General features: G+C 55.0%; 59 protein-coding genes, 1 rRNA gene and 1 pseudogene (1 of these 61 running past the window's edge). 55 read left to right on the top strand and 6 right to left on the bottom strand.

Translation table 11 applies throughout. The annotated features are described in order from the left end of the window. The 3 genes and pseudogenes from QMF38_RS12660 to rsmI all read left to right on the top strand — a co-directional run. Nucleotides 1-137: pseudogene (locus QMF38_RS12660) on the top strand (PSP1 domain-containing protein) (its annotated part extends 502 nt beyond the left edge of the window); the annotation flags it as partial. Between the two features lie 40 nt (nt 138-177). Continuing rightward, nucleotides 178-486 (top strand): initiation-control protein YabA, encoded by a 309-nt coding sequence (locus QMF38_RS12655; RefSeq protein WP_058094701.1) that lies wholly within the window; start codon nt 178-180, stop codon nt 484-486. 122 nt (nt 487-608) lie between these two features. Beyond that, nucleotides 609-1,490: a 16S rRNA (cytidine(1402)-2'-O)-methyltransferase gene (gene rsmI, locus QMF38_RS12650; RefSeq protein ID WP_281759637.1), complete on the top strand. Its 882-nt coding sequence runs from the start codon at nt 609-611 to the stop codon at nt 1,488-1,490. A 76-nt stretch (nt 1,491-1,566) separates the two neighbouring features. Here the strand turns inward: rsmI and QMF38_RS12645 are convergent, their stop codons facing one another. After that, complete coding sequence (locus QMF38_RS12645) at nt 1,567-1,809, bottom strand: AbrB/MazE/SpoVT family DNA-binding domain-containing protein (protein ID WP_040288444.1); 243 nt, start codon at nt 1,807-1,809, stop codon at nt 1,567-1,569. Between the two features lie 637 nt (nt 1,810-2,446). Here QMF38_RS12645 and metG point away from each other — a divergent pair. From metG to rsmA, 4 genes are read left to right on the top strand one after another with little or no spacing between them, the layout of a single operon-like run. Beyond that, entirely contained in the window at nt 2,447-4,435 is a 1,989-nt protein-coding gene (gene metG, locus QMF38_RS12640) for a methionine--tRNA ligase (protein WP_390854627.1), read from the top strand. Next, nucleotides 4,432-5,211, top strand: a complete 780-nt coding sequence (locus QMF38_RS12635; RefSeq protein WP_281759635.1) for a TatD family hydrolase — start codon at nt 4,432-4,434, stop codon at nt 5,209-5,211. Before metG ends, QMF38_RS12635 begins: the two co-directional genes overlap by 4 nt. Then, nucleotides 5,212-5,778, top strand: a complete 567-nt coding sequence (rnmV, locus tag QMF38_RS12630) for a ribonuclease M5 (RefSeq protein ID WP_281759634.1) — start codon at nt 5,212-5,214, stop codon at nt 5,776-5,778. It begins immediately after the preceding gene. Continuing rightward, nucleotides 5,778-6,638, top strand: a complete 861-nt coding sequence (rsmA, locus tag QMF38_RS12625; RefSeq protein ID WP_281759633.1) for a 16S rRNA (adenine(1518)-N(6)/adenine(1519)-N(6))-dimethyltransferase RsmA — start codon at nt 5,778-5,780, stop codon at nt 6,636-6,638. Before rnmV ends, rsmA begins: the two co-directional genes overlap by 1 nt. 109 nt (nt 6,639-6,747) lie before the next feature. On the opposite strand, the gene QMF38_RS12620 is transcribed toward rsmA, so the two are convergent. Then, on the bottom strand, nt 6,748-8,280 hold the full coding sequence (locus QMF38_RS12620; RefSeq protein ID WP_281759722.1) for a carboxylesterase/lipase family protein: 1,533 nt from the start codon (nt 8,278-8,280) through the stop codon (nt 6,748-6,750). 363 nt (nt 8,281-8,643) lie between these two features. Here QMF38_RS12620 and QMF38_RS12615 point away from each other — a divergent pair, with 363 nt between their 5' ends. From QMF38_RS12615 to QMF38_RS12565, 11 genes are all read left to right on the top strand, one after another. Next, nucleotides 8,644-9,870 carry an acyl-CoA dehydrogenase family protein gene (locus QMF38_RS12615; protein WP_281759632.1) on the top strand — a complete coding sequence of 409 codons (1,227 nt, stop codon included), beginning with the start codon at nt 8,644-8,646 and terminating at the stop codon, nt 9,868-9,870. A 14-nt stretch (nt 9,871-9,884) separates the two neighbouring features. Next, a complete protein-coding gene (locus tag QMF38_RS12610; protein WP_006445690.1) occupies nt 9,885-10,664 on the top strand; it encodes an SDR family oxidoreductase in 780 nt (259 codons plus the stop codon). 43 nt (nt 10,665-10,707) lie between these two features. Beyond that, entirely contained in the window at nt 10,708-12,333 is a 1,626-nt protein-coding gene (locus tag QMF38_RS12605; RefSeq protein ID WP_074692695.1) for a long-chain-fatty-acid--CoA ligase, read from the top strand. Next, entirely contained in the window at nt 12,330-12,929 is a 600-nt protein-coding gene (locus tag QMF38_RS12600) for a TetR/AcrR family transcriptional regulator (RefSeq protein WP_281759631.1), read from the top strand. The genes QMF38_RS12605 and QMF38_RS12600 overlap by 4 nt, the downstream gene beginning before the upstream one ends. Before the next feature lie 66 nt (nt 12,930-12,995). Beyond that, on the top strand, nt 12,996-14,159 hold the full coding sequence (locus tag QMF38_RS12595) for an acyl-CoA dehydrogenase family protein (protein WP_006445684.1): 1,164 nt from the start codon (nt 12,996-12,998) through the stop codon (nt 14,157-14,159). Nucleotides 14,160-14,323: 164 nt separating this feature from the next. After that, on the top strand, nt 14,324-15,085 hold the full coding sequence (locus QMF38_RS12590; RefSeq protein ID WP_281759630.1) for a beta-ketoacyl-ACP reductase: 762 nt from the start codon (nt 14,324-14,326) through the stop codon (nt 15,083-15,085). Nucleotides 15,086-15,097: 12 nt separating this feature from the next. After that, nucleotides 15,098-16,243, top strand: a complete 1,146-nt coding sequence (locus QMF38_RS12585) for an acetyl-CoA acetyltransferase (RefSeq protein ID WP_058094689.1) — start codon at nt 15,098-15,100, stop codon at nt 16,241-16,243. Between the two features lie 2 nt (nt 16,244-16,245). Continuing rightward, on the top strand, nt 16,246-16,662 hold the full coding sequence (locus QMF38_RS12580; protein WP_058094688.1) for a Zn-ribbon domain-containing OB-fold protein: 417 nt from the start codon (nt 16,246-16,248) through the stop codon (nt 16,660-16,662). 51 nt (nt 16,663-16,713) lie between these two features. Continuing rightward, on the top strand, nt 16,714-18,345 hold the full coding sequence (locus tag QMF38_RS12575) for a long-chain fatty acid--CoA ligase (protein WP_058094687.1): 1,632 nt from the start codon (nt 16,714-16,716) through the stop codon (nt 18,343-18,345). 30 nt (nt 18,346-18,375) lie between these two features. Next, on the top strand, nt 18,376-18,828 hold the full coding sequence (locus QMF38_RS12570; protein WP_040288493.1) for a MaoC family dehydratase N-terminal domain-containing protein: 453 nt from the start codon (nt 18,376-18,378) through the stop codon (nt 18,826-18,828). After that, entirely contained in the window at nt 18,821-19,243 is a 423-nt protein-coding gene (locus QMF38_RS12565; protein WP_281759629.1) for a MaoC/PaaZ C-terminal domain-containing protein, read from the top strand. The genes QMF38_RS12570 and QMF38_RS12565 overlap by 8 nt, the downstream gene beginning before the upstream one ends. A gap of 129 nt (nt 19,244-19,372) precedes the next feature. On the opposite strand, the gene QMF38_RS12560 is transcribed toward QMF38_RS12565, so the two are convergent. Next, the gene (locus QMF38_RS12560; protein ID WP_281759628.1) at nt 19,373-20,446 is read right to left on the bottom strand and encodes a phosphotransferase family protein; all 1,074 of its coding nucleotides are present in this window, start codon (nt 20,444-20,446) and stop codon (nt 19,373-19,375) included. 186 nt (nt 20,447-20,632) lie between these two features. On the opposite strand from QMF38_RS12560, the gene QMF38_RS12555 reads away from it, so the two are divergent. After that, complete coding sequence (locus tag QMF38_RS12555; protein ID WP_232302249.1) at nt 20,633-21,115, top strand: ribonuclease H-like YkuK family protein; 483 nt, start codon at nt 20,633-20,635, stop codon at nt 21,113-21,115. Here the strand turns inward: QMF38_RS12555 and QMF38_RS12550 are convergent. Further along, nucleotides 21,110-21,919, bottom strand: coding sequence for a glycosyltransferase (locus QMF38_RS12550; protein ID WP_058094683.1), 810 nt, complete (start codon nt 21,917-21,919; stop codon nt 21,110-21,112). The genes QMF38_RS12555 and QMF38_RS12550 overlap by 6 nt on opposite strands. Before the next feature lie 75 nt (nt 21,920-21,994). Between QMF38_RS12550 and yabG the strand changes: the two genes are divergently transcribed. From yabG to QMF38_RS12440, 22 genes are all read left to right on the top strand, one after another. Next, nucleotides 21,995-22,855 (top strand): sporulation peptidase YabG, encoded by an 861-nt coding sequence (yabG, locus tag QMF38_RS12545; protein ID WP_040288437.1) that lies wholly within the window; start codon nt 21,995-21,997, stop codon nt 22,853-22,855. Nucleotides 22,856-22,978: 123 nt separating this feature from the next. Beyond that, nucleotides 22,979-23,254 (top strand): biofilm formation stimulator Veg, encoded by a 276-nt coding sequence (gene veg, locus QMF38_RS12540; RefSeq protein ID WP_040288486.1) that lies wholly within the window; start codon nt 22,979-22,981, stop codon nt 23,252-23,254. Between the two features lie 166 nt (nt 23,255-23,420). Continuing rightward, the gene (locus QMF38_RS12535; RefSeq protein WP_040288436.1) at nt 23,421-23,606 is read left to right on the top strand and encodes a small, acid-soluble spore protein, alpha/beta type; all 186 of its coding nucleotides are present in this window, start codon (nt 23,421-23,423) and stop codon (nt 23,604-23,606) included. A 121-nt stretch (nt 23,607-23,727) separates the two neighbouring features. Further along, complete coding sequence (locus QMF38_RS12530; RefSeq protein ID WP_040288434.1) at nt 23,728-24,564, top strand: cyanophycinase; 837 nt, start codon at nt 23,728-23,730, stop codon at nt 24,562-24,564. Beyond that, entirely contained in the window at nt 24,561-27,206 is a 2,646-nt protein-coding gene (cphA, locus tag QMF38_RS12525; protein ID WP_058094681.1) for a cyanophycin synthetase, read from the top strand. Before QMF38_RS12530 ends, cphA begins: the two co-directional genes overlap by 4 nt. A 62-nt stretch (nt 27,207-27,268) precedes the next feature. Then, the gene (gene ispE / locus QMF38_RS12520) at nt 27,269-28,150 is read left to right on the top strand and encodes a 4-(cytidine 5'-diphospho)-2-C-methyl-D-erythritol kinase (RefSeq protein WP_309298704.1); all 882 of its coding nucleotides are present in this window, start codon (nt 27,269-27,271) and stop codon (nt 28,148-28,150) included. 39 nt (nt 28,151-28,189) lie between these two features. Continuing rightward, complete coding sequence (purR, locus tag QMF38_RS12515) at nt 28,190-28,993, top strand: pur operon repressor (RefSeq protein ID WP_006445667.1); 804 nt, start codon at nt 28,190-28,192, stop codon at nt 28,991-28,993. A 33-nt stretch (nt 28,994-29,026) separates the two neighbouring features. Beyond that, a complete protein-coding gene (locus tag QMF38_RS12510) occupies nt 29,027-29,401 on the top strand; it encodes a RidA family protein (protein WP_006445666.1) in 375 nt (124 codons plus the stop codon). Between the two features lie 123 nt (nt 29,402-29,524). Beyond that, nucleotides 29,525-29,836 (top strand): septation regulator SpoVG, encoded by a 312-nt coding sequence (gene spoVG, locus QMF38_RS12505; RefSeq protein ID WP_040288429.1) that lies wholly within the window; start codon nt 29,525-29,527, stop codon nt 29,834-29,836. Nucleotides 29,837-30,029: 193 nt separating this feature from the next. Then, a complete protein-coding gene (gene glmU / locus QMF38_RS12500) occupies nt 30,030-31,442 on the top strand; it encodes a bifunctional UDP-N-acetylglucosamine diphosphorylase/glucosamine-1-phosphate N-acetyltransferase GlmU (protein ID WP_074692682.1) in 1,413 nt (470 codons plus the stop codon). Beyond that, nucleotides 31,432-32,376 (top strand): ribose-phosphate diphosphokinase, encoded by a 945-nt coding sequence (locus QMF38_RS12495; protein ID WP_006445663.1) that lies wholly within the window; start codon nt 31,432-31,434, stop codon nt 32,374-32,376. Before glmU ends, QMF38_RS12495 begins: the two co-directional genes overlap by 11 nt. 29 nt (nt 32,377-32,405) lie before the next feature. Continuing rightward, nucleotides 32,406-32,978 carry an aminoacyl-tRNA hydrolase gene (gene pth, locus QMF38_RS12490; protein ID WP_074692679.1) on the top strand — a complete coding sequence of 191 codons (573 nt, stop codon included), beginning with the start codon at nt 32,406-32,408 and terminating at the stop codon, nt 32,976-32,978. Nucleotides 32,979-33,075: 97 nt separating this feature from the next. Beyond that, a complete protein-coding gene (locus QMF38_RS12485) occupies nt 33,076-33,315 on the top strand; it encodes an anti-sigma-F factor Fin (protein WP_040288428.1) in 240 nt (79 codons plus the stop codon). 36 nt (nt 33,316-33,351) lie between these two features. Further along, nucleotides 33,352-36,903: a transcription-repair coupling factor gene (mfd, locus tag QMF38_RS12480; protein ID WP_281759626.1), complete on the top strand. Its 3,552-nt coding sequence runs from the start codon at nt 33,352-33,354 to the stop codon at nt 36,901-36,903. Nucleotides 36,904-37,011: 108 nt separating this feature from the next. Beyond that, the gene (spoVT, locus tag QMF38_RS12475) at nt 37,012-37,554 is read left to right on the top strand and encodes a stage V sporulation protein T (RefSeq protein WP_040288424.1); all 543 of its coding nucleotides are present in this window, start codon (nt 37,012-37,014) and stop codon (nt 37,552-37,554) included. A gap of 164 nt (nt 37,555-37,718) precedes the next feature. After that, on the top strand, nt 37,719-39,200 hold the full coding sequence (locus tag QMF38_RS12470) for a bifunctional methyltransferase/pyrophosphohydrolase YabN (protein ID WP_281759625.1): 1,482 nt from the start codon (nt 37,719-37,721) through the stop codon (nt 39,198-39,200). A gap of 64 nt (nt 39,201-39,264) precedes the next feature. After that, complete coding sequence (locus QMF38_RS12465; RefSeq protein WP_006445656.1) at nt 39,265-39,537, top strand: HU family DNA-binding protein; 273 nt, start codon at nt 39,265-39,267, stop codon at nt 39,535-39,537. Nucleotides 39,538-39,540: 3 nt separating this feature from the next. Continuing rightward, on the top strand, nt 39,541-39,849 hold the full coding sequence (locus tag QMF38_RS12460; RefSeq protein WP_040288422.1) for an RNA-binding S4 domain-containing protein: 309 nt from the start codon (nt 39,541-39,543) through the stop codon (nt 39,847-39,849). Between the two features lie 114 nt (nt 39,850-39,963). Beyond that, nucleotides 39,964-40,224, top strand: a complete 261-nt coding sequence (locus QMF38_RS12455) for a YabP/YqfC family sporulation protein (RefSeq protein WP_006445654.1) — start codon at nt 39,964-39,966, stop codon at nt 40,222-40,224. Further along, complete coding sequence (yabQ, locus tag QMF38_RS12450) at nt 40,221-40,817, top strand: spore cortex biosynthesis protein YabQ (RefSeq protein ID WP_006445653.1); 597 nt, start codon at nt 40,221-40,223, stop codon at nt 40,815-40,817. The genes QMF38_RS12455 and yabQ overlap by 4 nt, the downstream gene beginning before the upstream one ends. 39 nt (nt 40,818-40,856) lie before the next feature. Next, nucleotides 40,857-41,198 carry an FtsB family cell division protein gene (locus tag QMF38_RS12445; RefSeq protein WP_237716368.1) on the top strand — a complete coding sequence of 114 codons (342 nt, stop codon included), beginning with the start codon at nt 40,857-40,859 and terminating at the stop codon, nt 41,196-41,198. Nucleotides 41,199-41,340: 142 nt separating this feature from the next. Then, nucleotides 41,341-41,760, top strand: a complete 420-nt coding sequence (locus tag QMF38_RS12440) for a S1 domain-containing RNA-binding protein (RefSeq protein ID WP_281759624.1) — start codon at nt 41,341-41,343, stop codon at nt 41,758-41,760. A 309-nt stretch (nt 41,761-42,069) separates the two neighbouring features. On the opposite strand, the gene cmpA is transcribed toward QMF38_RS12440, so the two are convergent. Then, nucleotides 42,070-42,180, bottom strand: a complete 111-nt coding sequence (cmpA, locus tag QMF38_RS12435) for a cortex morphogenetic protein CmpA (RefSeq protein ID WP_100218561.1) — start codon at nt 42,178-42,180, stop codon at nt 42,070-42,072. Between the two features lie 128 nt (nt 42,181-42,308). After that, nucleotides 42,309-42,791, bottom strand: a complete 483-nt coding sequence (locus QMF38_RS12430; RefSeq protein ID WP_074692669.1) for a deoxycytidylate deaminase — start codon at nt 42,789-42,791, stop codon at nt 42,309-42,311. A 139-nt stretch (nt 42,792-42,930) separates the two neighbouring features. On the opposite strand from QMF38_RS12430, the gene spoIIE reads away from it, so the two are divergent. The 14 genes from spoIIE to QMF38_RS12360 all read left to right on the top strand — a co-directional run. After that, nucleotides 42,931-45,387 carry a stage II sporulation protein E gene (spoIIE, locus tag QMF38_RS12425; RefSeq protein ID WP_081503857.1) on the top strand — a complete coding sequence of 819 codons (2,457 nt, stop codon included), beginning with the start codon at nt 42,931-42,933 and terminating at the stop codon, nt 45,385-45,387. 90 nt (nt 45,388-45,477) lie between these two features. After that, nucleotides 45,478-46,209, top strand: coding sequence for a VWA domain-containing protein (locus QMF38_RS12420; protein ID WP_006445646.1), 732 nt, complete (start codon nt 45,478-45,480; stop codon nt 46,207-46,209). Beyond that, nucleotides 46,206-47,111: a protein kinase domain-containing protein gene (locus QMF38_RS12415; protein ID WP_006445645.1), complete on the top strand. Its 906-nt coding sequence runs from the start codon at nt 46,206-46,208 to the stop codon at nt 47,109-47,111. Before QMF38_RS12420 ends, QMF38_RS12415 begins: the two co-directional genes overlap by 4 nt. 89 nt (nt 47,112-47,200) lie before the next feature. Further along, the gene (gene tilS, locus QMF38_RS12410; protein ID WP_281759623.1) at nt 47,201-48,619 is read left to right on the top strand and encodes a tRNA lysidine(34) synthetase TilS; all 1,419 of its coding nucleotides are present in this window, start codon (nt 47,201-47,203) and stop codon (nt 48,617-48,619) included. Nucleotides 48,620-48,700: 81 nt separating this feature from the next. After that, the gene (gene hpt, locus QMF38_RS12405; protein WP_040288414.1) at nt 48,701-49,267 is read left to right on the top strand and encodes a hypoxanthine phosphoribosyltransferase; all 567 of its coding nucleotides are present in this window, start codon (nt 48,701-48,703) and stop codon (nt 49,265-49,267) included. Between the two features lie 66 nt (nt 49,268-49,333). Beyond that, entirely contained in the window at nt 49,334-51,142 is a 1,809-nt protein-coding gene (gene ftsH / locus QMF38_RS12400; RefSeq protein ID WP_074692665.1) for an ATP-dependent zinc metalloprotease FtsH, read from the top strand. Between the two features lie 187 nt (nt 51,143-51,329). Then, on the top strand, nt 51,330-52,328 hold the full coding sequence (locus tag QMF38_RS12395; RefSeq protein WP_006445641.1) for an HD-GYP domain-containing protein: 999 nt from the start codon (nt 51,330-51,332) through the stop codon (nt 52,326-52,328). Nucleotides 52,329-52,367: 39 nt separating this feature from the next. Further along, entirely contained in the window at nt 52,368-53,273 is a 906-nt protein-coding gene (hslO, locus tag QMF38_RS12390) for an Hsp33 family molecular chaperone HslO (protein WP_074692659.1), read from the top strand. Beyond that, nucleotides 53,270-54,046: a dihydropteroate synthase gene (gene folP, locus QMF38_RS12385; RefSeq protein ID WP_074692657.1), complete on the top strand. Its 777-nt coding sequence runs from the start codon at nt 53,270-53,272 to the stop codon at nt 54,044-54,046. Before hslO ends, folP begins: the two co-directional genes overlap by 4 nt. Continuing rightward, nucleotides 54,030-54,536, top strand: a complete 507-nt coding sequence (gene folK / locus QMF38_RS12380; RefSeq protein WP_074692655.1) for a 2-amino-4-hydroxy-6-hydroxymethyldihydropteridine diphosphokinase — start codon at nt 54,030-54,032, stop codon at nt 54,534-54,536. Before folP ends, folK begins: the two co-directional genes overlap by 17 nt. Further along, nucleotides 54,517-54,771, top strand: coding sequence for a helix-turn-helix domain-containing protein (locus tag QMF38_RS12375; protein WP_052012171.1), 255 nt, complete (start codon nt 54,517-54,519; stop codon nt 54,769-54,771). The genes folK and QMF38_RS12375 overlap by 20 nt, the downstream gene beginning before the upstream one ends. Before the next feature lie 166 nt (nt 54,772-54,937). Then, nucleotides 54,938-55,414, top strand: coding sequence for a transcription elongation factor GreA (greA, locus tag QMF38_RS12370; RefSeq protein ID WP_006445636.1), 477 nt, complete (start codon nt 54,938-54,940; stop codon nt 55,412-55,414). A gap of 82 nt (nt 55,415-55,496) precedes the next feature. Further along, nucleotides 55,497-56,978, top strand: a complete 1,482-nt coding sequence (lysS, locus tag QMF38_RS12365; protein ID WP_281759622.1) for a lysine--tRNA ligase — start codon at nt 55,497-55,499, stop codon at nt 56,976-56,978. A gap of 393 nt (nt 56,979-57,371) precedes the next feature. Further along, nucleotides 57,372-57,671, top strand: a 16S ribosomal RNA gene (locus QMF38_RS12360); the annotation flags it as partial.

Genomic DNA, 57,671 nt, shown 5'->3' with positions numbered 1-57,671 from the left:
CAACGTGGATGGGCGAATTTGACCCTGTATCCATTCGCATGGCCAAGGATCAAAGCTTATCACTCAACCCGTCCAAAATTTCGGGTTTGTGTGGCCGTTTGATGTGTTGTTTGAAATTTGAGAACGATTCGTACCAAGACCAAGACGCGATGGCGTAAAAGAGGTTGGTGTCCGCACATGGACAAGCAATCTTTGTTCGTACAAGTTGCGAATTTGGAAGAGCGGATTGGCGAGTTGTACGAGGAATTGGGATCGCTCAAGCACAAGATCCAGGAACTCATCGAAGAAAACCAGCGATTGCAACGGGAGAATGAACATTATCAAGCTGAATCGCTGGGCAAGACGGTCAACCCGGAGTCCAGCTCTGCGCAGGAGAACTTGCGCCGTATTTATCGAGAAGGATTCCACATCTGCAACGTCAAGTATGGGAGCTTGCGCACTGAAGGAGAATGTCTGTTTTGCCTTTCGTTTATCGATCGCGCCTGAAATCACAGGCGGGCTGTGCCTTCTGCGATAGAACAACTAAGGGTCTGTCGGTATCAAGCCGTCCGTTCATGGGGATGGATGTTCGGCTTGCGACAGGCCCTTTTTTCGGTAGGTGAACATGGTTGGAGACGAGCGTAACGTCATCAGCTTGTCTATACGTGTGCAGTACCCCGATTGGAAATCTTTCGGATGTCAGTTTACGGCTTCTTGAGGTATTGCGTGAGGTAGATCTTGTGTTGTGCGAAGATACGCGGCAAACCCGCAAGCTGTTCAGCCGCTACGATATCCCAGCGGATCGACTGCGCAGCTACCACCAGCATAACGAGCGGGCAAGTCAGGCGTGGTTGCGCGACCAGTTTGCTGCAGGCAGTCGCATCGCGCTCGTATCGGATGCAGGTACGCCACTCGTATCGGATCCAGGGGCGGTTGTGGTCGAAACGGCCATCGCGATGAAAGTTCCTGTGGTGCCCATTCCCGGGCCGAGCGCTGTACTGGCAGGATTGGTGGGTAGTGGGCTCGCCATGACGCCGTTTGTCTATCTGGGATTTCCACCGCGGTCGCAATCTGAGCGCACGTTATGGCTAGAGCCGTTTCGGACTGTGCCGGCGACACTGGTGATGTATGAGGCGCCTCATCGCTTGCCGGGTACGCTTGCGTTTTTACGCGAGGCGCTTGGTGACAAGCCTGCGGTTTTGGCCAAAGAACTCACAAAACTGCACGAGTCGTTTGTGCGGGGAACACTGTCCACGTTATGCGAGCAAGTGGCTGAGGAGGAGCCACGGGGCGAGTATGTCGTGTTAATTGACAATCGGTTGACCGCAGAGGATGCACAACGCGCCCGTGCCGAGGAAGCTGAATGGGCGTGGCAGCGAGCTTTTGAAGAAGTTCACCGCGCCATGGAGCGAGGGGTGTCGCACAAACAGGCTGTGGCCGAGGCGAGTGAGCGGTTTGGCGTGAAACGTCGAGAACTTTACAATGCGACCCTGGCGCAAGGCGAGGACTGAATGCTGTCTTGCGTCTAGTAAAAAAGGCCACAGCAGGGGGTTGCCTGCGGCGGCCTTGGCCTATACTCGTCTCAACTTACGCGTGTTGCATTTCGGAGATGCAAGACGGGCAGATGTTCTTGCCTTTAAAGTGGATAATCTCGTCCGCTTGTCCGCAGAAGATGCAAGCTGGTTCATACTTCTTCAGAATGATACGATCCCCATCGACATAGATTTCGAGAGCATCCTTTTCGCCAATGCCGAGCGTGCGGCGCAGCTCGATAGGAATCACGACACGGCCCAACTCGTCAACCTTGCGCACGATACCTGTAGACTTCACTGTACCATCCCCGTTCAATAAATAATATTTTTCTTTTTGAAATATCGCACAGCTCGGCAGCGACTATACCATCACTATCACGCCATGCAAATACTTCTATAGTCTTACTATACTGGATATCTGGCATTTTGCAAGACCTTACATTTCTGAAGGTAGCTGTTCGAATGATTCAGATTTCCATTTTCGTGTGCGATGAAGCCTTCGGAATATATCAATGTGTCGTATCATGATGTACTTTCGCTTTCAAACTACGCGCCAGAGCGCAAACGTGTGTTGGGTAACCGGCAGTTGCGATATGCAGGTGGATCGCGTATTATGGGGGGCAAATCAAGTCGCAACTGCACATTGTGATTCGGTGAAGGAATGGTACCCAAAACGCGGTTGACAGCGAGCCGGGATGGTGGAAGCCGGTAACAGAGCGGCTGGGGAGTATGGTTCTGGAGAATCGCACGGTGAGGCTTACAGTTTGGCCAAGCCGGGCGCGGATGTTCCCGTTACAGAACAGGGCGCAAGATGAGCGCCTGCAACAAGGCCGGTAAACGCAAATTGCGGTGTACTGGCGAAGTTGGGTGGTACCACGAGCAAGGCCTCGTCCCAATCTGGGGCGAGGCTTTTTTGTGGTTACCAGGATACTGCGATGTGCCAGGAAAAAAAGGGGGAAGAAGCATTGTCAAAGCCGACGTTTTACATCACGACACCGATTTATTATCCCAATGACAAGCTGCACATTGGCCATGCCTATACCACCGTTGCGGCGGACGCGATGGCGCGCTACAAGCGATTGCGCGGTTATGACGTCTATTTCTTGACCGGGACAGATGAGCACGGCCAGAAAATCCAGACACGCGCCGCGCAGGCCGGGCTACCGCCCAAACAGTTTCTCGATCCGATTATCGACTGGATCCAATCGTTGTGGAAGAAACTCGACATTTCCTATGACGACTTCATACGGACGACAGAAGAGCGGCATACGAAGGTGGTCGCCGACATTTTTGAACGCCTTTTGCAGCAGGGCGACATTTACCTCTCTGAATACGAAGGCTGGTACTGCACGCCTGACGAGTCGTTTTGGACGGAGCGGGAACTGAAGGATGGAAAGTGTCCTGAGTGCGGCCGCGAGGTACAGTTTGTCCGCGAGGCTTCGTATTTCTTCCGGATGAGCAAGTATGTCGACAAATTGGTGCAATACTACGACGAGAATCCAGAGTTTATCGAACCCGTTGGCCGCAAGACGGAAATGCTGAAAAACTTCATCGAGCCGGGGTTGCAGGATTTATGCGTATCACGCACGTCGTTTGATTGGGGCGTCCACGTCAAGAGCGACCCGAAGCACGTTGTCTATGTGTGGCTCGATGCCTTGACCAACTATATCACAGCGATTGGTTACGGTTCTGACGATCCGGAACAACGGGCGAAGTTTGAGAAGTATTGGCCGGCCGACGTACACGTCGTCGGCAAAGACATCGTTCGCTTTCACACCATCTACTGGCCCATCATCCTCATGGCACTAGGTTTGCCGCTGCCGAAAAAGGTGTTCGGCCACGGCTTCTTCTTGGCCAAGGGTGGGAAGATGAGTAAGTCGAAAGGTAACGTGATCGATCCACTGCGCTTAATCGACCGCTATGGCCGCGACGCGTTTCGTTACTTCCTGCTGCGCGAGATTCCGTTTGGCCAGGACGGCGTTTTCACGCCTGAAGCCATGGTCGAGCGCCTCAATTACGATCTCGCCAACGACTTTGGCAACCTGGTGCATCGCACGGCGGCGATGCTCGGACGGTTCACCGACAGGATTGTGCCTGAGCCGGGCGCACGCGTGGAACAGGATGAGGCATTGGCCGAGTTGGCTGAGTCGACGCGGGCGAAAGTGGAAGAGCATATGGACAAAATGCAGTTTTCCCTCGCGTTGACGGAGATCTGGAACCTTGTGCGCGCCGCGAATAAGTACATCGACGAGTGTCAGCCGTGGCGCTTGCACAAAGAAGGACAGACGGATCGCCTGCAGACGGTGTTGTATCACATGGTCGAGGCCATCCGCGTTTCGACGATTTTAGTACAGCCGTTTATGACAGATGCACCGAAGGCAATCCGGCAGCAGTTCGGATGGGCGGCTGACGAATTTGCTTGGACAGCAGCTGTCATCGGGATGGGCGGTGCCGGCAAGCATGTTGCCGAAGCGGCGCCTTTGTTCCCGCGACTCGATGTAGAAAAGGAGATTGAAGCATTGACTGAAATGACGACCAACCAGCATACGACAGCCAAGGCAGAGCCACAGGAGGCGGCAAAGGTTGCGCCAACCGGCAAGCCGCAAATCGGCATTGACGCGTTTGACCAAGTCGAACTTCGCGTCGGCCAGGTTTTGACCGCAAAAAAGGTCGAGGGTGCGGACAAACTGCTCCAATTCGATATCGATCTCGGCGCGGAGAAGCGGCAAATTGTTTCCGGTATCGCGAAGTTTTATCAGCCGGAGGAACTCGTCGGCAAAAAGGTGGTTGTCGTATCGAACCTAAAGCCTGCGAAGTTGCGCGGCGTCGAATCACAGGGCATGATTTTGTGTGCCTCGGAAGGCGATAAGCTCTCCATTGTCTCGGTACCCGACTCCATGCCAAACGGAGCGATTGTCAAGTGAGACTGTTTGATACGCACTGCCACTTGATGGATGGGCAGTTTTCGGACGATCTCGACGAGGTGATCGCCCGAGCGCGCGAGGAGGGGGTCGACCGCGTGGTCATTCCGGCGGTCGACCTCTTGACGGCGCATGCGGCCATCCGCATCGCCGAAGCACACGAAGGCATCTATGCGGCGGTTGGCATTCATCCAGAGTCGGCAGCGGACGTCAAGAGCGAGGTCTATGATGAGATCGAGCGCCTCGCCAAGCACGAAAAAGTCGTCGCAATTGGTGAAATTGGCCTCGATTATTACTGGGATCATGCACCACGGCCCGTTCAACAGGAGGTCATGGAACGACAGATTGAGATAGCCAAGCGGGTGGGGCTGCCCATCATCGTGCACAACCGGGAATCAACCGAGGACGTTATCACGCTGATTGCCAAGACTCAGGTCGGGACAAGCGTCGGAGGTGTCATGCACTGTTTCAACGAGCGTGAGGAGGTCCTCGTGCAATGTTTAGACCTCGGCATGTACATCTCATTTGCGGGCCCAATTACGTTTAAGAAGTCGGACGATCTGCGCGCACTCGCGGCGAAGGTACCGCCTGACAGGTTACTCGTCGAAACGGACAGCCCGTATTTGTCGCCCCATCCGTTCCGCGGCAAGCGCAACGAGCCGGCACGCGTGAAGCTCGTCGCCGATACGGTGGCCTATGCGCGCGGTGAGTCGATTCAAACTTGCGCCGAGCAGACCTGGGAGAACGCTCATCGGCTGTTCTGGAAGGTGAAGCGCTAGATGACAGAGGAACGGCCAAAGCTGTCGGAAGTGGTGGTGGTCGAGGGCATTCACGACAAGCAGCGCGTCGATGAAGCCGTCGAGGCGGACGTCATTGTTCTTGGCGGGGATCGGCTGAGCAAGCGGGTGCTCGCGCTGTTGCGCCGAGCGATCGCGGTGCGCGGGGCCATTTTGCTCACCGATCCTGATGGTGCCGGCGAGCGGATCAGGCGCCGCATCGACAGATTGGCACCCGGATGCAAACATGCGTATCTGCCACGTGCGAAGGCCATCGCAGACGGCGGGCTTGGCGTCGAACACGCATGTTCCGAAGACGTGAAATGTGCGTTGCTGGCAGCGCGATCGACAAATGTAGCAAAGCAGGTATACGTCCAGGAGGAATATACCTACGACGATTTGCTGCAGCATGGCTTAACAGGTCACCCGCAAGCGGCAATCCGCAGGCAGCGAGTCGGTGATGCCCTGGGTATTGGTTACGGCAACACGAAGGCGTTTTTGCACAAGTTAAACGCCTATGGTGTCACGCGCGACGAATTCGAACGAGCAGTGGAAAGGTTGACTGACTGATGGCTGGGGTCGATTTTGGACCGCGGGCGACAAAAGAGCTCTTGCGGCAGTACGGCGTGATCGCCAAGAAGCAACTGGGGCAAAACTTCCTCATTGATGCACGTGTGTTGGACGGGATTGTCACCGCTGTCAACGCCGATGACCACACGGTGGCACTTGAGGTGGGGCCTGGGCTTGGCGCGCTTACCACGCAATTGGCGGAACGGGCGCGACAGGTGGTGGCTATCGAGAAGGATGAAACCTTGCGGCCGCTGCTTGGTGGCGTGTTGGCCGGGCGAGGGAATGTGGAACTCGTGTTTGCGGATTGTTTAAAGGTCGATATCGAGGCCTTGGTATCCCCTTTTTTGCAAGCGGATGACGATCTCGTCTTTGCCGCCAATCTTCCGTACTATGTCACGACGCCGATTCTGTTTGCCGTGCTCGAATCCAAGTTGCCCCTTCGTCGCGCCGTCGTCATGGTCCAGCGCGAGGTCGCGGATCGAATGGTGGCCGCGCCGGGCGGTAAAGACTATGGCGTCCTGTCGGTCGGCGTACAGTATCGGGGTGCGGTGCAACGGTTATTTGTCGTTCCGCCGAGTGCGTTTCTCCCACAACCGGGGGTTGAGTCGGCCGTTGTGCTGATCGACTGTGAGCATCGTCCACCTTTGCGCGCCCCTGACGAGGAGACATTTTTTCAAGTCGTACGGGCAGCCTTTTCCACACGCCGGAAAACGCTTGAAAATGCGCTGGCAGGCGGTCTAGGCGTCGCAAAGTTGGAAGCAGCCGACCTGATTCAGAGGGCGGGCCTCAATCCCTCGGCACGCGCGGAGGCCTTGTCGATTGCGGATTTTGTGCGTTTAGCAGAGCAGATGGGGCCCTAGAGCCCCTTATGCCCAGAGGGTTATCTGGCGAACGTCAGCGGCACCGATGTTCCAACTGGCACGAATGGTGCCGCAACTTTGTCCGCCGATGTGCATCGTCGTACTTAAATCAGAAAATGTACTGTTTTTGCTTAAAGTACTCTTGCACGAAGAACTGCATAAGAGGACTTGGTTCTTGTCGGACAAATTTGGGCTCGTCATCGAATACCATGGCGTATGGCGCATCGGGTGTGCAGGGATACCAGTGTGGCAAATCTTGACCCGTCATATCTTTCCCATTTGGATCTCCAGAACGGATGAAGTTGGCCCAGTAATCGCACATTTGGCGAGCCAAGTCGTAATGTTTTCCGACAAACGGCCGCCAACACTTAGCCAGAGTCTCGAAGAAAAACCACAGATCAACCGAATGAAAGGCCCCTGGCTGATCCCACCCCGGAATTTCTGCATCGAATACGTAATAGTACAATGGTTCTTGCGTCTTCCAGTTGCTACTGGCTTGCACGGCGGTGCGAATGGCAAACTCCAAGGAATGGAGTGTGGCTTTTTTCAGAACGTCTTCGAAATCATGTGCATCCGCTTCGCAAAGCGCAAGATATGTTGCGGCATCATCACCAAAACGTTCGACGGCCATTTGCTTCAATTCATCTAAATCTTTGACGTTTGGGGCGCTGTAAAATTCGTCAGACGTGTGACCAAAAAGCACGGAGACCTGTAAATGTTTACCCTCGACAAAGAGATCAAATCCGTCACCCATGCAGAATACGTCATCCACGACAGTCCCCCAGAAGCCCTTATAGTCGAGCGCTTTGTCACGGATGTAAAAAGCGTCGAGCTGGCGGGCTTCGGCCAAGGAGGATACGCCAAGAAACGCAAAGAATTGCATTCCGTCCGCTTCAGCTTCCGCCAGTGTTCTCCCATAACCTGGCATACGACCGCCGGGATAAACTCTGCCAAACAGTCCACTTTGGATAATTGCCCTTTGTACGAGCCCTTCGTTCTGGGGAGATGTGAGTTGGCTTAATACACTTCCACCGCCAGCGGATTGGCCACCAATCGTGATGTTCTCCGGATCGCCGCCGAATGCAGCGATATTGCGCTTGACCCATTGTGTCGCAAACTGTTGATCGAGATGTCCAAAATTAGCCGGAGCTTCGGGGGCTTCTGCGGTAATCTCCGGATGACACAAAAAACCAAACACGTTGAGGCGATAGTTGACGGTAACCACGACGATTCCTCGGCGCGCGAGGCGTTCGCCGTCAAACTCCATTTCAGATGTGTAACCGACCTGCAATCCGCCACCGAAATACCAAACAAACACGGGAAGCTTTTCGTCAGGGCTGTGTGCCGGCGTCCAGATGTTGAGATAGAGACAATCCTCACTCATGGGAGTATCCGGATCGACATGCCACTCTCGACCATAGATGTTGCTTTCGTTGTGGTGTATGGGTGATTGCATGGAAATCGGTGCGAATGTATAAGCGTCGAATACGCCGTCCCAGTCCTTTGCGGGCTGGGGAGCTCGCCAGCGATTTTCGCCGACTGGCGGAGCTGCAAAGGGAATGCCCTTAAAGCTTGTAATGCGAGGGTCGGCTGCTGGGAGCCCCCGAACGAAACCGTTCTCGACCTTCACGACCCGCAGCATGCTTTGCATGGCTCATATCTCCCTTCAGACAGATGATTTGCCAGCCAGCCCGATCACGATTGAGATGGCTGACAGTGAAAGGAACATTGCGGTGGGCGGCACGATACCGTGCAACCGTCCATAGGGAGACGCAAGCCTGAGCGCTTGGCTTCCTACTTGTATACTATATTGCAAATTTACGATGTCTTCTGGTCTTTTTGGGGAAGGACACTTGTCCACCGCGATGAACTTCTGGATGCGGTCTGGCAGGCGGGGTTTGCCATCCAAAGTGCAAATTCCCCTCGCTCCATGTAGCCGAGACAGGCATCGGTGCGTTATAATAGCGCCGTAACATACCAACCGGTCAGTACACAGGAGGGGCTCATGGATTTCTCCTATTCTGAGAAGGTCGTTCGGTTACGAGAAAAGCTCACGCAGTTTATGGAGACGTATGTGTACCCGAACGAAGCTGTTTACGTCGCCCAACTGAAAGCGCTTACTGGTGAATCGCGACGGTGGTCGAGCATACCACCGATTGTGGAGGAGCTGAAGGCACGGGCAAAGGAGCAAGGATTATGGAATTTGTTCCTTCCCGATAGTGAATACGGAGCAGGCCTGACAAACCTCGAATACGCGCCGCTTTGTGAAATCATGGGTCGATCTATCATCGCTCCTGAAATTTTTAATTGTAATGCCCCTGATACCGGGAACATGGAAGTTCTCGCGCGATACGGATCCGATGAGCAGAAGGACCGGTGGCTTCGCCCGCTTTTAGCTGGCGAGATTCGCTCTTGTTTTGCGATGACCGAGCCAGATGTCGCGTCAAGCGACGCCACCAATATCAGGGCGAGCATTGTTCGCGAGGGAGATGAATATATCGTCAACGGCCGCAAATGGTGGTCTACGGGAGCGGGGGACCCGCATTGCCAATTCGCCATCGTCATGGGGTGCACAAACCCTGAGGCGCCGCGGCATGAACAACAGTCTATGATTCTCGTGCCGTTTGATACGCCTGGTGTACGAGTCGAACGCATGCTCTCCGTCTTCGGGTACGATCACGCTCCACATGGTCATGGTGAGATTATATTTGATCAGGTGCGCGTCCCGGCAAGTCACATCATCTGGGGGGAAGGAAAGGGGTTCGCGATCGCGCAGGGGCGTTTGGGCCCTGGCCGCATTCATCACTGCATGCGCCTATTAGGTGCGGCGGAACGCGCGCTCGAGCTCTTGTGTAAGCGTGTACAATCGCGTGTGGCCTTTGGCCAGCCCCTTGCCGGCCAAGGAGTCATTCAAGACTGGATTGCACAGTCCCGAATGGAGATTGAGCAGGCGCGCCTTTTGACCCTGAAGGCCGCATACATGATGGACACGGTTGGCAATCGAGCGGCCCGTACCGAAATTGCAATGATCAAGGCTGTTGCGCCCAACGTCGCGCTCCGCGTGATCGATCGAGCCATCCAAGCCCATGGCGCCGCCGGTGTGAGCGACGATTATCCGCTTGCGGCCTTTTGGGCAAACGCCCGAACCTTGCGCATTGCGGACGGGCCAGATGAAGTGCATCTTATGCAAATCGCGCGCGACGAGTTGCGGAAGTATCGTGAGGCGCCATAAGAGAGGGGAACTCCATGCATATCCATGATTTATTTGATCTTCATGGCAGAGTAGCGATTGTCACAGGGGGTGGGCGTGGACTGGGTGAACAGTTGGCCGAGGCGCTTGCAGAAGCGGGGGCGGATTTGCTTTTGTGCTCGCGCAAGGTCGAGGCTTGCAGAGAAGTGGCGGATCGCCTTACAGCCGAGACAGGTGTCAAGGTGATTGCGATGTCCTGTGATATCGCGCAACCTGAGGACGTGGCTCGGGTTGTCGAGCGGGCCATGGCAGAGTTTGGCCGAATCGACATCTTAGTGAACAACAGCGGCGCGACTTGGGGTGCCCCTGCTGTCGACATGCCGCTTGAAGCCTGGCGTAAGGTCATTGACACAAACGTCACGGGCACGTTCTTGATGAGCCAGGCGGTTGGTCGCGTCATGATTCAGCAAGGCGGCGGGAAGATCATCAACATTGCTTCCACTGCCGGCTTTGGCGGCGTCGATCCGCGATTGATGGATGCCATTGGCTACAACACGAGCAAAGGTGCCATTTTGACATTTACCAAGGATCTTGCCGTCAAATGGGGGCCGCACGGCGTCACGGTCAATGCCATTGCGCCGGGCTTCTTTCCCACTAAGATGTCGAGGGGTGTTCTCGCCCAGGCTGGCGAGGCACTTTTGGCACAGACGCCTTTGGGGCGCTTTGGCGGCGACTTTGACTTAAAGGGTGCTGCTGTTTTTCTTGCATCCGCCGCATCCGATTACATGACGGGGGCTGTGTTGACGATCGACGGTGGTGTCTCGGCGCATCACTGATCTGCGGCCTGCATCGCCGCGGAATTGTAAAGGAGGTTGCGTAATGTTACAAGGCTATGGGTTTCAGCATTACCCCGCGCACATTCCGACGAGCATTGACGTGCCGGAGATATCGATGCGGGATTTATTCAGGCAATCGGTGAAGACGTATCGCGACTGCGTTGCCACGTGGTTCTACGGCCGGCAGATGACCTACGGCGAGTTGCAACAGGCAGTCGATGCCTTTGCTGCAGGACTTCAAGGACTGGGCGTCGGTAAGGGAGATAGAGTTGCCATCATGTTGCCGAATTGCCCGCAATATGTCATTGCGTATTACGGGATCCTGACGGCAGGTGCCGTTGTCGCACAGGTGAATCCGATGTCCGTGCCCCGCGAACTCCAGCACATTCTGGCCGATTCCGGGGCAAAGGTGATGGTGACGCTCGACGCCCTCGCGCCGCGCGTACAGGGTGTGCAAAGCGAAACGGATGTGGCGTACATCATTAGTGTTGCGTTGCAGGATCAGAGTGTCACACCTGAGGGTACCACTCCGTTTGCCGCCGTGGTACAAAACGGTCTGGCAAGGCCATTGGACGAAGTGATGATCGATCCGGCAGAGGATGTCGCTGTGCTTCAATACACAGGTGGTACGACAGGGCTTTCAAAAGGTGCTATGCTGACGCATCGCAACCTCGTCGCCAACACCTTGCAATGTTATTACTTCTTCCGCGACAGTTATCATCCCGGCAACGATACGTGCCTAACCGTCCTCCCACTGTTCCACGTCTTTGGCATGACCGTGTGTATGAACGTTTCCATTTATAACGGCGCACGCTTACTCTTGATACCGCGCTTCGATCCGGCGGAGGTGGCACAGATTATCAAGGCGGAGCAACCGACGATGTTCCCTGGGGTGCCCACGATGTATACCGCGCTGTTACATTTGCCGAATATCGAAAATTACGGCTTGAATAGCATACGAGTTTGTAATAGTGGAGGCGCTCCGATGCCAGTCGAGTTGATGCGCGCATTTGAAGCGAAAACGGGTACGACCGTGTACGAAGGATTTGGCTTGTCCGAAGCTTCGCCGGTGACGCACTGCAATTCGACGTTTGCCCCACGTAAGCCAGGGACGATTGGATTGCCGTACCCGTCGACCGAATACAAAATCGTCGATCTGGAAGACGGCGTCACGGAGGTGCCTGTTGGGGAGATTGGCGAACTGGTCATTCGTGGCCCGCAAGTCATGAAAGGGTATTGGAACATGCCGGAGGAGACCGCGCGGACGCTGCGTGACGGCTGGTTATATACGGGCGATATTGCCACCGTCGACGAAGATGGCTACGTATCGATTGTGGACCGCAAAAAGGACATGATCATCGCTAGTGGTTATAACATCTATCCGCGCGAGGTCGAGGAGGTTTTATACGAACATCCGGCAGTTCAGGAGGCCATTGTCGTCGGTGTACCTGATGCGTACCGCGGAGAAACGGTGAAGGCGTTTATCGTCCTTAAGGCAGGTGCGCAAGCGACGGAAGACGAAATTATTGCACACTGTAAAGCGGGATTGTCTCCATATAAGGTTCCGAAGCTCATCGAGTTTCGCAGCGAGCTTCCCAAAAGCAGCGTAGGCAAGTTGTTGCGGCGTGCCTTGCGCGAAGAATCTACAGCGAAAGTGGATGGTGCATGAACGACGAGAAACCAGACATGAGAACACTCATCGCTGAGGTGAGTCTTGCCCTTTTTGAGAAACGTGGATTTACGGAGACGTCTGTCCAAGACATTTGTGATGAACTGGGTGTCACCAAAGGGACGTTTTACTACTATTTCGCCAGCAAAGAGGCCCTGCTCATGGACATCCATGAACAGTACATCGTGACGTTGCTCGAGGAACAGGGCAAAATTTTGGCGGATACCGATTTGACTTATCGAGAAAAGGTTCGCGCCATCTTGTACATGCTGATTCGCGATATCGAAAAGCGCGGTGCTCGGGGGCGCGTGTTTTTCCGCGAGATGCGCCATCTCAACGACGAGCGAAAGGCCAAAATTGTACCATTGCGCAACCAATTCCGTCTCAATATTGAACAAATGGTGCGCGAGGGCGTGGAAGCTGGCGCTTTTCGATCCGCAACCAATCCAAAGCTTGCAGCGTTTGCACTGCTCGGCATTGCAAACTGGAGCTACCAATGGTTTCATCCTGACGGCGAACTGTCGGATCAAGAAGTTGCTGATGCATTCGCGGCGATGTTGCTGGAAGGTATAGAAGTGGCGTCGCGAGATCGATGACGCATGCGTGAAATAGTAGGCTGCGTTGGGGACTTGAGAGTCCTGTTGGAATGGAGAGGTGAGCCGATGGACTATGTGCTTACGCCTGAACTGGATATGTTGCGCCGGGCCATCCGGGAATTCGTTGAGGGCGTGATCGAACCGCGCGCGATGCAGATTGAGGACGAGGATGAGGTACCCGATGACATCATGGAAGCATCGCGAAGGCTTGGTCTTTTTGGGCTTAGCATTCCGGAGGAATACGGTGGCTTAGGGCTTGACATGGTTGGCAAATGCACGCTCTTTACGGAGTTAGGCAAAACCATCAACGGCTACACATCGATCATCGGAGCCCATAATGGCATTGGTTCTGTCGGGATTGTTGCGTTTGGCACCAAGGAACAAAAGATGAAGTACCTTCCGAAGATGGCGAGCGGCGAGTGGATAGGGGCATTCGCATTGACCGAACCGCAGGCGGGATCGAACGCGGCGGCGCTCAAAACGACAGCCGTGAAGAAGGGTGATCGCTATGTGCTGAACGGGCAGAAAATTTATATCACCAATGCGCCTTTGGCACACGTGTTCACCGTCATGGCCGTGACGGATCCCGAGAAGGGAGCAAAGGGGATCACGTCATTTATCGTCGAGCGCGATTTCCCGGGTTTTCGCGTAGGGCATATTGAAAAGAAGATGGGGCTGCATGGGTCACACACAGCCCAGTTGTTCTTCGACGATATGGAAGTGCCGGAAGAGAACGTGCTGGGCGTGGCCGGCGATGGGTATGTCAATGCCTTAAAAATTCTGGCCAATGGCCGGGCTGGTTTAGCCGCCAGGTGCTTAGGATCCTGCGAGTATCTGCTCGATAAATCCGTTCAGTATGCGCATGAGCGGGTGCAGTTCGGGAAGCCGATTTTTGAACAACAGATTATCCAGCACTACCTTGCGGAAATGGCGACCGAGATCGAGCTGTTGCGCAGTTTTGTGCACCGTGTGGCTTGGATGACTGACCAAGGCATGAATGTGGTGAAAGAGGCTGCGATGCTTAAGCTCTACGGTTCTGAGGTGTACAACCGAATCGCCGACAAGGCGGTCCAGATCCACGGTGGGCTTGGTTATATTGCGGAGTATCCAATCGAGCGGTTTTATCGGGACGCTCGTATCACGCGCATTTATGAAGGGACGTCTGAAATTCAAAAAAATATTATCGCCGCGCAATTGCACAAGGAATACCAACGCCGACAGCCTGAGTAGGCGGGCACATATCCTCTGTGAAGTTCGTTACTCTATGTAGTTCGACCATAGCTTAAGAAGCAGAATCGCAAGCGACTCATGGAGATGTCGGTAAAGTGATTGGGTTGAAAACGCTTACCGTGGTTGAATCGTCAAGCTGAGAAAAACAGAAGGGAGTCATTTGTATGGCGCGTTTAACGGGGCAGGTAGCAATAGTGACAGGTGCGGCACGAGGGATCGGCGCGGCGACAGCAAAACGGCTGGCGGCGGACGGTGCGAAGGTGGCTGTGTTCGATTTGAAAGAAGAGTGGACTGGGGACACGGTGATGGCCATTCAAGCTGGTGGCGGTGAGGCCATCGGGTTCGGTTGTGACGTGACGGACAAAGTTGCAGTGGAAACCGCCATGCAGACCGTCGTCGAACGCTTCGGCCGGCTTGATATCCTCGTGAACAACGCAGGTGTGATTCGCGACAATTTACTCTTTAAGATGTCGGAGGACGACTGGGACATTGTGATGAATGTGCATCTTAAAGGCGCGTTTTTGTGCAGTAAAGCCGCGCAAGCGTACATGGTACAACAGCGTTCAGGCAAAATCGTGAACACGTCGAGCACGTCCGCCCTTGGCAACCGGGGGCAGGCCAACTATGCCGCGGCGAAGGCAGGCATTCAGGGATTTACGCGCACCCTCGCACTCGAACTTGGGCCATTTGGCATTCGGGTGAACGCGGTCGCGCCCGGCTTTATCGAGACCGATATGACGAAACAGACGGCGGATCGCGTCGGTATGGACTTTGAGCAATTTAAGGAAATGGCGGTGCAATCGATCGCGCTGCGTAGAGTCGGGAAACCAGAGGATGTGGCAAATGTGGTTGCCTTCCTCGCGAGTGACGATGCAGCCTATGTCTCGGGCCAAGTGATCTACATCGACGGTTGCAGGATGCGCTGAGGAGGTTGTGTCATGAGGCGCGATCGGATCGCGGCAATTGTCGGTATCGCGGAATCGGATATTGGCGTGACACCGGATAAGACTGTCCTTCAGCTACAGGCGCAAGCAGCGGTGCGGGCCTTGACCGATGCCGGATTGCATACTCGCGACGTGCAGGCGCTGTTTTGTGCGGGGGCATGGACCACGTGGACCAACCTGATGCTCGCCGAGTATCTAGGCATACAGCCCATCTATACGGATTCGACCAACATCGGTGGTTCTTCGTTTGAGGCGCATGTAGGGCATGCCGTGGCCGGGATTCAGGCCGGGTTGTTCGAGGTTGCCCTGATTGTCTATGGCAGTACGCAACGGTCTCAGCGCCTGCGTGGCAAGGTGCCGGGGGAAGTCAGTCTCACCGAGCAGTACGAGGCTCCATTTGGATTGCCTGTACCCGTAGGGGCGTACGCCATGGCGGCCATGCGGCACATGTACGAATACGGCACGCGCCCCGAGCAGCTTGCCGAGGTCGCCGTTGCAGCGCGCCAGTGGGCGATGCAAAATCCGCGTGCCTTCGCGCGCGATCCGCTAAGCGTCGAGGACGTCCTTGCCTCCCGAATGATTTGCGAGCCACTTCATCTATATGACTGCTGTCTAGTTACAGACGGTGGCGGCGCCATTGTTGTCACATCCGAACGCGTCGCGCGCCAGTGTCGGCACAAGCCCATCTGGGTACTCGGGCACGCCGAGACGCACACGCATCACACATTGCTCTCGATGCCGGACGTGACATCCACCGGTGCCGCCGTGACCGGGCCACGCGCCATGGCGATGGCCGGCATTCGCCACGACGACGTCGATGTCGCCGAGATTTACGACTCGTTTACGATCACGGTGATTGTAACGCTCGAAGCTTTGGGTTTTTGTCAACAGGGAGAAGGTGGGGCGTTCGTCAGCGGTGGGCGGATCGCACCAGGGGGCAGTTTCCCAATGAATACGAACGGGGGTGGTCTGTCCTATTGCCATCCAGGCATGTACGGGATCTTCCTGCTCATTGAGGCGGCCTTGCAGTTGCGAGGGGACGCGGGTATGCGCCAGGTGCCAAACGCGCAAATTGCACTCGTTCACGGAACCGGCGTCCAGTTGTCTTCGAGCGCAACCGTTGTCTTAGGGAGGGATTAGAGATGACGATGCAGGCTAAGCCCGTTCCCGTTCTCGACACGGACTCACGCCCGTTTTGGGAAGGGTGTCGCCAAGGTGTCCTGCGCATCCAACGTTGCAAAACTTGCGCACGGTACGTATTTTACCCGCGCTCCATCTGTCCCCACTGCATGTCGGACGATCTCGTCTTTGTTGAGGCCAAGGGGCTTGGCACCGTTTATACCTACACGGTCGTGCATCGCGGGTTCGGGCCGTTTCAAGACGAAGTGCCGTTCACCATCGCGCTTGTCGATCTCGACGAAGGTGTTCGCATGATGACGCGCATTGTGGACGCGGGTGAGGGCATAGGGATTGGCGATAGGGTCGAAGTGGTGTTTAGCGAACGCGATGATGGCCTGGTACTTCCATACTTCCGACCTATTTTGAAAGCTAAGCGATAGACGGTGCGATGCATTCATGCTGGTATTCTCTTGAAGAGAGGTTGATGGAGCATGATGGACTATCCGCTTTTATTGAAATCTGTACTGTATCGCGCGAACACGGTATTCCCCGAGAAAGAAATCGTTTCTCGAGGTTTGCATGGCATCTTTCGATATACGTACCGTGATATGTACAAGCGAGTCTGTCGACTCGCTCATGTCCTTGGGGAAGTGCTTGGCGTAAAGCCCGGCGAGCACGTGGGATCGTTCGCTTGGAATCACCATCGCCATCTGGAATTGTACTTCGCTGTGCCGTGCTCAGAGCGCGTGCTGCACACCATCAATATTCGCTTGTTTCAGGAACAAATTGTATACACCATCAACCACGCCGAAGACAAGGTGCTGTTTATCGACGAAGATTTGGTGCCCCTCATCGAGAGCATTGCGCCGAAACTTACTACGGTTGAGGCGTACGTAATCATGACCGATGCTACGAGGCTGCCTCAGACCACGCTTGCACCTGTCTATTCGTACGAGGAATTGTTGGCGCAAGCGCCGGACGATTATGCATTTCCGACGTTCGATGAAAACACCACGGCCATCATCGGCTATACATCTGCCACAACTGGCAATCCCAAAGGCGTTCTTTACAGCCATCGCGGCCTTTACCTGCATTGTCTGACGTCGCTTATTGGAGAACTTGGCGTCGACGACGCGGACGTTACAATGCCGGTCGTGCCGATGTTCCATGTCAACGCCTGGGGCCGACCGTACTCAGACACTTGGATAGGAGCCAAGCAGGTCTATCCGGGTCCGCGTCCGCAGGCACAAGATCTTTGTGCATTGATTCACAACGAGCGCGTGACGTATAGCGCAGGCGTGCCGACCATCTGGATGGCCGTGCTCAACCATGTGCGCGAGCATCCTGGTATGTACGACTTTTCCTCTGTTCGTCTTTTCATGTCTGGCGGGTCTGCGCTATCGCCGACATTGACCGAGGCATACGAAAAGGAACTAGGCGTCAAGCTCTATCAGGGCTATGGTCAGACGGAGACCAGCCCCATCACGTTTGTCAGCTTTCCCAAGTCGTCACTCAAAGACCTACCGGAGCCGGACAAGTACCAATTTCGGGCGAAAACCGGGTTGCTTGTACCAGGGCTCGAAATGCGCATTGTCAATGCCGACGGCAAAGATGTTACACACGACGGCAAAGAGATGGGGGAACTGTGGTTACGCGGACCATGGATTATTGACTCGTATTACAAAGACGCCGAGAAGACGCGCGAAGCCTTTATCGACGGTTGGTTCCGCACAGGTGATATCGCGACAATAGACCAGCACGGCTATTTGCAGATTGTCGATCGCGTCAAAGATTTGATCAAGAGTGGCGGCGAATGGATTTCGTCTGTCGACTTGGAGAATGCGCTGATGGGTCACCCGGATGTACTTGAAGCGGCGCTGATTGCCATACCGCATGAAAAGTGGCAGGAAAGACCGCTTGCCTGTGTCGTGCTACGCGCTGACGCCCGCGGCAAGGTCGCAAAGGAGGAAATCCTCACATATCTGTCTGGTCGCGTGGCCAAGTGGTGGCTCCCCGACGATGTGGTGTTTTTAGAGGAAATTCCAAAGACGAGTGTTGGCAAATTCTCAAAAAAGACGCTTCGTGAATGGTGGGAGCAAGGTCGTTTGGCGTCCGCGTATTAAAAGCGAAGGGAGCGAGCTGTGGGCGTGGATATGCACGATTTTTTACCGCTGGTTGGCGTCTGGTCAGAGCCAGTGAAAAACGAAGTGGAAAAAGGCGCAATTCGAAAGTTTGCGCAGGCCATCGGAGATGACAATCCCCTCTATAGCAACGAGGAGGCTGCGAAGAAAAGCCGTTACGGACGCCTCGTGGCGCCGCCGACATTCAGCCGTACCTTTGACTACGGCCGTATCCCTAATCTCGTATTGCCGACGGCAGGACTCATCCATGGTGAGCAGTCGTATGTGTTCCATCGCCCCATCTTAGCCGGCGACGTGTTATATGCGAGCCAGGCGCTGGTCGATGTCAAGGAGCGATCCGGAAAGCTTGGGCGCATGATTATACTCTTGTTTTCGTACAAGGTGGAGAACGAAGCGGGAGACTTGGTACAAACGGCGACATCGACCATCATTTATCGGCCGGAGGGAGGTAACAGTCATGACTAAAGGCATGCGCTTTGGCGTCGGCGACCGGCTCGCGCCGCTCACCAAGCCGCCAGTGACACGCACGCAGTTGGTGATGTACGCGGGGGCATCCGGCGATTTCAATCCGATACACACAGTCGAGTCGTTTGCACAGGAGGCTGGGCTTGGCGGCGTGATCGCGCATGGCATGTTGACGATGGCATTTGTGGGGCAGATGTTGACCGATTTGTTTGGGGAATCCGGGGAACTGTCGACCTTCGGGATCCGCTTTATCGACATGGTCAGGCCCGACGATATCATCACATGCGAGGGCGTCGTGACAGAGGTTGAAGAAGCGGCGAATGGGCAGATTGTAACATGTGATGTTTGGGCGACAAAAGCGCCTGGGGACGTCAAGGTTGTCCAGGGTACAGCGCGCTTTCGTATATTTGCATAGGCTGGCCAGCACAGGCTGTGCGCGGGTGGCGTTGTGCCCTTTGCCGACACACGTGCACGCAGTCTACAGCGATCTGAGATTGACGCCAGGCGTCGCGCGAGTCATGCGTGGCGCCTGGCTTTTTGGTACCTATACGCCGGCGGTGCAAACCGCGTGTTCGATCAGCGTGCGTACCGCATCCCCGAAGTGAGCAAAGCGCGGATCGGTCGTCTTGCCCATTTTGTAACGAACATAAATCTGTTGCACGATCACGGCCAACTTAAACGTTCCAAGCACATAATAAAAGTTCACATGATCGACAGAGCGGCCGCTTGTGCGAGCGTAGATCTGTACGACTTCGTCGCGCCGCAAAAAGCCTGGCAGGACAGTGGCGGAAGGCAGCAGGCTGCGCAGCGGCTCTGGATCAGAGGCCTCCACCCAATAGCTGAGCATGACACCGAGATCGAACAGTGGATCTCCGATAGTTGCCATTTCCCAATCGACAATTCCGACGATTTCCGCAAGCGAGTTTGACTCAAAGAGCAGGTTATTGAGCTTAAAATCGTTGTGGATGACGGTGTGATTGTGCGTGTCTGGGATGTTGCCTGCAAGCCATGTCATCAAGGCGTCGGCTCCTGGTACGCTTTCACCGGTGCCCGATCGTCGAAAACGCTCCATCCAACCCTCAACCTGCCGTCGTAAAAAGCCATCGGGGTGTCCGAAAGTATGAAGCGCTGTCTCTGCAATGTCTACGTTGTGCAACTCGACGAGCGCGTGCACGGCTTGTTCGCCAACGGCTCTTGCTTTCTCCGGCGTAAATGGCACATGGGACGGGAAGGCCGTGTCGATGCAGATGCCTGGGCGATATTCCATCAGGAAGAAGGGTACTCCCATGATGGTTGTGTCCTCACAGAAAGCGTACGGTTGCGGCGCCTTGGGGAAGTGTGGATGCAATTCGGCCAGAAAAGCGGATTCTCGCTTCATGTCATGGGCTCGCGGAGGCAGTGGTCCGTGTGGGGGGCGACGCAGCACGGCCATCCATGACCCGCATTGAAGCAAGTAGGTCAGATTGGAAGCACCAGTTGGAAACTGCACCACATCTAAGTGTGCACTTTGGTCAGATGGTATGAGCTTTTCGCGGACGAGATATGCCCGAACAGCCTCGGTATCAAACGCATCTTCCGACCGCACGGCGATGGTACCCGGGATATCGTGTATGTTCATAGCGAGGACCCCTCAGGACATTGTGTGATCTGGGAAATACGGTTTCTATTATGCGAAACGGGAGTTTTGTATGCAAGCGCTTTCCATACTGTGTCCGCACTGCCCTATCACGGGGCCTAACGGCTTTTACACGTGACCATCGCCTTTGGGAAGAATATACTAGTAATAGCATAGGGGGCGATGGGCATGATGATGTTCCGAAGTCCGACGCTAGGCACACTGACGTTGGCGCAGGTCGCCGACGATATCATTCGTGAACGGCGATTACATGCAGCCGATAGGTACCGTTTAATCATCGGTACCGATTCACAGCCGCGTGAGCGGCTACACGAAGCAACGTTTGTTACGGCGGTGATCTTGCATCGTGTAGGACACGGCGCCCGCTATTATATCCACAAGGAAAACCACACCAACATGCGTGCGCTCAGGCAGCGCATGTTCACCGAAGCATCCCTCTCCATCCAGACAGGCGGTATCCTTAGCGAATATCTACAACAGGACGCAGACAAGTGGCACATCGAAGTTCATCTCGACATCGGCGAGGCTGGCGAAACCAAGCAGTGGATTCGCGAAATTGTCGCCTGGATCGAGGCCAATGGCTACGAGGCCCACATCAAGCCCGATTCGTTTGGCGCCAGCAAGGTGGCGGATCGCTACACGAAGTCATAGCTTTTGTCCTGTGCAGAACGAACTTGCATAATCGATCAGCACGGACCACTCCCGACCGGGCAGGGCCGACAGAACGGATATACGGTCGCCTTGAAGGCCAAGGTGCGTTGCTGCAATACGGGCGTCCAGGCGAATCAAGTCGGCAAGTCGGCGATTGTGGGATACGGAGCGCGAGCGGTTGCCGACCAGGCCGATATTCCAACCGCGAAATCCTCGCCAAACCCAACCGGCTTGTACCGTCGCGGCAAACCAGGCGCCGGGCGATCCTAGCCAAATAGGCGACACGGATTGGAACACCGTGCGCGGCACGTATTGCGGCAGAAGGCACGGTATAGGCTTGTCACATGTCAAAGCAACGTCCAACACCGGCAGCCAAGCGGAACGAATGGCCTCGGCAAGGGGGCCGTGTTGCAAGCTACCCGCATCAATACCCACAATGGCTCTTGGTACCGCTTGCGCTTCGTCGATGAATGCCTGCAACATCGGTCCAAATGAACCGCCCCAGTCTCCGTCAATGAATAAAAGCGCAGCCAGATCCTGCTTTGACCATGCACGCAAGGCAGCTATGGCGCCGATCGCGCGTGGCACGTCGTGCCCCAGCGCACGCTGGAACTTGATGATGCGCACATCCATGCCATGCACCGCCAAGGCTTTCTCACTGGTCGCGTCCTCGCTTCCGTTGTCGACGATCACGACTTTCTTGACACCTGCGCGCAGCAATTGGCGCAGCACATTGCCAATGGTTTGCGCTTCGTTGTATGCCGCGACGATAGCTACGGTGGTTTGCCTTCCATCTTTGCTCATGAGCCGCCTCCGCGTCTGTCACATCGAACTGACCTTGCATATCGTATGGCAGAGTCGTTCGTGAGGGGTGGTTGCATGTGGAAAGCGGGCGAAATGGTCACGCGTAAGTCCTACGGCAAGGACGTCTGCTTCGTCGTCGTCGAGGTGGATAACGCCACGGAAACGGCAATCCTTAAGGGGATCGACGTGCGTTTGATGGCAGACGCGCCTTTTGACGATTTGGAGCGCGTGAGCGAAGATGAACTTCGTCAATTTGAGGCGGCCCGGAATCAGGTTGAGGGCGAGTGTTTACGCCTGATTCAGTCAAGGCGCGCACATGAGTATGAAAAGCGAGCTCTGCGGCGCGAGAGCCGCTTCCAAAGCAACCCGGATTTTTTTGAGCGGCCCGGCCGGGTTCTGCACTTGGACGGCGACGGAACGTATTTGCAAAAGTGCATGGCCATGTATCGGGAACTCGGGATCCGGGCGGTTGGCCAACACGTGGCAGAATCGCAGATGCCTGATAAAGTTATCGGCTTGCTGGAACAGTATGAGCCGGATATCTTGATTATTACCGGTCACGACGGCGTCATCAAAAAGGGCAAGGATTGGTCGGATATACGCAATTACCGGAACTCCCAAAACTTCGTGCGGACGGTCGCCAATGCACGGAAGCATGTGCGCAATATGGATGATCTCGTGATTATTGCAGGTGCCTGTCAGTCGCACTTCGAGGGGATCCTCGATGCCGGGGCCAACTTTGCCTCATCCCCGCAGCGCATTATGATCCACGCGCTTGATCCGGTGTTCATTGCGGAGAAAATTGCCTTTACACCCATTCATGAAACGGTCAATTTGTACGATGTCGTCAAATCGACATATACGGGAACCGACGGTATCGGAGGGTTGGAATCAAGAGGGAAATACAGGCTGGGGTTGCCTAGATCAGCGTACTGACGGGCCGTCAACGTCGTAAATTACCCATTGACAACGAAAAACATACGCTGATATAATGTTTGAATTTTGTTGACATAGCCTCTTTGCCGTGCTATAATCAAGCGCGGAAAGAGGTGGTGTGTGTTGGCCAAAAATGCGCTCCACGAAATTAAAAAGAGTCTGGATGGACTCATCGGCGAACGCGTACTCCTTCGTGCAAACGGAGGACGTCGTAAGACGGTTGAGCGCTTCGGGGTTTTGGAAGAAACGTATCCGTCTGTCTTTGTGGTGAAGCTTGACCCGCCTGACGGATCGTTTGAGCGCGTTTCGTACAGTTACGCTGACGTGCTGACTGAAACTGTTGAGCTCATGCTGTGCACAGAGGACGGCAACACCGCGAAGTTCGCTGTTGAACAATGAGATATTACGATGTTACATCGTTGTAGGCGAGGCGCGAGCCTCGCTTTTGTTTTGTCGAGAATTGTCGTGCCAAAGGCCTGCTTGTGTCACTCGTATATTGGGATAAAGGTGACACAAGTGCGGCATATTAGGAACTGTCGTCCTCTGACTCAGGGAGGGATTTGGCATGGCAAGGCATGGCGGAACGATGTCCGATGCGTTGAAAGTGGAACTTGCGAAGGAACTCGGGTTTTACGACACCGTCCAGAAAGAAGGATGGGGCGGAATTCGAGCGAGAGATGCAGGGAACATGGTCAAACGCGCCATCGAGATCGCAGAGCAAGCTATGGCAGACAAAACCGGGCAGAGGTGACGACGATGGCCGGGCGCGTTCCCGGCCATTTTTGTTGGAATATACTCCAACCTGCGTGGAAAAAGTACTAGCATCGCCTATCCGCAGGCGGCGCTCATAGGTACGCGAGGAGGAGAACCGTTTGGCAAGTCAGTCGGGGCCATTGGTTATTGTCGGCGGCGCCGAAGATAAAACGGGCGAGTGCCGCATTCTTCGAAGGTTCGTCGAACTCGGGGGCGGGAAGCACGCGCGCGTGCTCGTGATTACGGTCGCAACGAAACTTCCAGTGGAAGTCGGTGCGGAGTACATCGACGTGTTTCAGCGCATCGGCGTGGAAGACGTGCGGACGTTTGACGTGTCGCATCGAGATGCCGCTAATGCTGCGAGTGCGATTCAAATGATCGAGCAGGCGACCTGTATTTACTTTACTGGAGGGGATCAGCTCCGGATTACGAAGCTGCTCGGCGGCACACGCGTGGATGCAGCGCTACACGAGGCGCATCACCGCGGCGTTGTGCTCGGTGGGACCAGCGCGGGTGCCTCGATGATGTCAAGTACGATGATTGTCGATGGCCAGGCGGAAACCAATCCGCGACCCTCGATCGTGGACATGGCACCGGGCATGGAGTTTCTTGACGGCTGCGTAATCGATCAACATTTTGCACAGCGAGGTAGGCTTGGTAGATTGTTGTCGGCAGTCGCCCAGTATCCGCATCATCTTGGCCTTGGGATCGACGAAGATACGGCCGTCATTGTGCGCGATCACGTCTTGCAAGTGATTGGCCGGGGGGCCGTAAGCATTGTGGATGCAGGGAAGGTGTCATATTCAAATCTGGATCGCGTGCGGCGGGACGAGTCGCTGGCCTTATGCGGCGTCCAGTTGCACATGTTGCCCGAAGGGTGCGGGTTCTTACTGCGCGATCGAAAACCAATTCCCGATTTTGAACAATGGCTTCACCGCAAGGAGCTTTCCTCATGAACATTCAATCAGTTCGGCATTTCGAAGGCCCGAACGTCTATCTGTATAAACCCATCCTTGTCGCGCGCATTCACTTGGGTGAATGGACGGAAAAAGAGAGCGTGGATTACCCTGGCTTCACGGAACGCCTGCTCGCGCTTTTGCCGGGACTTGCCGAGCACCACTGTGCCAAAGGTGCGCCAGGAGGCTTTGTGGAGCGCCTTCAGGGCGGAACATATTTCGGGCACATCTGTGAACACGTCGCCATTGAGTTGGCAAACTTGGCTGGGCTCGGCGTCAACTATGGCAAGACGGTGTATGCCGATGGTCCGGGTATCTACGACATTGTCTTGGAATGTGCATGCTTTGAGACGCAGCGCTGGTTGCTCTTGCAAGCAGTGGAACTTGTCCGCGCACTCAGTCGCAACGAACGCGCGCCAGATGTTGCGCAGATCATCACGGAGGCGCGCGACATCTATGCGCAATACCAACTTGGCCCAAGTACCCAGGCCATCGTTGATGCCTGTAAGCGACGAGGCATTCCGGTTCGCCGCCTGCAAGGCAGTTTCTTGGAACTGGGGTACGGCGTCCATCGCAAGCGGGTTGAAGCGACGATTACGCAAAAGACGTCATGCGTCGGTGTCGACATCGCGAGTGACAAGGCGTTTACCAAACGTTTGCTGGAAGACGTGGGGATTCCGGTGCCTTATGGCGGGGTTGCCACATCGCCCGAGGAGGCAGTCGGTTGGTTGCACGACGTGGGGGCGCCGGTCGTTGTAAAACCGCTGGATGGTCGCCAGGGCCAGGGTGTCTCATTGAATTTAACGACAGAAGACGAGGTGCGCAAGGCGTTTGCTGTTGCGTCGGAATTTTCGCGAAGCGCCGTCATCGAAGAGTACATCCCTGGATCCAACGTCCGTTTGCTCGTCGTCGACGGGCGCTGTGTGGCTGCATCGTTGCGCCAACCTGCGATGGTGGAGGGCGACGGCAAGGCGACGATTCGCGAGTTAATTGAGCGGGTGAATCAGGATCCGAGGCGGGGAGTCGGGCACGAAAAGCCGCTCACGCGCATCGCGATCGACGCGGTTGTCGAAGCGGCTTTAGCAAAGGCTGGCTACACACTTGAAAGTGTCCCGGCACAGGGAGAACGCGTCACGGTACGCGACAGTGCCAATCTATCAACAGGTGGCGAAGCTTGTGATGTCACGGATGTGATCCACCCGACGTACCGGAGAATTGCGGAACAGAGTGCGATGCACATTGGGCTCGACGTGTGTGGCGTCGATATGGTGATCCGCTCGCTGAATGAACCTGCAGCGCGTGGCAATTGCGCGGTGATCGAAGTCAACGCGGCGCCAGGCATCCGCATGCATGAACATCCTTCCCAGGGCGAGCCGCGGCGGGTGGCTGAGGCGATTGTGGAGTCGTTGTTCCCAAATGGCCAGAACGGGCGTATTCCCATCATCTCCATCACGGGCACCAACGGCAAGACGACGACCTCGCGCCTGGTTGCGCACGGCTTTGCCACGGCTGGCAAAACGGTGGGTCACACGTCGACAGGCGGCGTCTATATTGGCGGCACGTTGGTACAACCAGGCGATACGACAGGACCGCGCAGTGCTCGCTTGGTGCTCTCTCATCCAGAAGTAGAGGTCGCTGTGCTCGAGACCGCGCGCGGCGGCATCATCCGTGGCGGTCTTGCCTACGACTACGCGGATGTCGGGGTCATCACAAACATCTCGCTCGATCACGTCGGTCAAGATTGCCTCGATTCCATCGATGACATCGCGCATGTCAAAGCATTGGTAGGCGAGCGTGTGCGCCCGGGTGGAATCGTTGTGCTCAACGCCGACGACGATCGCGTCATGGCGATGCGTTCCCGCTTTCAGGCTGAGGCCTTTTTGACCTCTTCGTCGCAGCGGAACGAGCGGATCGCCCGCCATATTGCAGCCGGCGGCACTGCATTTTACGTGGAAGATGGACAGATTGTCGAGGCGAATGGGCGCGTGCGGCGGACCGTTGTTCCCGTTGCCGAGATTCCCATTACGTTAGGCGGCACTGTCGGTTTTCATGTGGAAAATGCCTTGCTTGCGACCGCGGCGATGCGTGCGGCAGGCCTTCCTCGGCGCTTGGTCGCAAAGGCCTTGCGGACGTTTGAACCGGATCGCAATCAAGGGCGTTGTGCAATGTTTCAGTTGCAGAATGGCGCTCATGTCATCCTTGACTATGCTCACAATCCAGCGGGCTTTCAACGCGTCGGCGAGTGGCTGGCGCGGGTGCCGCACAAGCGGCTGCTAGGTGTTGTTGGCGTTCCGGGAGACCGGGCCGATCACGTCGTCGAGCAGGCAGCACAAGCGTTGGCGCCATGGTTCGATCAGTTCATCGTCAAAGAGGATCAGGATTTACGGGGACGCAAACCGGGCGAGATCGCCCGCATTCTGCAGACAGCCATTGCGCAGGCGGTGCCTCACAAGCCAGTGGCGGTGGTCTTGTCGGAGGTGCAGGCGATGGAGGCGGCACTATGCGACATGCAAGCCGGGGATGTGTTGTGCGTCTTCTACGAAAAGTTGGCACCGCTTGAGCAACGACTGACCCAGTTGGGTGCAGTGCGCGTCCACGAGCTTCCGGTGCAGTCGGATGGTCCTAGTTACGCGATGCTGTAACCGGATCTTGACTTTGCCGCTCCACCTCGGCATGCTAGTCCTAGTCGAGGTGGGGCATTTTGTTGTTTAAGCGGGCGTACGCGAAAATCAACTTGACGTTGGACGTATTGGGTCGCCGCGACGACGGGTACCACGAGGTTGACATGGTCATGCAAAGTATCGACCTATCCGACTTGGTATGGCTCGATAAGCGCCCGGCGGGAGAGGTGACCATTGAAAGCACATCGGCTGCCATTCCTGTCGACGAGCGCAACCTCGCGGTGCAGGCGGCGCACTGTTTTTTTGAGCACACAGGCATAGCTGCAGGCGTGCACATCCAGCTTGAGAAGCACATTCCGATTGCGGCCGGCTTGGCAGGCGGATCGAGCGATGCGGCTGCGGTTCTACGCGGGTTGAACGAGTTGTTCGGAACCGGTATGTCGCTCGAGGAACTGTCACAAGTGGGGGCTCGCATTGGTTCGGATGTGCCGTTTTGCATGTATGGCGGTACGGCAATTGCGCGCGGTCGTGGCGAGAAATTGACACGCATTCCTTATGTGCTTCCGATGTTTGCGGTGCTCGTCCATCCACGTCTGTTTGTGTCGACGGCGGAGGTCTATCAGGGGTTACGACCGGATGACTTTACGGACAGCCCGGCAAGTGCAGCGATGGTGAGTTGTCTGGCGGAAGCAAACGGACAGGGGATCGCTCCCTTGGTGCGTAACGCATTGCAGCGCGTCACGTTTGACATGTATCCGGAATTGCGGGCCCTGGCCGAAAAGGTTGAAGCAGTGACGCACCATCCTGTGCACATGTCGGGCAGCGGTCCGACGTTGTTTTGCCTTGCTGTGACGTCGGGACAGGCGCAGCGGATGTACAACGCCTTGCGCGGGATTATGAAAGACGTGTACATATGCCGCTTTGTCGGCGCTGAAGAAGTGGTGGGGCAAACTGCCGCTGAGTAAGAGTAGGAAACGCCCAGTTCGCGGGAAAGGAGCGTCGCCATGCAGCGACAGGAACGACTGATTCGCCTGACCCAGCGACTTGTCGAACAACCTGCGGCGCCGCTTCATGTGACACAGCTCGCAGATCGATGGGGAGTCGCAAAATCGACGCTAAGTGAAGATATTGCGCTCATTCGGGAGACGTTTGCGGGCGCAGGAACGGGGAACGTCGAGACGATGGTAGGCGTCCAGGGCGGCGTGCGCTATCGGCCCGTTGTCGCCCATGACGACAGAGCTGCATTTCTGGGTGAACTTGCGGCGCGACTCTCCGATCCGGACAGGGTGTTAGCGGGGCAGTTTGTCTACCTGTCGGACGTTCTGGGGGATCCGGATGTTCTCGATTTTGTTGGGCGGTTAGTGAGTGCGCATTTTCAACACGCGGGCGTCAACGTCGTCGTGACGGTAGAGACCAAGGGCATTACGCTCGCGGCATCGGTGGCTCGCTACCTCCACGTTCCCATCGCGATTGTACGGCGCGACCAACGCGTTACCGAAGGGGCGTCCGTGACCACGCATTACGTATCTGGATCGGCGAAGCGCATTCAGACGATGTCGCTCAGTAAGAGGCTGGTGCCAAACGACGCGCGGGCCCTTATCGTCGACGACTTCATGCGGGCGGGTGCGACCGCGAGGGCAGTGGCGCAATTGTTGGCCGAGTTCGATGCCGAAGTGGTTGGCACAGCCGTCTTTATGGCGACTGCGATGCCGGTGGCCAAGATGGTCGATTCATACGTGGCTCTGTTACAAGTGAACGAAGTCAGTGAGGCTGGTATTGAAGTTCGCCCGTTTCCCTTAACACAATGATGATGGGCGAGAAACCCTTGAGGAGGATGTAGCATGGATATCATTCAAACGAATGACGCACCGGCCGCGATTGGCCCGTATTCACAGGCAGTCAGTGTTGGTCCGTTTTTGTATACCTCGGGACAAATACCGCTGACGAAGGAAGGCCACATCGTTGAGGGTGGTATCGCCGAGCAGGTCGCGCAGGTGTTTGCGAACTTGGACGCAGTCCTCAAAGCTGCAGGTAGCACGCGCGAGCAAGTCGTCAAGGCGACCATTTTTATGACGGATCTCGCGGAATTTCAGGTCGTCAATGAGGCGTGCGCAAGTTTTTTTGGAGATCATCGACCGGCGCGATCGACGGTACAAGTTGCGGCCCTTCCGCGCGGGGCGCGCGTAGAAATTGAATTCATTGCGTATCGTGGTTGATGTACCGCATGTACGTGAATTTTTGAATAATGTATGACGTTTGATGCAGGAGTTTACCGCCTCGATGTTGAATTGGTGTTTTAGGTAGAACTGACCAATCGCGACATCAGGGTGGTGAAAAGGGTGCAAATCACCGATGTAAGGCTTCGCAAGGTTGCGACAGAAGGCCGTATGAAGGCGATTGCTTCTATTACCATTGATAGCGAATTCGTAGTCCACGATATTCGCATTATTGATGGAAACAATGGGATGTTTGTTGCGATGCCGAGTAAAAAGACCCCAGACGGCGAATTCAGGGACATCGCGCATCCCATTTCTGCATCGACGCGGCAAAAGATTCAAGAGGCAGTCCTCGATGCGTATTTCCGCGATGCTCAACAGCCCGGCGAAACCATCCAGGCGGAAGAGCAAGTGGTCGGTGAGACGACCAGGTAAAGCGTACCCCTGGAAGGGCAACTGACCTTTTTGAACAACTTTTGAATCTTGTTTGAAAAGTCCCTGGCAAATGCCAGGGCTTTTTTGTGGATAAGGGCGTTTGAAATTGAAATCGCAAATGTCCTTCAGGTACACTGGGGGTCGACAACATCAGTCAAGATCCGCAGTGTTACGTTGTGTGGGGGAGATCCGAATGACGAGGAGTGCCATTGTGTTGGCCGCTGGCCATGGCACACGCATGAAATCGCAGACGCATAAGGTGTTGCATCCGGTCTGCGGGAAACCGATGATTCACCATATTCTCGACACACTCGAAGAGGTGGGCGTCGACCAAATTGTCGTTGTCGTCGGCCAGCAGCGGGAACGCGTGGCGGCAGCAGTCGCTGGGCGTGCAGACATCGCAGTTCAAGAAGCTCAGCTTGGTACTGGCGACGCCGTCAAGGCGGCTCTTCCCACATTGCGTTCGGATACAAATACCGTGGTCGTGCTGTACGGCGATGCGCCGCTCATCCGTCCGCAGACGATTGCAAGTATGTTTGAGGCGCGCGAAACGACTGGTGCAGCGGCGGTCGTATTAACGGCCTCTGTTCCAGATCCGACGGGATTAGGGCGTGTCTTTCTGGATGACGAGGGCGGCGTTCTTCGCGTCGTCGAGGAAAAGGACGCGTCTGTTGAAGAGCGCAAGCATCGAATAATCAATACTGGCATTTACGCATATCGGCTGGACGCACTTCAAGCGTCGGTGGGTCGGTTACAAGCAGATAACGCTCAACGTGAATATTATTTGACGGACACGCTCGCCATCCTTCGTACCGACGGCGAACGCGTGATTGCCCGGATGGTCGAGGATCCTTTGGAAATCGCCAGTGTCAATGATCGCGCACAACTGGCGCACGTCGAGCAGATTTGCCGCCACAATATCGCCACGCGATGGATGCGCGAAGGTGTGACCATTGTTGATCCAAGCAATACCTATATCGATGCCGACGTGGTGCTCGCTCCGGATGTTACACTGTTGCCTGGGACGTTGCTCAGCGGTCGCACGGTAGTTTGCGAAGGCGCGGTGATCGGCCCGCATACCAGGCTCGTCGACACGCGGGTTGAAGCGGGTGCCGTCGTGCAGAATGCGGTTGCGGTGGAAAGTGAAATTGGTGAGCAAGCTCAAGTTGGGCCGTTTGCCTACCTGCGGCCGGGTTCGCGCGTTGGTAAGCGCGTCAAGATTGGCGATTTCGTCGAAGTCAAAAATAGCAATATTGGCGACGATACAAAGGTAAGTCACCTCGCGTACGTCGGCGACGCAGACGTGGGTAGCCAAGTGAACGTCGGCTGCGGCGTGATCACGGTCAACTACGACGGCGAGCGCAAACACAGAACGGTGATTGGCGACAACAGTTTCGTCGGATCGAACGTCAATCTTATCGCGCCGCTCGTCATCGGCGAGGGGGCGTACATCACGGCCGGATCGACCGTCACAGACAACGTAGGGGATGACGCGTTTGTCATCTCTCGCGTTCCCCAAACGACGAAGCCGAACTATGTACGAGCGTGGAAAGCGCGCAAGCAGAACCAGAATCTCGTGAAAGGCGGGGACGACAGTGGCCATTGACAGCGATTTGAAGCTTGTCACGGGAAACGCCAATCCAGCCTTGGCGCAGGAAATTGCTGATTATATTGGCGTCTCTTTGGCCGAGTGCAAGGTCAGCCGCTTCAAGGACGGCGAAGTGCAGATCAAGCTGGGCGAGAGCGTTCGCGGTAGCAACGTGTTTATTATTCAACCGACGAGCGCGCCGGTCAATGAGCACCTCATGGAGTTATTGATCTTGATCGACGCTGTCAAGCGAGCGTCGGCGCGCACCATCAACGTTGTCATTCCGTATTATGGATATGCGCGTCAGGACCGCAAGGCGCGCGCTCGCGATCCGATCACGGCAAAATTGGTCGCCAACCTGCTTGAGACAGCAGGGGCTTCCCGCGTGATCTGCATGGACTTGCACGCAGGTCAGATTCAGGGCTTCTTCGACATCCCGCTGGATCATTTGATTGGCATGCCGATTCTGGCTGATTATTTTCTGGACAAGCAAATTGAGAATCCCGTCGTCGTGTCGCCAGACATGGGTGGTGTGACGCGAGCCCGCGCATTCGCCGAGCGGCTGGGGGCGCCTTTGGCCATCATCGATAAGCGACGTCCCGAAGTCAACGAAGCAAAAGTGATGAACATCATCGGCGATATTGAGGGCAAGACGGCTATTCTTATCGACGACATGATCGACACCGCCGGAACCATCTCGGCAGGGGCCAGCGAGTTGTTGGCACGGGGAGCGAAAGGTGTTTACGCGTGTTGCATTCACCCGGTGCTGTCCGGTGCCGGGGTCGAGCGCATCGCGAAATCCGAGATCCAAGAAGTCGTAGTCACCAATACGATTGCCTTGCCGGAACATAAGCGGATCGATAAAATTCGCGTCTTATCCGTAGCCGAACTGATTGCCGAGGCCATCATCCGCGTGCATACACAGCGCTCCATCAGCCAGTTGTTTGACTGAGCGCCATCGCCACAGGAGGATACAGACTTTTGAAAGCAATCATTGGGCTTGGTAACCCAGGCTTCAAATACGAACGAACCCGGCACAACGTCGGCTTTTGGGCGATCGATAACGCCGCTCAAAGGCTCGGCGTCGTTGTCGATCGCGCCAAATTTCAATCGCTCATCGGTGAGGCGCGGATTGCGGGGGAACCAGTTCTGCTCGTGAAACCGCAGACGTATATGAACGTAAGCGGAGTTGCAGCTGCCGAGATCGTCCGCTTTTACAAATTGGATGTCGAGCAAGACATCTTGGTGATATACGACGATATGGATTTTCCACCCGGTCAACTCAAACTGCGTGCGCGCGGTTCGGCGGGCGGGCACAACGGTGTGGTATCGCTGATACAGTCGTTGGGAACGGATACCTTTTGCCGTATTCGCATCGGCATCGGGCGTCCACCGCGTGGATCCGACATCATTCCGTATGTGCTGGGCACCTTCCCTGAAGAGGAGCGCGTGCGGGTGGAAAAGGCAGCCGCGGCCGCCGCGGAGGCGGCAATGCATGCCGTCGAGCACGGTTTTGAACATGCGATGAATCAATATAACCGCGTTTCGTTTTAGTTGGATCGGCTTGTGCGTGCAAATTTGCTGTGTGACGTATGTCCATTTTGTTCTACCCCCATACTAATGGCAGACATCGTTGTCGGGGGTGGCGCAGATGCGCTTTGAATACGTATGCCGGTATTGTAAACAGCCGGTTGGCGTCGTCGATCACGAAGCTTGGTCATACGCCGACGCCGTATCACGGCTTGGGTTGCATCATTTGGACGTTGAACATCAGCGCGACGTGATTCATGCGGGCCCGGACAAGTATGAGATTCAGACGGTTTGCGACGCCTGCGAACAAGCTGTTGCGATGCATCCAGAGCTCTTGATAGAGGGCAACATCATTCAATAGATCCAACTCCGTGCGCGGACTGGGAGGGGGAGTAGTGTGAAAGGTCTCGTCCAACTCATGGCTGCTGATGACGCGCTTCAAGCGTTGGCCGGCGGGATGGGGCCACGGCGCAATGACGCACTGATCACAGGCGTGACAGGCGCGGCTCGACAATTGACGATGGCCGCACTGTACGCATTGCGCAATGCACGTGGGCCCGAGTCCATGATCGTGGTGACGCATACGGCGAGTCAAGCGCAAACCGTTTGGGAAGACCTGAAAGAGTATCTTCCAGATGCGCGCGTCTATCTGTTTCCGGAGCGCGAAAACGCTTTGGTCGACTATATCGCAGCTTCATCTGACGTCATGTCAGATCGGTTGCATGTGATGGAGGCCCTCGTTGCGGAGGGCCCTGTTGTCGTGGTAACGACGCTTTTGGCCGCTTGGCAACCTATTACGAAGCGCAGTCAGTTTATGCAAACGCTCGTTCGGCTCGAGGTTGGCCTGAATCAGCCACTTGACGATGTTGTGGCGCAGTTGGTGAAAGGCGGTTATGAACGTGTTGATCTGGTTGAGAGTAGAGGCCAGTTCAGCGTTCGCGGCGGCATTTTGGACGTTTTTCCGATGGCGGCGACACAGCCCTATCGGATGGAATGGTTTGATACCGAGATCGATTCGATTCGCACGTTCGATCCCGACACGCAACGCTCGCTTGAGAAGCTGAACGAGGTATCTTTCGGACCTGCCATCGATTTGGCCGTGCCCCCCAGTGTGGCGGCAGAGGTGGCGGATCGCGTTGCCGAACACCTTGAGTCTCGCCTGCGCACGACGACGGACGCCGATGTACGCGATCGATTGCAGACGGCGATTGGTGCAGATTTGCGCAAGTTGCAGAGTGGGCAGTCGTTCCCAGGGCTCGCCCGATACCGCGGACTTCTTACCGATCACGTGGATACGCTGTTCGATCATGTCACGGGTTCGACGTTTGTCTGCCTGGACGAGACATCGCGATTGCTGGAGCGTGCGCAAGCTTTAGAGAGGGAGTTCAATGAGTGGCTCTCGGGTGCGCTCATGCGTGGTGAAGTCTTATCAGGCACGGTCGAGGCCGTTGACTATGAGGCGAAGATTGCAGAATTGTCGAAAGCGAAGGTGCACTTTTCGACGTTCACCCGCAGCCAGGCAGGTACGCGTTTCGGGCAGGTTGTCAATCTGACGGCGCGGAGCATGCAGAACTTCCATGGCCAGATGAATGTCTTGAAGACGGAAGTCGCACGCTGGCAGCACGCCGGTATGAACGTCGTGTTTGCGGCTGCGACCAAGGAGCGTGCGGAGCATCTCGCGCGCGTGTTGGACGATTATCGGATCGGTGCGGACGAAGTGGAGTCGTTCACACCTGGCGCCAAAGAGCCGCAAATCGTCGTCGCCAACTTGTCGAGTGGCTTTGAATTGCCGATGCAGCATATCGCGCTCATCGTCGAGACCGAGGTGTTTACCGCCAAACGCAAACACCGGCGCACGCGCTCGAACGTCTCGGACGCCGAGCGAATTAAAAGCTATCAGGAATTGAATGTTGGCGACTATGTCGTCCACGTCAACCATGGTATTGGCAAGTACATGGGCATCAAGACGCTCGAAGTCGAGGGACGACATAACGATTATTTGTACTTGAGCTATGCAGGCAACGACAGCTTGTATGTACCGGTCGATCAGATCGATCAAATTCAGCGCTATATCGGCTCGGGCGAAAAGGAGCCCAAACTACACCATCTGGGTAGTGGCGAATGGCAAAAGGTCAAAAATCGCGTCAGTAAGACGGTCAAGGATATTGCGGCCGACCTCGTGAAGTTGTACGCGCAGCGCGAGGCGACGCCGGGACATGCATTCTCACCGGACACACCATGGCAAGTTGACTTCGAAAATATGTTTCCGTACGAGGAAACACCGGATCAATTGCGTGCGATCGCGGATATTAAGCGCGACATGGAGCGGGCAAGGCCAATGGATAGGCTGTTGTGCGGAGATGTCGGATATGGGAAGACGGAAGTCGCTGTCCGGGCTGCCTTTAAGGCTGTTATGGACGGCAAGCAGGTGGCCGTCCTTGTACCAACAACTGTGTTGGCACAACAGCACTATGAGACATTTAAGGAGCGTTTTGCCGGGTTTCCGGTGACTATCGACATGTTGAGCAGGTTTCGATCGCGCAAGGATTCGCAGGCTTGTATCAAGGGATTAAAGGACGGCACAGTCGACGTCGTGATCGGAACGCATCGTTTGCTGCAAAAGTCCATTCAATTTAAGGACCTTGGCTTGCTTATTGTCGATGAAGAGCAGCGCTTTGGCGTGACGCACAAGGAGCGCCTAAAGCAGTTGCGCGCCAATGTCGACTGCTTGACGTTGACCGCGACGCCTATTCCGCGAACGCTGCACATGTCGATGATGGGTGTGCGTGACTTGTCCGTGATTGAGACGCCTCCAGAGAATCGCTTTCCGGTACAAACGTATGTCGTCGAGTACAACGAGGGGTTGATTCGGGAAGCGTTGGAGCGAGAACTTGGGCGCGGTGGTCAGGTGTACTTTGTTTACAACCAGGTTCACAACATTCATCGCATGGCCGAGCGGGTGCAGGAGATGGCGCCGGACGCCCGCGTGACCGTTGCCCACGGGCAGATGCAGGAGGCTGAACTCGAGCGGGTGATGCTCGATTTTCTCGAGGGCGAGATCGACATTCTCGTTACGACCACCATCATTGAGACGGGACTTGACATTTCCAACGTCAACACGTTGATTGTCTACGATGCCGACAAGTTCGGGCTTTCACAGTTGTACCAACTGCGCGGGCGCGTTGGGCGTTCGAATCGGATCGCTTACGCGTATTTCACGTATCAGCGGGACAAAGTGCTCACAGAGGTGGCAGAAAAGCGGTTGTCAGCCATCAAGGAGTTCACAGAACTTGGCAGCGGCTTTAAGATTGCCATGCGCGATCTGTCCATTCGCGGTGCAGGCAATTTGCTCGGCGCTGAACAACACGGATTCATCAATTCCGTCGGCTTTGATATGTATACCGAGATGCTGGCGCAGGCGGTTCGCGAACTGCGCGGAGAGCAAGTGGAACAAGGCGTCGAACCGAGTATCGATCTGCCGGTTGAAGCGTATATCCCGGATACCTATATCTCCGATTCGGCGCAGAAAATTGCGATGTATAAACGCTTCCGTGCGGTCCAGACCTTGATGGAGGCGGACGATCTCGAAGAAGAACTCGAGGATCGCTATGGCGATCTGCCCACCGAGGTACGCAACCTGCTCAACGTCACGCGGCTCAAGAGCCTCGCCGCCAGCGCCGGCGTCGATCAGATCTCGGTGCATGGCGCTGAGACAGCTATTCGCTTTGGCAACGATGCATCGCGGCCTGTCGACTATAGCAAAGCGTTGGCGATGGCGATGAAGCACCACGGTCAGCCGACAAGCCGACCCAACGGCCTATTCTTCGTGTCGTTCCGCACGAAGGGTATGCCTGGGAAAGAGATTCTGAACAAGCTTTCCGCATTTTTGCGCGATTATCTGGAGATGGTCCGCCAGTCCAAAACGCAGGAGGAAGTGGCCGGTGTTTAACGACAACCCTCATGCTTCCTTGGTGCATAGAGGATCTTATGGTGTCACATAATACAGTCACGTCAGACATCCGTTGCACCAAACTTCATGAGGGTGAGGGATCATTTCTTGAAAGCTACAGGCATCGTACGGAGAATTGATGACCTCGGTCGTGTTGTAATTCCGAAGGAAATTCGACGCACGTTGCGGATCCGCGAAGGCGATCCCTTAGAAATCTTTGTCGATCGCGACGGGGAAGTCATCTTGAAGAAGTACTCGCCGATTGGCGAACTTGGTGATTTTGCAAAGGAGTACGCCGATTCATTGGCGGAGTCGACTGGACATATCGCTATGATTGCCGATCGCGATGTCATCATCGCAGTTGCGGGTGCCTCGAAGAAGGATTTCTTGGAGAAGCAGGTCAGCGAAGACATCGAACAGGCGATGGAGGATCGCAAGACGGTGATCAACTCTACACCCGGCGACTACTCGATTGTCCGGGATCGGAGCGAGCGCTTTGGTGCACGCGTGATCGCTCCCATTATCGCCGCTGGCGATCCAATTGGTGCAGTCATCCTGGTGACGCGCGAAGACAATGTGCGGATGGGAGAGACGGAAACGAAGCTTGCCGAAACGGCAGCCGGCTTTCTTGGTAAACAAATGGAGCAATAATGAGCTTGCTCACGGAATCCTGGTATTGTCTGCTGTTTTTCTGAAAAGGCCTGTTGCAGGAGAGTCCGCAACAGGCCTTTTCGGCGTAAGGAGATTTCCCGTGCAGTGGCAGATTGTTTATACTGGCCAATGACACGTTTACGTTGCAGAAGGGCGGTTTTTACGTGGGAATCGTGCATGTAGTAGGGCTCGGACCGGGGGATTTGAACGGGTTGCCCCTCGGCACATATCGTTTGCTACAATCCGGATGGCCTGTCGTGTTGCGCACGGCCGTGCATCCGGTCGTCCGTTCGCTGCCCGAACTCGGCGTCGCGTATGAGTCCCTTGACGACATCTATGAAACAAGCGAGACGTTTGATGAGGCCTACGCTCGGATGGCCGAGCGGGTGCGGGAGCGCGCGCGAACGCACGATCACGTGATTTACGCCGTGCCAGGGCATCCGCTCATCGCGGAGTTGAGTGTGCAGCTTCTACTCGCAATGAACGACCCTGAGGTCGCGATCGAAATCGGACCCGGGCAGAGCTTTCTGGATGTTGCCGCATCGAGGTTGCGGATCGACCCCATAGAGGGACTCCTGTTGCTTGACGGGACGCAACTGGCGAGCCGTCTGTTACACCCGCGCCTGCACACGCTTATCGCCCAAGTATATCAACGGCAAGTAGCGACTGATGTGAAGTTGAGTCTCATGGATGTCTATCCGGACGACTACCCAGTAACCGTGATTCGCGCTGCCGGTGTGACAGGGGAGGAGCGCATAGAGGTCGTGCCGTTGTACGAATTGGACAGGCTTGATTGGATCGATCACCTGACGACTGTGTATGTCCCGCCTGTACAGGAGGCTCGGCTCACCTGGCGAGATCCGTTTGCGGCTGTTGGCATCGTCGAGACGTTGCGAGGTCCGGATGGGTGCCCGTGGGACAGGAAGCAAACGCACGAATCGTTGCGCAAGTACGTCATCGAAGAGGCCTACGAAGTCGCGGCAGCCATCGACGAGCAAGATCCAGACCATCTGGCGGAAGAGCTTGGGGATCTGCTTTTGCAGGTGTTGTTGCACGCGCAGATTGCCAGCGAAGTAGGCGATTTTGACGTGCGCGACGTATTCGCTCGACTGTCAGAGAAGCTGGTGCGTCGCCATCCGCACGTGTTTGGTGAGAAATCTGCACAATCTGCCGAAGAAGTAAATGCCATTTGGGAGCGTGTGAAAGCGGAAGAGCGCACAAAACAAGAGAGTCAGAAGAGTGTGCTTTCCACGGTATCCTTTGCAGGGCCTGCGCTCGCGGTTGCACAGGGCGTTCAGGTTGCCGCCGCCAAAGTCGGATTCGACTGGGCAAAGCTCGAGGATGTATGGGACAAGATAAAAGAGGAAATGAATGAACTTGAAATCGAGCTTGTCCGCGATCGCAGGCGTGATACAGCGGTGGCAGAAAAGTTGGGGGATTTACTGTTCGCTTGTGTCAATATCGCCCGGTTTCTGCAACTGGATGCCGAGACGTTATTGGCAAGGGCGACGCGCAAATTCACCAATCGATTTCAGTACGTGGAGCGGCGTGTGGCGGAAAGCAACGAATCCTGGTCAGACATATCGCAGGAAACGCTCGATCGCTACTGGAATGAAGCAAAAATAACGCTTCCGAAGGAAAATTAGCAGGATTCCTGCGGCGAAGGACGAATTAGATTCCCGACATTCCCACGAAAGGGGTATCTCGCGAGTGAATAAGATGGAACTGATAAACAAGGTGGCCGAGAAGACCGGTCTGAAAAAGAAGGACGCCGAATTGGCTGTCAACAGCGTCTTCGACACCATCGAGGAAGCTCTGGCTGCAGGGGAAAAGGTGCAGGTCATCGGTTTCGGCACATTCGAGACTCGTTCGCGCGCCGCGCGTTCCGGCCGGAATCCGCAGACTGGTGAAGTCATTGAAATCCCGGCGTCTACCGTTCCTGCATTTAAGCCGGGCAACAAGCTGAAGGAAAGCACGCGGTAAGCCTTGCGTCTCGATAAGTTTCTCAAAGTATCGCGTCTCATCAAACGACGTACATTGGCGAAGCAGATTTGCGACGCTGGTCGTGTGAGCGTCAACGGGCGCACAGCGAAAGCATCGACAGACGTCGCGGTCGACGACGAACTTATCATTCGCTATGGTAACAAGACCATGACGGTCGTCGTTCGCAAGCTGACCGAGAATCCGCGCCGGGATGAGGCTGCTTCCTTGTATGACGTGATTGCGGTGGAGACGCGCAAAGATCAAGTAGATGCCGCGTTTGTCGACGACGAAGACGAAGACGTCGCTCGCTAAATTGGAGGATCGATCCGTTTGTAACGGATCGGTCCTTTTGCATATCCGTCGTTCTATATCGCAAACCTCCTCATAGACTAAAGATGGACGACTTGGGTCGATGGAGGTGGCGGTATGGCTGCGGCTGAGGAACACGATGTGCACTTGACAGGGCGCCGCGAGTTGCAAATCACGGGGGTCAAGCGCGTCGAGAGCTTTGACGTTCAGGCGTTTGAATTGTCCACCACGGCAGGCAATATGCGTATCGCAGGGCAGTCGCTGCACATGAAGCAGTTTGATAGACAAGCAGGTATCGTGTGCATCGAGGGCGAGATAGGGGCCATCGTGTATGACGATGGCAAGCCGCGGGGATTGATGGGGCGGTTGTTGCGATGAACACAGCGCAAAACGCCGCATACGTCGCATGGATGGTTCTGTGCGGCATGGCTATGGGAGCGACGTTTGACTTCTACAATACCATCACGGGCGCATCGCGTTGGTTGCGTCGGTTACGGCCATTGTTCGATCTCGCCTTTTGGCTTGTCGCTGCTGTTGTCGTATACGTATGCACGTATCGTACCATCTCCGGTGCGTTCCGCATTTGGACATTCTTGTTGCTTACCGCCGGGTATGCTTTGTATCGCTTACTCCTGAGGCGCTGGGTCGTGGGTAGTGCCTTTGCCATCCTGCATGTCATGCGCGTTGTCGTACTCATCTGTGGCCGCATGTTGTACATGCTGTTTGGCGTGCCAGCGCGTTTGATTTGGCGATTGGTCAGTGGCTTGGCTACGTTGTTGTATCGGTTGGGCTGTCGGTTCGAGGATGTCATGGCCAGACTGCTGTCGATTGTGTTCTTGATACTCACGTTTCCAATCCGACGATACGTGGCGGAAGATGCCGCTTGGCGGAAAAAACTTTCGCAATGGCAAGAGGAGTTTTGGCAACTGACGGCGAAATGGTTAAGGCGTACTCGAAAGCCGGTACAGTAGTCCTCAGCTTTGTCAACGTCCATGAGGGAGCGTATACTCGTGCGAGCAGACCGTCAACGTTATGGTGCCGAGCAACATAGAAGCCGTGCCGTTCGGCATCCGTGGATGCGCGTACGCTATCTTGCGATGATCGTCATTTGTGGTTGGGCCGCAGTGTACTTTCTACATGCGGAGCGTCCTCAGTTGAAGCAACTTCAGGCCCAAAACGTCGAGCTTCAGAATCAACTGCACCGCATACAGACACAGCAGCAAACCCTTCAAAAAGAGAAGCAACAATTGAATGATCCATCGTATATTGAAAAGTACGCAACGGAACATCAGAATTTGGTGATGCCAAATCAAGTTCCGTTCGATTTGCAACCGAATGGTCATAAAGGCTAAGATTGTCGTAATTCGCAGTCGGTCCTTGTGTTCCATTCTTGCAAAGAGGATATCCTGATCCAAGGATGACTCGTTGGATAGCTTCGCACTCATCAGAAATGATTCTTTCGTCTCATGCGAACAGGGAGGAACAGACGTCTTTATGGCCATTGAGGTCGGCAGCAAGGTGACAGGGAAAGTTACAGGCATCACGAAGTTTGGGGCTTTTGTAACTTTGCCCGAGGGCGCAACTGGATTGGTGCACATCTCCGAGATTTCGGACAGCTACGTGAAAGACGTCCACGACTTTTTGAAAGTCGACGACGAAGTCACAGTGAAGATCATCAGCATCGGTGGGGATGGAAAAATCGCCCTTTCCATTCGCCAGGCCAATGAGTCTTCCACCAACGGCCAATCAGGCCGTGGGCACGGTGGTCCGCGCGGGGGCGGTCACCGCGGTGATGGGCGGCGACCGGGGTTCGAACAGATTATGAACCGGTTTCTAAAGGACAGCGAAGAGCGCCTTTCAGCGCTGCGCCGCAATGAAAGCAAACGCGGTGGGCGCGGCGGACGCCGCGGCTAATGCACAAGCAAAACACCGGGCTTGGAAGCAAGGCCCGGTGTTTTGCTTGTGGAGAGGTTGGTTGCTCATGAATACCTATTATTTGGAATACGAGTTGTCTGACGGCCAACGTGTGATTCTAGCCTTTGATGAGGAGAACGACCGCGATGGGTGCCACATATCTCTCGATATGTATAAAGCCCAACTTGGTCCTGTCACAGAGGAAGTTCTGTCGCGCATTGTAAACAAATTTCATGGCCGCATTGCCAGATAGCGTTGAGCGGTGCAAGGTCAGTGGCTTTTCGAGGCGGCCCAGTGTGGCCGCCCGTTTTATGTTCGCGTCTGGCGATAACGGTAGAATGCTTGATTAAGCATCAGGATGGACTTTCGATCGCGATTGAGGAACGCTCGCCTGAGCTGACTACGAAGCCATTCTGGCATTCCACTTCACCTCGCCCATCGCGGTGTTCGCCGCGGTTCTTCGGTGTTTGTTGTTAGTCTACGCACGATGGCTCCAATCTGCGCCCAGAATGACCGCATTCTTCTCACTTGACCGCCGAAAATCGACGTCATCGGTTTCCTTCGCGAAGATCCAGAAGCAAATCGAGCCTACTCGTGACTTGTTCGACAAAAATCCCCGCTTTGTTCAACAGTTCCTGCGCGTATGGATCGGGACGATATGCAAACTCGTAAAATACTCTTGCGATTCCAGCTTGAATCAAACTTTTGGTGCAGTTAAGACACGGTGTATGTGTTACGTACAGATCTGCACCCTCCGCCGCGATGCCAAAGCGGGCACACTGCAGCAACGCGTTCTGTTCGGCGTGCACAGCTCGTACACAATGGCCGGAGATGACCTTGCAGCCAACATCGATACAATGTTCATCGCCGTGGATGCTTCCGTTGTAGCCACTGGCAATGATCCGTTTTTCGCGGACAATGACACATCCGACCGCGAGTCGTGGACAGGTTGATCTCGCCGCCATCACGCGGCTCTGTGAGGCAAAAAACGTATGCCAATCCATGCGTTCGCGCGACGGTGTTTCTTCCATGTCGGTTTCTCCCTTTCTTATGCGAACCTTCTCGTATCATGTCACAATTTTTGTTCCCTCCACGGACGCCGTTTGACAAATTATTCAGGCATACCACCCGTATAATGGCCATACACATTCGAGGAGGGAGTTACGTCTCATGGTCCAACTCTCATCGCTTCATAAGCGCCAGAAAAATCAACAAGCGCCCGTTCGTACGGCGGTCTCCCCACGGTGGACTTGGCGGGCGTGGCGGCGCGTTGCTCTGTTGGCGGTACTTGGCTTATTGCTCGGACGAGCCAACATCGATCACGTTGTATCTCCGTTCGGCCTTGCCTATTTTGCTGTGCTCGCCGAGGTGGCAGGCCAGCGCCGCGCTTGGCCTGCCTATGCCGCTGTGATTGGAGCGCTAACCACCGGTATCGACAATGGTTTTTTGATGTTTGCCTCGCTCGTGCTTTATAGGCTTGTCCGGCGTTTCGTCATTCGTCGCGAATCAACCGATCTGATGTGGATCCCCATCGCTGCAGGCGGAGTTGGCTTTTTGGCCAAACTCGGGATGTATGGTACAGGAATCACTGGACTCGAAGTGCTTGTCAGCTTCGCCGAAGGAGCTCTCGTCACCATATTATCGTTAATTTTCATTCAGTGCATGAACCTGTTTGTCGGCCAGGAAACATCACGCACACTGCGATATGAACAACTCTTAAGTGTCATCATCTTGATTGCGTCAGTGATTATGGGCTTTGATGGCCTACAGGTGCACAACGTGTCTGTTGCGCTCGTTGCCGTCGACTGGTTGGTGCTGGTCATGAGTGCCGGCGGAATGGGCATGTGTGCCGCAGGTGCCATCGCTGTGAGCATGCTCACGCTGCTCAACCACCAGTCCTCCCTTCCGGAAGTGGCCATCTTTGGCTTTGCGGGGCTGCTATGCGGACTTTTACGCGATACACACAAGGTTTTGATTGCCTTGGCGTTCGTGCTGGCCACGACTGTTTTGACACTGACCTATGCGCATGGCTATACGTTGCTCTTGGATCAAATGATTGCTGCCGGCGTCGCTTCGATTGGCTTTCTTATCACCCCTCTCAGCCTGTCCCGCGAGTTGCGTTCGTTCGTGCCAGGCACGACGGAACATTCGGCGGAGGAGCGAGCCCGCGCGCATCGAGTGCATGCTCTACTTACGGAAAAGATCAGTGAGGTCAGTCTCGTGTTTGACGAACTGTCCGAGAGCTTTGCCGATACGAGCGACAGTGAATTTCAGACAGCCCAGCAACTCGTGACGCAAATGGTCGAGGCCACAAGGCAGACGGTGTGCTCGTTGTGTCCGCGGCGATCTCGCTGTTGGGAGAAAGAAAGCGTGCAGACGTATCACGCAATCGCGAACACGTTGCGCAATCTCGAAATGTCCGCTGGGCGTCGCGCCGTTCCCAGCCCGGAGTTGCGCGAACGATGCATCCGACTTGACCCATTGCTTGGTACGCTTCGCTATAACCTTGACATCACGCATCGCGATGCCAAATGGTTGCAAAAGTTGCGCGATCAGCGGACGTTACTCTCCGCTCAGCTTTCCGGGGTCGCGGAAGTCGTGCGTACAATGGCTCGCGAACTCGATGCCGAACAACAGACGCTCTTGTCGGATGAGGAGCAAATCCTAGGGGCCTTGGAGCAGCTTGGATTATATGTCGACGATGTACATATCGTCAGCTTAGAACCAGGCAAGGTCGAGATCGAAGTCGTGCAACCGACCGAGGGAGCTTATGAGACGGCAGCCAAGATGATTGCGCCCCTCTTGTCCGGCGTGTTGGGCGAGCATATCTCGGTCTCGCACGTCCATGTGTCCGAAGGAGGAGGCCCATGCACGAGCGTCTTTGCTTCCGCCCGTTTGTTCCAAGTGAACACTGCAGTGGCTGCGGTCGCTCGCGATGGTCGCTTAGTTTCCGGCGACACGCACACGACAGTGGATCTTGGCAATGGGCGGTATGCAGTGGCCGTCAGCGACGGTATGGGTAACGGCGAACGAGCGCGCCAGGAGTCGAAGGCTGCCATCGACCTGTTGAAAAAACTAATGAAGGCCGGATTTGACGAGAAACTAGCCATCCGCACCGTCAATTCGACACTTTTACTGCGGTCCCGCGATGAGATGTTCACAACGCTCGACATGGCGTTGATCGACTTATTTAACGCAAAGGCGGAATTCTTAAAGGTCGGCTCTGCACCCAGCTATGTGAAGCGTGGGAACGATGTCATCGAAATTACCGGTAGCAACGTGCCCATCGGCATTTTGCAAGACATCGAGGTACAGGCCATCGAGCAACAGTTGTATCCAGGGGATATCCTCATCCTTGTCTCGGATGGTCTATACGACGCTCCTTTGCATCGATACGACGGTGACAGTTGGTTGAAGAAAGTGATTGCGGATCTGACGGTGATGGAACCGCAGGCCATTGCCGACGAATTGATTGAACACGCGGTACGCATGAATCACGGCCTTGTGCGCGACGATATGACCGTCGTTGTAGCCGTAGTCGAACGCAGTCAAGAGGAATGGGCGGCCATTAAACTGCCGAACATCCCCAGTCTGCGCAAACCACACAAGAGCAAGCGCGGCGCGTAAATGGCCGCGCTTTTTGTGCAAGCGAATCTACTCTCTTTTTTGGAATGAATCGCCGATTGGTCGGCGATACTGGCAACTAGACATACGGAGGTGGATTCGTTGAGTAAAGAGGCAACGATTCGACAAATTCTCGTGATTACCGACGGTTGTTCCAATATCGGGCCGGATCCGGTGGATGCAGCGCGACGTGCCTACGGGCGAGGAATTGTCGTCAATGTCATTGGCATTGTTGGCGACGGTGAAGCGGCACAAAAAGGATATGAAGAAGCACAATCCATAGCGGATGCCGGTGGCGGTATGTGCCGGATCGTGCAACCGGCCGACATTTCGGCTACTGCACAGATGATGACTCATCAGACGATGCAGATGACCCTGCAGCAGGTTGTCAATCAGGAACTCATGTCGGTCATGGGGAAAACAACCGAGGATTTGCCACCCACGGAACGTTCGCGCGTGATGCAGGTGGTCGAGAAGCTCGAGGAAGAGGTTGCATTACAACTCGTCGTCGCCCTCGATATGAGCGCGAGCATGCGCGACAAGATTCCTACCGTGCGCGAAGCGGTGCGCGATCTTTCATTATCGTTGCAGGTCAGAACCGGATCGCTTGCGGTCGCCGTGTTGAGTTTTCCCGGGAAAGGAGAGGAAATGACAAAACTCGTGCAACCATTCTCGGACAAGGTTGATGTTGCCGCTCTTGAATCGGCATTGGTCGCGCGTGGAGGGACGCCGACCGGGCCAGCCATTGACTATGCAGTATCCCTGATTATTGAACGTCGCGGCGAAGTCGACGGGTTTGACGGGCCAAGGCGTGACTTTGCATGAGCGATAAGTCGCAGAAGCAGATTCCGAGTGGCACGTGGATCCACGGGAAGTGGACCGGTCGCCGCTGGCGCGTGCGCGGTTGCCTGGGCGTTGGTGCCAATGGCGTCGTCTACGCTGTCGATCGCGATGATGGACTGCCGGGGGCGATGAAGGTCTGTGCGGGCGCAGGACAAGTCGCGTTCGAATGGTCTTTGCTGGAGCGCGTAAAAGGTGCCCGTTCTCCGTTTCCTGCGCCCCAGCAAATCGACGACAGTGACCATCCCCTTGCGCAATATTTTTACGTGATGGAGCGGGTGGGGGGTAAATCTCTCGACAAAGTGTGGTCTGGATTGACACCAGCGGATCGCCAACGTGTGTTACTCGACATTGTGGCAGGGTTAGTCCAATTGCACGAGACCGGATATGCATTTTGCGACGTGAAGGCACAAAATATCTTAGTGGATGTATCCGATGACATGCGTGTACGCTTCGTGGACGCGGGGGGTGTCACGCCGTTTGGCAAAGCCGTACGGCAGTTCACACCGACTTCGGACGGGGCGTTTTGGGGCGTCTGCGAGCGCCGCGCGTGCGCGCAGTACGATCTCGTCGGCGTCGCACTTATGGCTTTGCTGCTCGACGTCAAACCTCCTGCGAATCTATCTAGTCAATCCCAAGCACAGCGGCGAGCATGGCTCAACAAGGCCATTGTGCAAGCGCCGGGAGCGTGCTGGCAGAGCATTCTGCAAAAGGTGTTACGCGGTTCGGTGACAGATGCCACTACCTTTGCAATGTTACTGCACAGCATTCCGTTACCAAAGGAACCGGAGCGACCTGATTGGTCGGCAAAGCTGATGTGGGGAAGCCTTGCCAGCGCAACATTATCGACAGCCTGTGCATGGGCACTGTATTTGCGCCTGATATAAAAATGGATGTCCTGTTTGCCGTAGTTTGCAAAGCTGAGTGGCATATTTGCTACAATGATGGATATGTCATCGAAAGGCGCGGACCGCGATTGAACAACGGCCAGATCGAACGCGAATTTGCTCATTTTTGCAAAGTCCATCAACTTCAATCTGCCCACGCCGTGATTGGCGTTTCGGGTGGTGTCGATTCCATGGTGCTGCTACACTTATGCCATCGCGCCACGCAGGGAAGTGAGCCGCTTTTAGGCGGCTTTTCTGTCGTCCATGTCGATCACGGGCTGCGACCGTCTGCGGCCGAAGATGCGAAGTTCGTGGCCCACCAATGTGCTCGATTGGGAGTCGCTTGCGAGATCGTCCCTGTACAAGTCAAGGACCCTTGCGGCGAAGGAATTGAGGCTGCCGCACGGCGTGCTCGCTATGAGGCTTTGTTGACCAGGACGAGATTGCACCACCATGGCGTTTGCTTGGTTGCGCACCACAGTCGAGATCAGTTGGAGACGTTTGTCATGCGTTGGTTGCGCGGAACAAGCCTCGCAGGCCTCGGAGCCATGCGCGCTGTTACCATGCGGGAGGGCGTGCGCTTGTTCCGGCCTTTATTACAGACAGGGCGCAGTGAGATTGAACAGTATGCAAAAGCGTGGGGCATTCCGTTTCGAGAAGATGAGACAAATGCGGATACGCGCTTCTTTCGCAACCGCATTCGGCACGAGTTGCTTCCTGTTCTCGAAACGTTTCAACCTGCCATCGAAGTGCGAACTCTTGATCTGACCACACAATTACAGGCGGATGAGTCCTTTTTGCAGGAACAAGCAGAGCGTGCGCTTGAACAGGTGGTTGTGCGTCGCTCCGAGCGTTTCGTCGAAATTTCAACCGAGGCGTTTGCCGCGCTTCACGTTTCTTTACAACGCAGGGTTATTCACATACTATTGAATTGTTTCTTCGCGCAGGATTGGCTTTTTTCACATGTCGAGCCAATTCGAAAACTCGCCCTGCGCCAAGATGCTGCCTCGGCTGCTGTGAGCTTGTCGCACGGTTTGGGCGCTTGGCGAGAGTATGGGCGCATATACATAGGACATCAGGCACCACCGCATGGCTGTGAAGCGCTAGGTACCCGTTCACTTGCACAATGGGATCTGGTGCGCGTACGGCACTTGTCATTTGCTTCTGCGGATGTGTTCTGGCGTTTTCGTGCGATTCCGCTCGCGAGACGCCCAGCACAACTACGCAGATCGCCTTGGCGAGCATATGTTCCCGATGTGGAACGGGTGGAAATCGTCTGTGGTCTGCCGACAAGTCTACGTGTCCGTCCGCTGGGACTCGCTGGCAGCAAAAAACTGCAAGACGTGTTTTCAGACAGCAAAATTCCGCGTCGGCTTCGCCCTGTGTGGCCCATCATTCGCGTAGGTGGCGAGATCGTCTGGATCCCAGGCGCGATTCGCACAGATGTGCTAAGGTGGGATGGCGCAAGCGGGGGGTACGTATTGTTTGCGCGGGCGTCGAGAGCCTAGGACAGGATCGCAAGGGTCGGGACATGTACGGCAAAGGGTCAGCGTATGATAAAGAAACCACAGGTGTTTTGGGAGGCACTCATGCATCCGGATTTAGAACGCATCCTATTTGATGAACAAACGATTCTAGAAAAGGTGGGCCAGCTAGGCGCACAGTTGAGCGCGGACTACTATGATAAAAATCCGCTGTTTATTTGCATTTTGAAGGGTGCCGCGCTGTTCATGGCCGATTTGGTCAAGCGGGTAACGGTTCCGATGGAGATGGACTTCATGGCGATTTCCAGCTATGGCGCCTCCACGCAATCCTCCGGTGCGGTTCGCATTTTGAATGACCTTGGCAAACCGATTGAGGGTCGAGACGTCATTATTGTCGAAGACATTGTTGACACCGGTCTTACGCTGGCCTATTTACGAGATACATTACTTCGTCGGCAAGCGGCATCGGTTCGTATTGTAGCCTTGTTCGACAAACCTGGTGGCCGCAAGGTGGAGATTGCCCCGGATTACTATGGCTTTACCGTGCCTAATGAATTTATTGTCGGCTATGGACTCGATTATGCGGAACGGTATCGGAACCTCCCATTCGTCGGCGTGTTGAAATCTGACATCTATGCGACAGGCAATTCGGATAAGCCGGAACAGGCTTGACGATTGCTAGGAACGCCCATATGGGTATGGTACAATAGTCGCGCCATGACCGAGAGGAGGTAAGGCATGAACCGTTTTTACCGGAGCATCCTGTTATACGTGCTGATTTTGTTGGTACTCGTTGGCGTCGTGCAATATCTGACTGGCTCAGAACGGGCGCGCGGGCCAATTCCATACACGCAATTCGTGACTTACGTCAAAGATGGAGACATCAGTGGGACGGTGCAGGTGACGCCGGAAGGGCTGACTGCAACCATTGATGGATCGCTGAAAAATGGGCAAAAGTTTGAGACGCGAGCCCTATATGACAACAATTTAGAACCGTTCTTGGCGAATCACAACGTTTCCTTCAATGTAACACCACAACCGCGTGGAAGTGTCTGGATTTCGTTCTTAGAGCAAGTGGTTCCTTTTGTGTTCCTGTTCATCCTGATGTTCTTCCTGTTTAATCAGGCTCAGGGTGGGGGCAGCCGAGTGATGAATTTTGGCAAGAGTCGCGCTCGCCTCTATTCTGAGGAAAAGCGGAAGGTCACTTTTGCGGATGTTGCAGGGGCGGATGAGGAAAAAGCCGAACTCGAGGAGATCGTCGAGTTTCTGAAGGATCCGAAACGCTTTTCGGCACTTGGTGCCCGTATTCCGAAGGGTGTCTTGCTCGTTGGGCCACCTGGTACAGGTAAAACCTTGCTTGCACGGGCCGTAGCCGGGGAAGCTGGCGTTCCATTCTTCAGTATCAGTGGTTCTGACTTCGTCGAAATGTTCGTGGGTGTCGGCGCATCTCGTGTGCGCGACTTGTTTGATAACGCCAAGAAGAATGCACCTTGCATCATTTTTATCGATGAAATCGACGCTGTAGGTCGCCACCGGGGTGCTGGTCTTGGCGGTGGGCACGACGAGCGCGAGCAGACGCTCAACCAGTTGTTAGTCGAGATGGACGGTTTCTCAGCCAATGAGGGTATTATTATCATCGCGGCGACAAACCGACCTGACATTCTTGATCCGGCTCTACTTCGGCCTGGGCGCATGGATCGGCAAATTGTCGTCAACCGTCCCGACGTCAAGGGACGCGAAGAGATTCTACGTGTGCACGCGCGCAACAAACCCTTTGCCAAGGGTATTAACTTGGAGACCATTGCGAAGCGTACGCCAGGGTTTACCGGTGCTGACCTTGAAAACGTCCTGAACGAAGCCGCTTTATTGGCGGCGCGCAGACGGGAGCGGGAGATCACGGAAGGCGATATCGACGAAGCGATTGACCGCGTGATGGCTGGGCCTGAGAAGCGAAGTCGTGTCATGAGTGAACAGGAACGTCGGTTGGTGGCGTTTCACGAGGCGGGGCACGCGGTGGTTGGCTATTTCGTACAACCCGAGCGCACGGTACATAAGGTGACCATTGTGCCGCGCGGCATGGCTGGCGGCTATACCCTATCGCTACCCAAAGAGGACAGGTATTTCATTACGAAACAGCAAATGCTCGATGAAATTTGTATGACCTTGGGTGGTCGGGTTGCAGAAGAGATTGTGTTTGGGGAAATCAGTACCGGTGCATCAGGCGACTTGGAGCGCGTGACCACGGTCGCTCGTCAAATGATTACCGAATATGGCATGAGCGACCGACTCGGTCTGTTGCAATACGGCAACCGTCAAGGCGGACAGATATTCTTGGGGCGAGATTTACAGGGAGAGCAGAATTACAGCGACCAGGTTGCCTTCGAAATCGACAAAGAGATGCGCGATATTGTCGAGGCGTGCCATGAACGTACGCGTAAGATTCTGACGGAGAAGCGAGCTTGTCTCAATGCGCTGGCAGAGCGACTGCTGGAAAAAGAGACGATTGACGAACAAGAGGTTCGTGAGATCATGGAAAGCTGTGGCTGATTTGAATCACAAATTGTGCCTCCGAGGCAGGAACTCGGAGGCTTTTTTGTGAAATAGTTATGGGATTCGACAACAATCATGATATCGCGATGGAGGGATTTTTCCCGTGAGGTGGGTCGCCTTACAATACGTTAAGCCAAACTCTGTGTTAGCACAAAGGGTGGCGGACAAACGAGGAAGGACCCTGTTGGCACGGGGCGTTGTACTGACCGAGAGTCTGATTCGCCGTCTTGGCGAGGTGGGCGTCCGTGCGGTCTGCATCGAAAATCGGGCGACGGATGACATTTTGGTACGTGAAATTGTCGACGAGCGCACGAAAGTGCAATTGCTCGGGATGACGTACGATACCTTGCACGAACTTGCCACCACTCAATTTACACCGTATGTTCAGCCCAAGCGGTTGCGGCAGTCCTTTGCTCCGGTGGTCGAGGACGTGATCGCGCAACTTAAAGAGAGTGGCGCCGCGGGCGACCAACTCAGCTCGGTCTATGTGACGGATGGTGAACTTTTTCACCATTCGGTGAATGTGACATTTTATGCACTTGCGTTGGGTATGCACATGGGACTGAACAAATCGGAATTAATTGATCTTGGTATCGGAACCTTACTACATGATGTGGGTAAGCTCTGCATCGACGCCAGTGTGCTGCAAAAGCCTGGGCGTTTGTCAGATGAGGAATTTCAAGAAGTTCAGCGCCACGCGCAGCTCGGTTATGACATACTCAGCCGGCAGGGGGACATCTCTGCACGTTCTTCCATCATTGCGCTGCAACATCACGAGCGCATGGATGGGAGCGGGTACCCAGGCGGCCTAACAGGGAAGGACATCCATCCATTCAGTCAGTTGTCGGCGGTCGCTGACGTGTACGAAGCTTTGACCGCAAATCGCGTGTATCGGCGGGCGTTTTTGCCTCATGATGCGATGAGGGTGATCCAAGACGAACACGCGAAAGGGCGCTTTTCGGATTTTGCGGTGCGGGCCTTCTTGGAAACCATCTCGATTTACCCAATCGGGATGTCCGTACGTCTTTCAAATGGGCATCTTGCCGTTGTTGTGCGTTCCTCAGAGAATCTTCAGTTTCCCATTGTGCGGGTTATCGAAGATGAACATGGCCAAGCGATTGTCCCATATGAGATCGACCTAGCAACTGTAAGTGATATTCGGATTGAAGCGTGTGAATCTTAACAAGCAGTCTAGCTCAAATACGGGGGTTGGAGGATTACCATGACGACGGATCGAATCATTCGAGCTATTGCTCGCGAAGGTCGTGTGCGTGTGCTCACCTGTGTGACGACGGAACTTGTCGCGACATTACAAAAGCGGCACGACACGTGGCCTGTAGCCACCGCCGCGCTTGGCCGTACCGCTTCGATCTCGGCGATGATGGCCATGCTGTTGAAAAATGAGGAGTCACTTACCGTCAAAGTCGCAGGGGATGGCCCGATTGGACAAATTTGGGTGGAGGCTCTGCCTAACGGAGACGTCCGCGGTTATGTGGACAACCCGTATGTCGATCTTCCTCTCAACGCGGCTGGCAAATTGGACGTTGGTGGTGCTGTCGGGCGCGGTCAATTATATGTCATTCGAGACACGGGCTTGCGGGATTACTACACGAGCAGCAGCGAACTGCAGACAGGTGAGATCGCCGATGATTTTACGTATTATTTCGTAACATCCGAACAGACGCCATCCGCCGTCGGTGCGGGTGTGCTCGTCGGCACTGATGACGTACCCATTGTTGCCGGAGGATTTCTTATTCAATTGATGCCAGACCATCGTGAGGACGATATTGCCTACGTCGAAGAAGGGCTGAAGCGAGTGCCAAGTGTGACTTCGTTCCTCGAGTCACATGCGAGCGCAGAGGCTCTGCTACACGAAATTTTCCCTGATGCACAGATATTGGCTATGCAAGATGTGCGCTTTCGCTGCAAATGTTCGTATGAGCGCATTAAACGGATTTTGCTCAACTTGGGGACGGATGAGCTTGGGGCCATCCGCAGGGAGCAGGGTATTGCAGAAGTTACTTGCCACTTTTGTGGGAACGTCTACACGTTTGAAGAAGAGGAACTTGAGTCGATGATGGCGACACTGCAGACAACCGTGGATCATGAGGGTGAAGGAACCGTATGACACGTGTCATGGGCATCTTGAATGTCACGCCGGATTCGTTTTCTGATGGTGGGCGTTATGTTGATCCGGGAGCGGCAAGTGAGCGCGCGTTCGCCATGGTGGACGAGGGGGCTGAGCTGATCGACATCGGTGCGGAAAGCACACGCCCGGGATTCAAGCCTGTTGATCCCGATACGGAGTGGCAACGATTAAAGCCCGTCCTTACGAGATTGTGTCGCGAACTATCGGTGCCGATTTCTGTCGATACGTATCACGCACAGACAGCGCGTCGGGCTGCCGACATGGGCGTCGACATTATCAATGATGTGTCTGCTGCTGCGGATCCCGATATGGCCCGCATCGTTCGCGAGACCGGTTCACAGTACGTGTATATGCACAACCGTTCGCATATCGAGCCGTCGCTTACCGTCGACGGCTTCGTGGCTGAAGTTCGTTACGGAATTGATCGCCTTCTGGAGAGCGGTGTGCAACCAGGACAACTGATTGTCGATCCGGGGGTGGGTTTTGCGAAAACCCAGGCGCAAAACCTTGCGTGCATAAGCGAGATCGACAAGTTTCGTGCTTTGGGTTACCCGGTCTTGCTTGGGACGAGTCGAAAACGCGTGATAGGTAACGTGTTGGACTTGCCGGTGGGCGAACGGCTCGAGGGCAGCCTTGCGACCGCTGCTTACGCAGTGATTCAAGGTGTGGAGATCATCCGTGTTCACGATGTGCGCGCGACGGTTCGATTGTGTCGGATGATGGAGGCGATTGTCCATGCTTCAAGCGCATGATGAGGCACATGATGTCTATATTGGGGCAGGATCCAATGTGGGCAAGCGCCTATTTCATCTCGATGCTGCAGTGTGTGGGTTAAGCGATATTGGAACAGTTGTGCAATGTTCACCTGTCTATGAAACAGAACCTGTGGGATATCTAGATCAAGGCAAGTTTCTCAATATGGTCGTTCATTTGCGTACCAACGCCAAGCCGCGCGAGATCCTCGGGCACCTATCTCGCCTTGAGCAGGAGGCGGGACGCGAACGCACAATCCGCTTCGGACCACGTACGCTCGATCTCGACATCCTGTTGTATGACAACGAATACTATTGCGTTTCCGATTTGCAGATTCCCCACCCGCGAATGTGGGAGCGGGCTTTTGTGATCGTTCCGCTGGCGGACATGACGCCGGATCGCCCGGCGTTGGGGGGGATCCGGATGGCAGAACTTGCAAGGTCTTTGCAGGCTGGAGATGAGGTGCGATATGTCGGACGTTTTTGGTAGAAAGCTACGGGCGTTTCGGAAACTGAAAAACTTGACACAGGTCGAATTAGCGCAGAAATTAGGTGTCAGTGTCGCGATTGTGGGTTCACTCGAGCGTGGCACCCGAGTTCCGACTCCCCAGCTGATCGGCGAAATATCCCGCATCTTGCAGATTAGTGAAGATGAGTTGTTTGGTCGTTCCGGGTCTGAAGCTGTGGACAATGATGACACAGAAGCCAAGCGGAACGTCCGTTGACAATCTGTGGGGCCGTCTCTATAATGGCGCATAGATCATCGACAGCCTCTCGCTCGGCGTCTTCTCGACAGCGATGGCCCTTGGAATGCGCGTGCTGCCATATACATGGTAGGCACGCTTGTCGCATATGAATCGTTCACTGGCTTGTGTAAAGGAGAGAAGGCATATGGCAGAAAAAGAAGTTCTTTTGACGCCGGAGGGTCTGAAGAAACTTGAGGAGGAACTGGAACTCCTAAAGAGCGTAAAGCGGCGCGAGGTCGCAGAGCGTATCAAGGTCGCGATTAGCTATGGAGATATCAGTGAGAACTCTGAATATGAGGACGCCAAGAACGAGCAGGCGTTTATTGAAGGGCGCATTATGACGCTCGAAAAGCAATTGCGCAATGCGCGAATTATCAATGAAGACGAAGTCGATACCAACGTGGTGAGCATTGGTTCTACGGTAACACTTCGCGACGTGGAATTTGACGAAGATGTGCAATATACCATCGTTGGTTCGGCCGAAGCAAATCCGGCGGAGAACAAGATTTCGAACGAGTCCCCAGTCGGTAAGGCGCTGCTTGGCAAGACAATTGGTTCCATTGTTGAGGTCAATGTCCCTGCAGGTGTCATTCAGTTCAAAATTCTCGATATCAAACGCTAAATCATCTGCCATGATCGATGAACTCGGGACGAGGCTGGGCCTCGTCCATTTATGTGCAACCATACATAAGGGGAGTGGCATCTTGGAAGATAACGACTTGATACAAATGCGTATTGAAAAGATGAATGCGCTCCGCGAGCGCGGGATCGATCCATTTGGCGCGAGGTATCCTGTTACTCACCATGCGGCCGACATTCTGGCGTTTGGTGAAGGTAAGGACAAAGATGAGTTGGAAACTGTGTCCTTGCATGTGCGTATTGCGGGTCGAATGATGGTGCGTCGCGGCCATGGTAAGGCGACATTTGCGGTCCTTAACGATTTGACCGGAAACATCCAAATATATGCGAAACTTGACGTCCTTGGAGACGCGCAATACGACATGTTTCAGCTGTTGGATTTAGGCGATTTTATCGGCGTTGAGGGCACTGTGTTTCGCACGAACCGCGGAGAAATTACGGTGCTTGCCGAGCAAATCACAGTCTTGGCAAAGGCGTTGCGGCCGCTGCCAGAAAAGTGGCACGGTTTAAAGGATATCGAGACGCGCTATCGCCAGAGGTATCTCGATTTGATTGTAAACCCCGACGTTCGTCAGATTTTTATCATGCGGTCGCGTATCATTCAAGCGATTCGTGACTTTTTGGCGGATCGCGGCTATCTTGAGGTCGAGACACCGACGCTACATACGGTGGCAAGTGGAGCTCATGCGCGGCCGTTCCTCACGCACCACAACGCCTTGGATATGGAATTGCACCTGCGGATCGCAATTGAACTCCACTTGAAAAGGCTGATTGTCGGTGGGTTGGAGCGCGTGTACGAAATCGGGCGCGTGTATCGCAATGAAGGCGTATCGACCAGGCACAACCCCGAATTCACCATGCTGGAATTGTATGAAGCGTATGCAGACTTTCACGACATTATGGATTTGACAGAAGCCATGATTCGACACGCAGCATTAACCGTGACAGGGTCGCTGCACCTTGTGTACGGCGATGCTGAGATCGATCTCGAATCGCCGTGGCGCCGTGCCCATATGCTCGATCTCGTGCGTGAGCATACCGGGGTCGATTTCCGGACGATCGCCGGTGACGACGCTGCTCGCGCGATCGCCCGCGAACATGGGGTGCGCTTTGAGGAACACATGACCTATGGACACATTCTCAACGAGTTCTTTGAACAGCGGGTTGAGGACAAGCTTATTCAGCCTACTTTTGTATATGGGCATCCCGTCGAAATCTCACCGCTTGCGAAGAAAAACGCGGACGATCCGCGATTCACAGATCGGTTTGAACTTTTCATTGTGGGGCGCGAACATGCCAACGCATTCAGTGAATTGAATGATCCGATCGATCAAAGGGAACGTTTCATGGCCCAACTTCGGGAGAAAGAAGCCGGAAACGAGGAAGCACAAGAGCTTGATGAGGACTTCCTGACCGCGCTCGAACATGGTATGCCGCCCACGGGAGGCCTCGGTGTTGGGATCGACCGTTTAGTGATGTTGCTTACGGGTCAACCTTCGATTCGCGATGTACTGCTGTTCCCGTTGATGCGCGAGCGGTCAGAGTGATCCACAGCATGTGTGGCGGGCACTTGACACAGGCGGCGAAGGGTGTTACTATCCTTTTCGCCGCTGTGATGGCGGCGCTCATCTTGCCAAACTACGCGTTGTGAGGTTCCTCAAAGATGAGTTGGTTCACCAACATCTTCTAGTGGACAATCTCCATCCTGCGTAGTATAGTAGTCGATGCCGCTTGGGACGGCGCCCTACGGCAACGCCCAGTGGCTAGTCGGTGAAGATGTTGAGCTCGCAAGTGAGTGAGCGATGCAAAACTTACCGGTTGACGATGAAGTGTGAGATGTGATATATTGATTGGGCTGCCTCGAACGGCAGCGTCGCTCCTTGAAAACTAAACACACACCACGCCAGTTCATCTGTCTCGCGTATGCGAGATAGTGAGATTTCATTGAGAGTTTGATCCTGGCTCAGGACGAACGCTGGCGGCGTGCCTAATACATGCAAGTCGTGCGGACATCTTCGGATGTCAGCGGCGGACGGGTGAGTAACACGTGGGCAATCTGCCTTTCAGACCGGAATAACACTCGGAAACGGGTGCTAATGCCGGATGGGTCACGAGGAGGCATCTTCTTGTGAGGAAAGCTGCAAATGCAGCGCTGAAAGAGGAGCCCGCGGCGCATTAGCTAGTTGGTGAGGTAACGGCTCACCAAGGCGACGATGCGTAGCCGACCTGAGAGGGTGACC

Source organism: Alicyclobacillus hesperidum subsp. aegles (assembly GCF_027923525.1).
GTDB lineage: Bacteria > Bacillota > Bacilli > Alicyclobacillales > Alicyclobacillaceae > Alicyclobacillus > Alicyclobacillus aegles.
The sequence above is the reverse complement of the archived record's forward strand: the minus strand, read 5'-3'. Positions and strand labels throughout refer to the sequence as shown.

Coding starts and splice junctions, on each gene's coding strand:
- QMF38_RS12655 (WP_058094701.1), top strand. CDS start 178: ATGGACAAGCAATCTTTGTTCGTACAAGTTGCGAATTTGGAAGAGCGG.
- metG (WP_390854627.1), top strand. CDS start 2,447: ATGTGCCAGGAAAAAAAGGGGGAAGAAGCATTGTCAAAGCCGACGTTT.
- rnmV (WP_281759634.1), top strand. CDS start 5,212: ATGACAGAGGAACGGCCAAAGCTGTCGGAAGTGGTGGTGGTCGAGGGC.
- rsmA (WP_281759633.1), top strand. CDS start 5,778: ATGGCTGGGGTCGATTTTGGACCGCGGGCGACAAAAGAGCTCTTGCGG.
- QMF38_RS12620 (WP_281759722.1), bottom strand. CDS start 8,280: ATGCTGCGGGTCGTGAAGGTCGAGAACGGTTTCGTTCGGGGGCTCCCA.
- QMF38_RS12615 (WP_281759632.1), top strand. CDS start 8,644: ATGGATTTCTCCTATTCTGAGAAGGTCGTTCGGTTACGAGAAAAGCTC.
- QMF38_RS12610 (WP_006445690.1), top strand. CDS start 9,885: ATGCATATCCATGATTTATTTGATCTTCATGGCAGAGTAGCGATTGTC.
- QMF38_RS12605 (WP_074692695.1), top strand. CDS start 10,708: ATGTTACAAGGCTATGGGTTTCAGCATTACCCCGCGCACATTCCGACG.
- QMF38_RS12600 (WP_281759631.1), top strand. CDS start 12,330: ATGAACGACGAGAAACCAGACATGAGAACACTCATCGCTGAGGTGAGT.
- QMF38_RS12595 (WP_006445684.1), top strand. CDS start 12,996: ATGGACTATGTGCTTACGCCTGAACTGGATATGTTGCGCCGGGCCATC.
- QMF38_RS12590 (WP_281759630.1), top strand. CDS start 14,324: ATGGCGCGTTTAACGGGGCAGGTAGCAATAGTGACAGGTGCGGCACGA.
- QMF38_RS12585 (WP_058094689.1), top strand. CDS start 15,098: ATGAGGCGCGATCGGATCGCGGCAATTGTCGGTATCGCGGAATCGGAT.
- QMF38_RS12580 (WP_058094688.1), top strand. CDS start 16,246: ATGACGATGCAGGCTAAGCCCGTTCCCGTTCTCGACACGGACTCACGC.
- QMF38_RS12575 (WP_058094687.1), top strand. CDS start 16,714: ATGATGGACTATCCGCTTTTATTGAAATCTGTACTGTATCGCGCGAAC.
- QMF38_RS12570 (WP_040288493.1), top strand. CDS start 18,376: ATGCACGATTTTTTACCGCTGGTTGGCGTCTGGTCAGAGCCAGTGAAA.
- QMF38_RS12565 (WP_281759629.1), top strand. CDS start 18,821: ATGACTAAAGGCATGCGCTTTGGCGTCGGCGACCGGCTCGCGCCGCTC.
- QMF38_RS12560 (WP_281759628.1), bottom strand. CDS start 20,446: ATGAACATACACGATATCCCGGGTACCATCGCCGTGCGGTCGGAAGAT.
- QMF38_RS12555 (WP_232302249.1), top strand. CDS start 20,633: ATGATGATGTTCCGAAGTCCGACGCTAGGCACACTGACGTTGGCGCAG.
- QMF38_RS12550 (WP_058094683.1), bottom strand. CDS start 21,919: ATGAGCAAAGATGGAAGGCAAACCACCGTAGCTATCGTCGCGGCATAC.
- yabG (WP_040288437.1), top strand. CDS start 21,995: ATGTGGAAAGCGGGCGAAATGGTCACGCGTAAGTCCTACGGCAAGGAC.
- QMF38_RS12535 (WP_040288436.1), top strand. CDS start 23,421: ATGGCAAGGCATGGCGGAACGATGTCCGATGCGTTGAAAGTGGAACTT.
- cphA (WP_058094681.1), top strand. CDS start 24,561: ATGAACATTCAATCAGTTCGGCATTTCGAAGGCCCGAACGTCTATCTG.
- purR (WP_006445667.1), top strand. CDS start 28,190: ATGCAGCGACAGGAACGACTGATTCGCCTGACCCAGCGACTTGTCGAA.
- QMF38_RS12510 (WP_006445666.1), top strand. CDS start 29,027: ATGGATATCATTCAAACGAATGACGCACCGGCCGCGATTGGCCCGTAT.
- glmU (WP_074692682.1), top strand. CDS start 30,030: ATGACGAGGAGTGCCATTGTGTTGGCCGCTGGCCATGGCACACGCATG.
- QMF38_RS12485 (WP_040288428.1), top strand. CDS start 33,076: ATGCGCTTTGAATACGTATGCCGGTATTGTAAACAGCCGGTTGGCGTC.
- QMF38_RS12455 (WP_006445654.1), top strand. CDS start 39,964: ATGGCTGCGGCTGAGGAACACGATGTGCACTTGACAGGGCGCCGCGAG.
- yabQ (WP_006445653.1), top strand. CDS start 40,221: ATGAACACAGCGCAAAACGCCGCATACGTCGCATGGATGGTTCTGTGC.
- QMF38_RS12440 (WP_281759624.1), top strand. CDS start 41,341: ATGGCCATTGAGGTCGGCAGCAAGGTGACAGGGAAAGTTACAGGCATC.
- cmpA (WP_100218561.1), bottom strand. CDS start 42,180: ATGCCAGAATGGCTTCGTAGTCAGCTCAGGCGAGCGTTCCTCAATCGC.
- QMF38_RS12430 (WP_074692669.1), bottom strand. CDS start 42,791: ATGGAAGAAACACCGTCGCGCGAACGCATGGATTGGCATACGTTTTTT.
- spoIIE (WP_081503857.1), top strand. CDS start 42,931: ATGGTCCAACTCTCATCGCTTCATAAGCGCCAGAAAAATCAACAAGCG.
- QMF38_RS12415 (WP_006445645.1), top strand. CDS start 46,206: ATGAGCGATAAGTCGCAGAAGCAGATTCCGAGTGGCACGTGGATCCAC.
- hpt (WP_040288414.1), top strand. CDS start 48,701: ATGCATCCGGATTTAGAACGCATCCTATTTGATGAACAAACGATTCTA.
- ftsH (WP_074692665.1), top strand. CDS start 49,334: ATGAACCGTTTTTACCGGAGCATCCTGTTATACGTGCTGATTTTGTTG.
- hslO (WP_074692659.1), top strand. CDS start 52,368: ATGACGACGGATCGAATCATTCGAGCTATTGCTCGCGAAGGTCGTGTG.
- folP (WP_074692657.1), top strand. CDS start 53,270: ATGACACGTGTCATGGGCATCTTGAATGTCACGCCGGATTCGTTTTCT.
- folK (WP_074692655.1), top strand. CDS start 54,030: ATGCTTCAAGCGCATGATGAGGCACATGATGTCTATATTGGGGCAGGA.
- QMF38_RS12375 (WP_052012171.1), top strand. CDS start 54,517: ATGTCGGACGTTTTTGGTAGAAAGCTACGGGCGTTTCGGAAACTGAAA.
- greA (WP_006445636.1), top strand. CDS start 54,938: ATGGCAGAAAAAGAAGTTCTTTTGACGCCGGAGGGTCTGAAGAAACTT.